Source organism: endosymbiont GvMRE of Glomus versiforme (genome assembly GCF_003546845.1).
Map to the genome: position 1 here is coordinate 414,008 of NZ_NWVA01000001.1, position 57,671 is coordinate 471,678.

Genomic DNA, 57,671 nt, shown 5'->3' on the forward strand with positions numbered 1-57,671 from the left:
TCTTTTATTCCGATGTAAAAGACTACTCAACAACAAAATCATTGGAGAAAGTAGCAGTCTTTTCCTAGATTTACTTATTTTTGAAAGAGAATATCTCGGCAAATCCGAAGCCAAGAAAGTTTGAGAAGGATTTAATAATGTAGAATTCTTTGAAGAAACTAAACTACAAGAATTAATTGAAAGTGATATTGAAAAACTAAAAGAGGGGAGAACTAACCTTAATATCTCTTGGGTGTTTTATCGAAAGTGGCTCAATCTAATCGAACAAAAAGGCACTGATATTGCCCGAGGCATCTGATTAGCCTTAAAGAATTTCCTCAAAGATTGAGAAGCAGGAAAGTTAGGAACCAGTGAATGAAAACAATCTTTAAAAAACATGGAACAAGCCCGAGACAGATTATTTGACTTGGGCTCCGAGAGTATTAGTGATGGCTTACCTTTCTTACAGTTAGGATTTATTAAAAAAGACACTCATGAAGGCTTGGAGATAGTTTGTCAGAATAGAAAAGGTTTTAGTCTTAATAATCCTTACTTATTTTGTGTTTGGTTTCATCAGAAAAGTGTGAAAGTTTATGTTGTGGACGGATTTAATTATTTGAACCCGAGAAACCTTTATGTTAGTGTTTATTTGAGAGAAGATTGAGTTTGGAAAGATTTGCCATGAATTGTAAATGCTATGGGTAGTTTAGTTAGTGGGAATCATCCTGTTTACCATAACAGAAACTTGCCTAATCCTGAAAATGTATTAGAAGGCAAACATCGACTTTGTTTTTCCTTTTGCCAAGATTTAGGGAATAAACAATTTTCTTTAAGAGATTTAGACAGCCAAATAAATATCAAATGAGCTTTGTTTAGATTAAGACAACTTCCTGATATGTTTGGAGGAGGAACAGTATTAAAAGACACTGACATCTTTATCCCTGGTGCTTACCATGTTGAAAAGGTAAAACAATCTGATTGAGGAAGTTTACTTACAAAAAGTGAAGAGTATGACGTTTTTGTTGCTCCCACTGATTATTATGATGATAAATGTCTTTTTAAGGCTTGAAGAAGAGAGCTAATTATCGATCTGCCTCCGGAAATAAAAGAGCAACCCCATCTGCCTAAACATAGTTCTTTTCAATTCTGTTTTTTAAGAGATATTATTTTTTCTACTAATCTCCTTTACATGGATATTGACCAAGACAATAGAATTAGAGCCACAGTAGATATTTATGTTTCTCCGGTTGGCACTTATTTTATTTTCAAAAGTGGAGAAATTCCTTTTAAGTGAAAATTAGATATCAGACAAGGCATAGTGACTTGAAATCTGGTTAGAGATGCCATTGATGCTGTCCACAATACAGCTAAAAGTATTGGCAGTGGTATAGTAAAATTTCTTTCTTTGGGAGCAATTGATGGTGGCAAAGCCAAAAAGCCCATGGAAAAACTCACCAAAGATTTAATGACTGGTAAAGATGGTTTTAAAAGTAAAGGATTAGACCGAGAAAAAATTAACCGAGTTCAAGAACAACAGACAGCCCGAATGTTTCAAAGTGTTGTCTCTACTGGTGAAACGATGATAGAACCAAGTATCTTTTATTCTAATTCAGTTCAGTTTCCTTATAATTTATATGACTTTTTCCTCCGTTCGGCTTTACCTCGTTTTGAAGCTAGAATTCACATTAGTAAAAATCTTTTTAATAACTTAATTCACAACAACAACGAAAATCCTATCACCTACCCTTTAAATATTACTTTCGAAAAACTGGGTAATATTCTCAAACCAGGATTTTATCAAAGCAGAGAATTATATTTAGATTATGACCCTGACGGAAGAATGGCAGGATGCTTTGCCGTAGGTGTGACTTTTTATGAAGACAAGAAAAAGCATTTTGTTAATCCTGATTTAAGATTTGCAGGGGTTAAAAATGACCGAATAAAACTAGGACTAGGTGCCGACTTCTACACAGCCCAAGCCATCCAAGAAGGAGGAGAACCAGAAATCTCTAATAGTACCCGAGATAAAGGTTCAAATTACCACCAAAGAGGACATTATTTTATAGAATACGAAGATGGAACTCAAGACCACTGAATGGCTTTGTATCCCATGTTCCAAAACAATGAATTAGCCGACGGGCATACTCACGGAGCATTTATTTTAGAATTCCCGAAACCTGTTAAGAAATTTGTCGATATCTATTCCTGTATCGGTTGTGGAGCCCAAGATACTCCTTTATTTGATGCTCTCCATAATAACTACCGAAATGGCAGCAGTGATAGTTGAGATACTATTCACAAGGGATTGCCTTATGAACCTTGGTTTAGTGCTATGGGTGATGCTACTAGTCCTCAATATAACTTAACCGTGAATGGAGTAGCAGGAAGGTTAGGCAGTCAAGGTGATGTCTGAGAAAAAGCCAGCCATCAATTATCCAGTGGCAAAGGCATGACAAAAGCTTATGGTTATGTTCCCAGTGGAGATACTATAACTTGAAGGCTAGAAGGAGATACTAAAACTAGAATTGAATGGCAAAAAATCCCAGGTCATGATGACTTCGACCAACTAGACTGAAGTCCACCAGCAGGAAGTGGAGGAGAGACAGAAATTCCTCTATCTGACCCGGAAATAAATGTCCCTGATGTTGGTGATGGTGATATTGTCCCTGATAATGACTTTCCCGAAGTTGACCCTTTCGACCCAACCGGAGGTGAACCAGAAATACCACCAATCGAGCCTGATATTCCTCCAGACATTGACCCAGCTGACCCAGATGAGTTTCCAGACATTGACCCACCACCAATCGAACCTGACCCACCCGAAGTCGATCCGAATGAACCTGACCCAGGACAAGACCCAGATACGGGAAACCCTGACATACCTCCTCCTGATTTAGGAGATGATGACGATGATGCTGACTAAGCTAAAAATAAAAAAATAGTTTTGATATGTCATAATTAAAACTATAATTATCATGAGTGAAGAAATAAGCAAAGAAGAAAATATAAGAAAAAAATGAAGCAAGTGACAATTTAAAGATGGAGTGTCTTGTGTAATTTGTGATGCTGCTAAACTCAAAGAAAGCACAGAAAAATCATTAGCAGATAGTGAAGATTGAGAAGAAAAAAAGAAAAATCAATTACAAGAAGAATTAAAAGAATTAACTGAAATAGTTACTGATATAGGAGATATGAAATGTTCAATTAAACAAAATGGTGGTGTTCATAGTGATAGAATAAGAACAGATATAGGAGCAATTTTTTATGGTGCTGACGAAATATGTAAAGAATGTGGTGCCACAGTAAAGAAAAATGATTATGGTGATATTAAACCAATTGAACACAAAGAAAATTGCCAACAAAAACAACAATCTTCATCCTTCAATCAAACAAAAACTAACCCTCAATCCAAACAATCTCATTCAATTGAAGAGAGAGAGAGAGAGAGAGAGAGAGAGAGAGAGAGAGCAATCCATCCAAACCGAAGAATTATCTCCCGTGAATTTTAGGAGGAATTGGAATGTTAGGATTAATTGCCCTCCTTATTTACTTCCTAACTAGAAAAAAACAATAACTTTCTCAACATTTCCCTAAACAAAAAACATTCACCTATAAATACCCTCACCCAATAAAAACCAGCAAAAACATAAAGAGAAATATAAGGCAAGGGTCGACAAAGACTACCCAACTAACTTTACCCATTCAATTCTCCTTTTTACTTCCTCTTTAGTGCTGTTTTTGCTTATATACCTTATCGTGTCAAGTCTAATTATCACTCCTTTTAAGTCTTGTAAAATACGAGACTTGGAGAGGTGTTTTTTGCTTGGAACGCTAAGAACAGAACTCATCCTAAAAAACCTTTTTTTTCTTAGGATAACATTTTAGAAAGTTTCAGAGTGTGTAAACTTAAATTATCCTTGACATGGAAAACCTAAGCATTTTTATAATACTTTTATCCTTTCACTATAATTTTATGTGGATAGTTTTTTTACTGTGCTTTTTTGTTATACTTTTCCTTAATAAAGGTTATTTCTTAGTTGAGGCTTGAACTCCTTTTATTTGTTCCAAAAATCAGTCCCTCCCCCGATAATCCCTAAAAGACAACATTCCTTCTTTAAGCATCTTTACTCATTTCTTAACAATTTCTTCTTTTTTTCTCAATCTACAATTCTTTAACTTACTCTTGGCAACTTCTTCTCAATCAAAGCAAAAGTTAATGAGAGTGCTATCAGTCTGCTTAGTGTTTTTGGTGAAATGCAGCAAAGCATATTTCTTGTGGACTTTCCTTTCTCCTAATTCACAAAAAAAGAAGTCTTGGATGGAGTAAACTATCCGATACTTTTTCATTTGGTCTTCATCAATCATGAAATCATCTCAATTAACGGTGCTAGGGTTGATTTTCTCTTCTAAGGCTCGGGAGTGAGCATCATATTCACCTTCAATTAAGTTGAGATATAACAATCATTCTACTCCTTGCTCGTCTTTGGCAATCTCTAATACTCCGGAGTTATCATTCTTGCTCTTTTTCTCTTCTGCCAACTTCCGTAACTTATGAATATTCTTAAAAACATCTAAAAACCAAGCACTAAATAAATAAGGATTAGCCAGAAAAGTGATTTTAGTTTGAAGTGGCAAGGCTTTGCCATCCTTGCCCTTCCTGCCCTTCAAACTATCAATTAAGTCCTTAAACATTCACTGTTCAGTTCGACCCCCGACATAGAGGAATTCTTGGTCAATCGGAATAGCTTCTTCAAAGACGATTTCTTGGTAAACAGTTCGGGCAATGGCTCCTCGGGCTCTTTGGTAAGAAAAGAGGTCGTAAAAATCTATTCTTTTAGTTCCTTGGTAGAATAGTCCTCGTTCTTTGATTTCGAAGTGATTACGGTTGAGATTAGGATACTCTTCACAAAACTTGGCTACTAAGTCTTCAAAAAAAGGTTTGGTGGAAAGGAGACTGTCATGTCAACGACGACGAATTCAAGCAAAACGGGAAGTGTTGTTAGGTTTGATTATTTCCTCTAAAAAGAACCAGCCCTTAGTGTCAGACTTTCCTCTTTTACGGCTTGTAAAGTAGATGTGAAAGAGTGGAGAGAGTTTGTAAATTCCTTTCCAGTTAATTAACTTACTCATATTCCCTCCCTAATCAGTAAACTAACCAAGCATCTAGTTCATGGATACTAATTCTCTGGTTCTTTCAACTTCACCCTTTACCTCGGCCTTTCTTAAACTCTAAGCCTGCTATGGTTTTGGTTCCACTAAGTAGTTTGGTTTTTAAGGCTTTCACCTGATTAACTGGCACACTCTTCACCTTCTCCACCGGCAATACTTCTAGGGTTCCCAGCAACTTTAATAAACTGGTCATGTCCTTGCCTTTGGTGTTAATAAAATTCGTGTGTTCGTAAAGCAAAACAGTGGGCTGATAGGTTTTGACTAAAGAAACAATAAAATCATAGTGTTTTTGCCACTCTTTTCCTTGATAGTGATTAAACTTCTCTTGTTTGCCATTCTTAAAATAAATTCCTGTGGTTCCTGTCCCTGAGGGGTCAATACTTAATATTCTATTCATTTTCTTTACCTCCTAAATATTTTTCCCGTATACATAAGGGCCAACAAGGCCAGCGGGGGAAGGATTTGCTGACGCTGAAGTCAGGATTTATCCTTACCCCGCTGGGTAAGTGATATCTCACAGACAACCAGCCAGTCAGCATCTCCGTCCCGCTAGTGCCTTGGGTGGGTTTATTTTTTTTTAATTTACAAAGTAAATTATTTTTTCTTGGATAGTTCATAATGCTTACTTTTTGCCTTGGGGATAGAAGTCTAAAACTTGTTTGTTGGTGATTCATTTTCGATACTTGAAAACTAAATTCTGGCCTAAGATGGCTAATTTAGTGATTTGGTTTCATTTCTCTTGGGTGAGGTTTTCTTTTCGGGCTTGGAGAGTTTCTTTAGTGTTTCCTCCTCCGAGTTTGAGGACATAATAAGTTTGACCTTTGTTTTTGCCTTCTTTATATTTCTTTTCTGAGATTTCAGTGATGGAGCCAAAGAGGGAGTAGGTGGTGTAGTTTTGGGGTTCTTCAGAGGTGAAGTAGTAAGAGACTATTTTCTTTAAGATTTCTCCGTAAAGGTTGGTTTGGATTTCGGTTTTGGGAGAGCCAAGTTTAGTCAGTAAATATTTCTCAGTTGCTTCTTTGTTGGCTAGTTGTTGGTTTTCAAGTTGGGTTCAAAAGTTATTCATAATAAGGATTTTAGCCTTCTTGCTAAGCTTTAATTTATTAACTTTTTAGAATTACAGCAGCACACGAGGGTCGTGTGTCTTTCGTGTGCTTTCATTTTTATTTAACTAACTTTTTTCTTTTACCATTAGCCATCACCTTTATTTTTAATTTGGTAAGGTTAAGGGGGATACTCCGTAAAGTAGAACATCAAATAGAATACAGATTTTTATAAATAAAAATGCTGAATACTAAATGGAATACTAACAAAGGGAAACAGGCAAAAAAGGGCATTTTTAGGCAAAATTCAAGCTTGTTCTTTCCCTGTAGAGTTTGTAAAAAGATTAATAAGAAAAAGACTGTTCTTTCTCTAGGTAAACTTAATCACTAAAATAAAAAAGTGAGGACTTTGATGGGTCCAATGTTTTCACCTTATTCATGGTATCACCTATTGGCAAGCACTAGTGTCGATGCTTTCAGTTCCATTGGTTCTCAGTCTACTTAAACTAGATTATTGGCAGATTAAGTGGTTTCAAAGATACTAGTTTCTTTTAGGTCTGGCCAGCAAAAGACCATTAATTAACTCTTTCGAGCAGCTTTCCATTTAGCTTTTCTTTCTTGGGAGGTCATGGCTCGACCCAGAGTGCTTTGGTAAGCACCAGGTCTTTTCTTAACCAAGCCCAAGAGTTCTCTTTCCTGGTGAGTGAGAGGTTCACCTCGGGCTAGTTTTGCTTTGGCTCGGGCAGTTTTTTTTCTTTCTGCTTCACTGGTTCACTTTCGGGGTCTTCCTCCTTGGCTGCCCATTCCTACTCAATCATCATAATCAAAGCCTGCTAGGTGAGATGGAGGGTTATCATCAAAGTGTTCTCTTCTAGTCTCATATTGCCTTTTGGATAGACGGGTATAGACTTCGTCACCACCTCTGACAGTGATAGTTCGGGCTTGTCTTTGGAGTTGGGGTTTACGACCTACCATGCTACTTTTTCTGACCTCCGAGCAGACTGTTTTTATAGGGACGGTTTACGGACACCGTTTTATTTTCTCTCTGTAAGTCTCGTGTGATACGGGACTTGGAGAGGGTGTTTTTAACTGGAACGCTAAGCATGTTTACTCCTCCATTTGCCGTTGATTTTCTCTACTTCATCTTGGGCTGTAAAGGTAAAGATTATGGGGCATTCTCTGGATAAATCTTTTCGGTAGTAAGTAAATCAGGTTGGACTCTCCACTTCTTTATAAAATGTCCGTATTTTTGTTTCATAGATGGTAAAAGATATTCAGCCATTTTCTAGCATAAATCCTTGACTGCCAAAGTGGCCTTGGAATTGTCGGTCTTCGGTGATTTCGTTTCAATATTCCTCGTTTTGGTATGCTAAGGTATTATGGAGATAATTGTATTTAAACTTCATATTGTCTCCTTTCGGGGGTTAGCCACAGTTTACTATAATCCTGGTAAAGAGTATTATAGTCATTGTGGATATACTGAGCTGTGGTTTCTAGATTAGAATGACCCAAGAGTTTTTGAATAGTGGTTAATCTAGCTCCTTTTCTATCTAGGAGAGTGGCAAAACTTCTCCGGAAAGTATGAGGACTAACTCACTTTTTTAAGTTGGCTAATTTTGCTCTTTCTCTGATTACTTCCCGCACTTGGTCGGCAATGATTTTTAATCCTTTTCAACGGGTGAATAAATACCCTAGTGAATGGGGTTGTAAATGTTTCACTAGAAAATCAGGTAAAAAGACATATCTAATCTTGTTTCCTTTGCCATGAACTCGCAAAGAATTGTTTTCTCAATCACGATGCCTGATATTTACTAATTCCGAAGCCCGTAAGCCACTATAAAAAAGAAAATCCAGAATTAAGTTGTTTCTTTGATAAGTAGTTTCTTTTGCTTCAAATCTAACTTGCTTTAATTGGCTTAACTCTGCTTGGTCGATAGTGGTGAAGAACTTTCGGACTTTTTTAGGGATAAAGTTTTTGATTCTGGTTCAATCAATTCCTGGTTGCTTTTTTTGATACTGGGCATAAGACTTTAAAGCTGCTAGGTACAGTTGACAAGTGGCTGGCTCTCTTTTTTGGACTAGTCTTTTGGTAAAGGTGAGAATATTTTCTGTAGTGAGTGGTTTGTTTCCGTAATACTTATTCACTACTTTTTGGTAGATATAAAGAGTGTTAGGAGATAAGTTTTTGTCTTGTAATCACTTGATATACGAGGTTAAATTGTTTTTCATGCTATTTATTTACCTCCTTTTCTAGGTGTTGTTTACAGCTGGCACAAACTCATTGCTTACTTATTTTCACTGAACCTAATTTGAGAATATGCTGAAAAGTGGCTGTTTTTTGGCAATTAGGAGCTTGGTATTGGCAAAGTTTAGTTTTCATGCTCTAATTCCTTCCAATCCACTAAAAGAGTAGCATTCATTCGACCTCTTTGGTAAAAAAAGAGGTATTGTTTATTCAGACATTCAGCTTGTTCTATTTCGGGTCAAATTTGCTGGTTTTTCAGTAAATTAGCAAAAACATAAAGGCCTTTGATTCTTTGCTCCGGAGTCAAGATTTCTAGTTTGTAGTAAGATTGGCCGTAATATTCAGGTTTGGTTTTGCTGTAAATTTTCTTTTGCTGAAAATTGATTATTTTGCCAAGGAATTGGTAGGTTTTAGTCATCTTTCCTCCTTTCACATTCCTGACATTTATCTTTCAGGGTGAATACTCTCTTAGGTTTCATTTCTTTTTGGCAATGGGAACAGTTTTTATTTGCTATTCAAAAGAGTATGCCAAGCAAGAAAAGAAGGTTAATACCGGTGAGGATTAGAATTAACATGCCGACCTCCTTTTTTGTTCGTTTTTTCGGATTTGTTTAGTGAGCTTTTTGATTAGTTTCTTGTGATGCTTAGGGTTGAAAGACTTCACTAGACTAGTTATTGGTTGAGGAGTAGGCTTAATTATTGGTTTTGGTTTAAATCAGGATTTGATTTTGATTCAAAGATTATTCATGGATTACCTCCTTAGTTTCGGGCATTTCTTTGAGTTCTTCAATGTCTTCCCCTTCAACTAAATCAGGACAATTATAATAATCATCAATTGTTTCACTGGTGATTAATTTGTGAGTGATATCTTTAACAATTACTCCTAGTCAGTGTCAGTTTCTCCCGAGGGGTTTGAATTCTATGTCATTGGAGGTGTCCCATCAGAGGGAAAAGTTGTCTTCTTTGAGGTCTTGTTCTGTGAAGGGTTGACTACATTGGGAACAATCTAATTCCCTTAGGTAGTTATGGATATTTATGTCTCGGTAGTTGGTGGAGGCTCCCATTATTGGTTGACCTCCTTTTCAATTTCATCAGTTTTTTTATTCAGTTCTTGGATTTTAGTTTGTAGTTTCTTAATAATTTCACTGTTTTTGCCACTGGTTAGCAAATAATCTAAGTCTTGGTTTTGTTTTTCTAGGTCAGATATTTTTTGTTCGAGTTCTCTTATTCTTTGGTTAGCCTTGTCTTGGGCTTGGATTGCTTTAATTCTTCTCTCTGTGTCTTCTAATTCAGAAGCAATTTTTTCCAAGAAAGTAGTTGGGCCATCTCAGACTAATTTTTGCTTATAGTATTCATTCGAGTAATAAAAAGCTTTTAAGTCTAAATAGGCTTGGAGTAAAGAAGGATATTTTTGGTATCTTTCTAATTCTCTAAGTTGCTCTTGCTTTTTAGTTAAGAATTCGGTAGTTTGGGTTCAACTCTTCCGCTGTTCTCAAGCTATGGAAAGGAGAGGTTGGATTTGTTTTTGGAGGGATTTGGTGGTGAGTGGGGGTGGGTTGGAAAGGATTTGGTAATGGTGGCAGGTGAAACTGGGTCGGCTACTGTTGCTGTTGGCTCAATTTCCTTTTAGTTGGACTTGGCTTCCTTTGGGGATATTTGGCTTATAGTCGTTATCATTTCCATATCCCCGAGGCCGACCTTTGAATACTACGGGGATTTCTTGGGTTTGGTTTTCTATGCTGAAAAAGCCGTAATAGTAGGTTTCATTATCTTTTTCTCTTTTTTCTATTCGGGAGGTTAGGGTTCCTGTGATAGTTTGATTTAGCCGTTGAGGGTCGTGGTCGGCCAACACCCCGTTGTTTTTGATAATTTGTTCTTTCATATCTATTTGGCTATAGATAAGTGAACTTGAATACCTGTTAATTATTTTTAATACAGAATTAAAATCTTTTATCAATTTTTCATTTTTTTACACTCAAAAAATCTCTAAAGTCCGCATCACACGGGAAAAAAGCAAATTTGTCCCTCTAATTTTTAGCAACTTTTTTTCTCAAAATTAATCAAAATTGAAGCCAAAAAAATCTAAAATAGCGACCAAAAACTACCAAAATTTTTTCCAAAAGTAAATTAATTTTGTCAATTTTCCGGTCTGCATTTTTACAGACCGCTTTTTTTTTTAGATTCTGTTTTTTCGTCCATCTCTTAAAAGTTAATAAATCTCTCGACGATGACCTGCTTCTAATACCAAGATTATTAACTCTTTTTCTTTAATTTTATAAATAACCCGATAACTACTGAAACGATATCTCCATTGACCTTTCCTATCACCAGTTAAGGGTTTACCCAATTCCGTAGGATTTTTAACCAAATGGGTTTCTACTTCATAAACAATCTTTTTAGCCATTGACCGGTCAAGTTTTTTTAAATCTTTTTTGGCTTGGTCTTTTCATTCTACTTTATACACTTACTTCTTTTAAGTTTAGATGCTGTAATAATTCTTCAGTAGTATAAGTTTTGTCGCCTTTTTTTTTTTCTCTTTCAAAAACTTTTGCTATGTCCTCGGCATCCTCTAAATACCTAATCAAAGCCTCTCGAACAATAAATTCTTTCGGTCGCTTACTCACAATTGCTAAATAATCAAGATGGTCTTCAAGTTTCTTTGGCAATTTTACTTCTATTTTTGTCATATATTTATTTTTAACATATTCGCGCGCACATAAAGGGAAAAGCCTACCATTCAAGGGAAGAACACGCATAAAACCTTATAATCATTTTTAATTATACAATAATTAACCTTATATATAAGGAAATTCAACAAAAATCGTCCAAAATCTTCAAAAATTCAGCCAATTTTCAGCCAAAAAAAGCCGAAGAAGAAATTTTTCCATTTATAAGAAATGGAGACAGTAAATTTTATTTGAATGTGAATGAAAATTTATTTACTGGCTTAATTATTGGGGGTCAAATGTGAATATTGTGAAGTAATATGCCGTGAGGCATTATTTTCGGGATAAAATAAGCAAAGGGATATCCTATCCCTTTTAGCTTAATTACATCCTTCAAATCTACTCCCTTGATACTTTTTAAAATTCTCATAATCCCAGGAAATCTTAGCCAAAATTATTGTATTCTTTTACATTTTTTCAAATTTGTTGTCTTTCTTTACTGAAAAGGAAAAAAATTTCTTGCGGGCCCTTTTTTCTACTTGTAGTAGAAAGTGAGAAAAAGTAAAGAAAAATCCCTAAAAATAAGCAAATTGGCACAAAAAAGACTTAAAAATTGCTCTCGGAGACAAGAAATTTTAAAACAGGAAATTAAAGGCTTTTAAAGGCTGTTTTGGGGATTTTAAGGCTTATTTTAGATTTTTTTAGTAATTATCTACTCAACTAACTAACCGACACTTAGCAACGGTTTTTTATAAACCATTAGTTAATTCAATTGCTGAAATGAAGATTCGATATATTTTTCTTCAATATCAAGAACAACAAAGACAACGGAACCAGCAGCAGCAGCAGCAAAACAACAATAACTTCAATCCTCCTCCACCACAACAACAGCAACAATTTAATCAACAAACACCAAGAGCAGAACCCCAAGCCCAAACCAACCCTACGGCTACTAATCAAAATACAACAGAAATGCCAAATTACCCTTCAACTTCAACAAGCAGTCCAGCAGGCGGTAATGGCGGCGGAGGTTCTAATACTTCTACTGACATTGGCAACAATTATTCTTCTTCCGGTAGCGGATACAGTGGTGGTTATGGAAGTTACGACGGAAGTAGTTCCAGTTCTCCTTCTTCAAGTCCTAGTGGAAGTGAACCATCTACGGCTCCGACTACTCCTCCTGATTCCCGACCATCTTCTCCGGCTCCTAAACCCGAACCTAAAAAAGAAGAGAAAGTTGAAAAAGTTACTGAGCAAGCCCAAGAAATTCTTGCTGATGACAATGCCCAACCTGAACAAATTCAAGTTGTCATCGAAAAACTAGAAAACTTACCAACTCCTTCTGGAGAAAATGAAAAAGATAATAACTCAACCAAGGAGCAAATAATTAATGATTTAAATGTTAAATTAATTCAAAAACAACAAAACACCAAGGCTAAAAAAACCGCCGAAAAAGTAGTCACTAAACTTTTACAAAATCATCAAGTTAAAATTAATGACTTAAAAATTCCAAATCTTTCTAATGAAAACTGAAAAGACTATATAAATAAACTAGAAACTTCTCAGCAAGTAGCCAATTTTGTTCAACAAGTTCAACAGCAAATTGTCTCCTTAAAAGCCAAATATACTTCTCATCGTCAAGCAATTGTCTCATCAAACAAAGAAGAAAAACAAGGACAAAAAGTTGTTTTCGGAGTAGTTGGTGGAGTGTTAGTTTTAGGAATAACTGCAATGGTTATTACCATCAAAAACCACAAAATCAAGAAATAGATAGAATAAAAAGGAGGACAAAATTCTTTTTTTTCACTCACTAAAATTATATTTACTAACATGAGTTTACTAACCAAGGATTTTTTATCAAACTTTTTACTAGTAATGGGTAAAAAATGTATCTTTTTCCTCATTTATTTAATTCATTAGTAGAAATAATTATTCCTGGTCGACTTTCATTATTTTAGTGCCTTCGGTTTCTTTGGGACTAGTACGGAGTTTATAAACTTATCACTGTTGAGCGGGTAGGAATTTTTTCTTATCACTCTTTCATTAACCATGTCTTCCTCTTCGGCATTTTCTAACTCTTGGGCTCTGGTCTTTTGTGCTATCTTGTTGGAAAAATAACTTTCTTTTTTCTAGTAATTTTTACCGTTTTTTTCCTTTTTTGAGCAACCAAATTCCAAAAATAACTAAAATGACTGCTAATGAACTTATGCCGATTATGGTTAATGTTTTTATAGGGAAATTATTTTTAGGATATAAAGCCTGTTTTTTTTCTGCTTGCATTTTTTGTGAAAGACACTTTTTCAGAAAATTTACTATGTCTTCATTTTTTCAGCTGTGCCCTAGCCCATAATAAGTAGTAAATTCAACATTATAACCTCTATTTTTCAAAATCTCAAAAGTTTTTTCGCCGGTTCAAAAAGGAATTCAAGAGTCCTTAGAATTATTAATAATGAGTATAGGGGTTTCTTTATTCTTGTCTTGGGTTATTTTCAGCAATTTATCTCGACGAGGCAAAAGACCACAAAGAGAAATAAACCCACCTAATTTATATTGGGAAGTTAAGGCCACTGCTAAAGTTAACAAACCGCCTTGGGAATAGCCAGAAACGAAAATTTTTTCGGATGGAATGCCGTCCGCGATTTCTCGTTCAATAATTTCGTTAACATAAGACACTGCTCGCATTAATTGGGGATAATCTAAATGGATTGATTGGTCCACTTCCTTATAATTTATACGAGACGGGTTATTTGGAACTACATCGTTTTCCATAATCTCCCAAGCATCACCAGTAATATTTATTCAGCCTTTACATTGCCTGCCTGGGGCAGGTCGAGAACCATGCCACATATCATATTGTAAAGTTGGTGAGTGAGGATGAATAACTTTTAAACCAGGAAATTCATTTACCATTTGATCTAATGAGCCTGCTCCGTAAGTGCCATGGAGAAAAATAAGCGTGGCAGTGTGTTTTTCTTTTGATTTTATTACTTTTGGGTAAGGAATTTGTAAATTTTGCTTATACACCAATCAACCAATTTGGTTAGGAAGATAGTAAAACACTTGACCAGTTTCTTCATTAATTAAAGCCTCGCGAAAATAATCATTGTGCTTTCCTAGAAATTTAAGTCTTCATTTTTCCTTTAATGTTTTTTCTACATATTCAGTTATTATTCCTATCACTTTGTTCCTATCATGATAAGAAAGTTCCGATTTTTTAATTACTTCAACTTTATCTCTATTTTTCTCGTCATAAATTCAATCATGTAATTTATTGTAATCAAAATTAACTTCTTCTAAAACTTTATCGTATCTTTCCTTAGCAATTTGCTCGGGACTTTTTTCCAAAAAGCGTCTAGAAGTTTTTAATTTTTGGCGAATTTTTTCTAAATTTTCTTCTATTGATGTTAAACTATTCTTGATTCTCACAAAATCTCCTTTGAGGGTAATAATTCATTGGTCAGGATTATTGATTATTTTGTTTTTCATGTCATTATTTTTCATTTTTAGTAATTAGTGCTAGTCTTCATTTATTTGCCTGGGGAATTATTTTTTGCTGATTAAAAGGACCCTGTCCTTGCTTTTGAGCCTTTTGTTGACTGTTTTCTTTACGTCATTCTTGGATTTTTTGATGATTGCCTGATAATAAAACCGCGGGAACTTCTTGCCCCTCAAAAATGGCTGGCCGAGTATAAGCCGCAAAATCAAAAAAATTTTCTGTCTGAAAAGTTTCGTTTTGGTAAACTTCGGTTGAGAGAACTCCTGGCAGAGCCCTAATTAAAACTTCGGTGATTAGTAAGGCTGGTATTTCTCCGCCGCTGGTAATGAAATCGCCTACCGAAATTTGCTCATCAATATAATTGAGAATCCTTTCGTCAAATCCTTCGTAATGACCACATAAAAAAACTAGATTTTTATTTTGATTTAAGCGTTTGACATCTTTTTGGGTGAACCTTTTTCCCTGAGGAGAAAGCAAAATAACATAGCAATTTTTTCCATAATTTTCATAAACGGCAGCTAAAGTCTTTACTAGGCAATCAATTTTCAAAAGCATTCCTGGACCGCCGCCATAAATGTAATCGTCTGCTTGTTTCCGGGTGGCTCAATTCCTAATATTATAAACTTGATAATTTAAGCAGCCTTTTTGAAGTGCTCTTTTCGCCATAGAAATTTGAAAATAAGCATGAAAAGTTTGCGGAAACAAAGTAAGATAAATAAAATTATGATTCATTCTATAAATAATTTTTTTGTTTGCATTTTTACACTTAACTGATTTTTTGCTGTTTTATTTTGTTATGTATGCAAATTTTCCTCAGCAAAACCATGAAAAAATATTATCTTGAACCAAATTAAAAACCCTTTTTTAGGAAATTTCTGTTAGTGAGTGGTTGCTTTGCAATAATAACTTAATACAAGTAAATTATCAGGGCTAACAATGCCTTTAACTTCAGATAAAGATAAAGGATGACGTTTTTTTTTTAATTTTTCTTTTTCTTTTTTTGATAAATTTAACTGGTCGTAATCAATATCGGGTGGCAGGATTTTGTTTTCTAATTCTTTGTTTAATCTTTTCATTTTTTCTGCCTGTTGTTCTTGCCTTTTAATGTAATACTCATATTTAATGTTGATTTCACATTCTCTTTGACCTTCCCAAGTTAATTTTTTAATTTCAGGAATTCAAGGACTTAATTCGGCTAAGGAAATTTTTTTTTGCCCTATGATTAATAGATTATAAGCATTACAATTTAAACAATTTTTTCATTGATTAATTTCTAATTGCGGAAAATATTGACCTAGTTCAGAGACAGTAAATTCTAATTTTTGTAATTTTTGGGTAATAATTTTTTGTAATGCTTGCTTTTGTTGAAATTCTTTTCATTGTGCTTCGGCTAATAATCCTAATTGATGAGCAATTGGATAAAGACGAGTATCAGCATTATCATGTCGTAAAAGTGAGCGATATTCTGCTCAAGAAGTTAAAAGACGATAAGGCTCGTCAACTCCTTTAACTAAATCATCAATTAAAACCCCAATATAAGCCTGTTCGCGTCCTAAAATTAGTGGTGGAAGGTTTTTGATTTTTTGACTGGCATTAATACCGGCAATTAAACCTTGGGCTGCTGCTTCTTCATAGCCAGTAGTGCCGTTAATTTGTCCGGCAGTAAAAAGATTACTAATTAATTCCGTTTCCAAAGTTTTTTTTAATTGGTCTGAAACTACTACATCATATTCAATGGCATAACCTCATTTTTGTACCTGGGCTTTTTCAAATCCGGGGAGGGTCATCAAAGCCTTTTTTTGAATTTCGACTGGTAAAGAAGTAGAAAGTCCCTGTAAGTAATAAGATTTTTCCTCATCAGTGCCTTCTATTTGGGATTGCGGTTCCACAAAAATTTGGTGTTTTTCTTTGTCAACAAAGCGGCAAACTTTATGTTCAATGCTAGGACAATGGCGCGGTGGGGTGCCCATGTCTGGCTTGTAAAAAATGGGTGATAAATGAGAGTTATCCCTAATAAGTCGGTGAGTTTTTTCATTGGTGTGAAGTAAATAGCAAGGTAATTGTTTATTAAAAGGCAATAATTCTGAATTTTTGCTGCGGTAAGAAAATTTTAGGGGTAAGTCATGCCCTAGTTCTAATTTAAATTTAGTATAATCAATGCTGTTTTTCAATATTCGTGGACTAGTGCCAGTTTTAAAGCGTTTCAATTGAAATCCTAACTCTTTTAATTGTTGAGAAATATTATTAATTACCTTTTTTTCCCCATCTGGTCCTTCAATTTGGCTCTCTTTACCTTTATAAGTAATTGGCTGCAAATAAGTTCCGGTGGTTAAAATCACTATTTTACTGTAAATGTTTTGTTGGTTGGTTAATTTAACACCAATAACACTATTTTTTTTAATTAGTAAACCTTCTACTGCTCCTTCTACTACTTCAAGGTTTTTTTGCTGGCTAATTAAATCTTGCATATAACGAGCATAGGCGACTTTGTCTGATTGAACTCGTAAGGCTTGGATGGCTCGCAAAGTCTGAAAGGCTGGATCTGAAGAGTAATTCAAAAGTTTAAATTGCAAAGCAGTAGCATCTGCTGCTTGACCCATTACTCCCCCTAGAGCATCAATTTCTCTCACTACTATTCCTTTGGCAGACCCACCAATTGAAGGGTTACAAGGCATAAAACCAATTTTTTCCTTATTTAAAGTAATCAAACAAACTTTGTTTCCTAATTTAGCACTAATGCAAGCTGCTTCAATCCCGGCATGACCACCACCAATAACAATAATTTCAGCATTCATATTATAATAATTTTTACAAAATTTTATCATTTTGCGATTAGCAGAATTCTCTAGATGTCTTTCACTTTTTATTCATTTTCTCTTGTTAAAACAAATACACAATTCCTAAATTATTCTTTATTTGTTTTTTTCTTATGAATTATTCAATAAACTGTTCCGCTAATAAAGAGAACACTGCTAATAATAATGAATAAAATAAATCAACCATTTATATTTCAATTAAAATTATTTTTTTGCTTATTTGAGCATTGGATTTCCTTTTTCAGTTTTTGTGTTTCTAAAACAGCGTTTTGCCGAAAACTATTTAATTGTTCTGCTATTTCTTTAGTTTGTTGTTCGCTCTGGACTAACTTGTTTTCTAAGGATTGAATATTATCTCTGTTATCGACTAGTTTGGTTAATTCTTTGACTAATTTTTCTAACACTTTATTATTATTTTGAATTGGTGACTTATTATTGGGGTAAGTTTTTATTATTTTTGCTTTTTCAATTGGCTTTCGACTTTTAGATTTTTCTGTAATTAACAGTAAAATTTCTTCTCGGACAACTTCGACTTCTTCGGGAGAAGTGGCGTCATTGATTTTTTTTTCGTAATTGTGACCAGTTAAAATATTTTCATCTTTTTCCATTAAGGCTTTTTTAATTATATTAAGAGCGCGAAACTTGCTTGCTTTTAATTTGCTTTGGTTATTATTAGCAATAATGTTTGCCAATTTGTCTTTTTCTCATTGGAGAGAATTTAATTCTTTTCGCAAAAGTCATAATTGTTCTTGGTCGGCTTTGGTATTTTTTTCCTCTTTTTGATTATCTTCTTGCTCAGTATCCGGAAAGTCATGAGGAATAATTTGGTTTATTAAATCAGGAGTAATTTCAATCTTGCTTAATAATAATTGTCCCTGGGACTCTTCTTCGGCTCATTTTTGTGAGCAATAATGAAATATGTGATGCTTCAAGGCTGATTTTAATTGTCTCACGCCTTTTTCGTGAGTTTTGTTTATCAAAGTGTCAAAAGCTTCATCGGTGATAGTTAGGAGAGGTTGGTCAGCCTGGTAAAGATTTTTATTCTCAATTCATTTTCGGAGGAAATTATTAGCAATTTGTTTTTTTTGTTCTTTAGTAAGTTCCGTTAACTCAACAATCTCTTCCATTCGGTCACGAAGTTCTTTAGGAATTTTTCTTTTATCATTGGCAGTAACAATGAAAGTAACTTTTGAAAAATCTAATGCTGTTTCTAAACAATGGTCATAAATATTTTGATTTTGTTCTGAATCAAGAAGATGAATTAAGATTTTGTGAAGAGAAGTAGAAGTCTTGTCAATTTCATCAAGTAAAATAAGAGGGTCGGATTTTTGTCCTTCAATTAAAAACTGAGCTATTTGTCCAATTTTATAGCGTGAAGAATCAGGTTTGGTTCCGGTCAAAGTTGCGGGATCGTTTTCCCCGCCTAAGGCTAAAAGAAAAAAAGGTTTTCCTAGTGCTTCCGCCATAATTTTCGCGAAAGAAGTTTTGCCTACTCCAGGAGTGTAAACTTATATAAGAAAAGATATGATGAGAAGACTGGATAGTCCTTAACTGGACAAACGGCTAACAAATGCCGAAAATAAAAAACTGGGGAAGTTCATCCCAACAACAGAAAGAGCAAAACAAACAAAATCATGAATGAAATTATTAATCAGGCATCCATATGCCAAACTCTTCTAGTGAATTCCAGAAGAGGTCAAAAAACAAAACAATTGAAAGGAAAAGTAAATTAAAATGAATGAAGAAATAAACGAAAACAAAAAACAATTAGAAAAAGAAGTAGAAAGATACAAAAATATAAATGAAAGTGAAATAGAACCTCGCCTAAAAGAAAACAGTGAAAAAATAACTGGCTTAGAAAAAGAAGTAAGCGACTTAAAAGATGAAGTAGAAGCCTTAAAAACGGGCTATGATGGAGATGATACTGCTTTCAAAGAGTATCAAAAACAATTAAAAGTCTTTGATAGGTTTAGATTTTTAAGGAAAAAGAACGGCACCCAACTCCCCCAAAGAGTAAGTCAAATTAACTTGGGTAGCACTGCCATTTGAGCCGATAGAGCTTTGCCCTCAAACTTCCTCCACAGTTTTTTAACTTGTGTGATGAATTTTGACACCCCCTCCTTAAACCAAATCCAACACGGCTTTGATAACCGAGGAGGTGCCGGAGCCAATGGTAGCACTCTGGTAGTTAATGCCTGGGACGACCCTAATCCACTAGACCAAATTGATGTAGACAGTGGCTTTATAGTCTCCCACAATGGCAATTATTACCATCATGCCGACAATGCTCATGCTAATCAAAGGAATATTGGACATGCTGGTCCAACCCCTAATTCGGCTGAATGAGTAGACCGCAATTGAAGACGCTATAAACAATACTATGAAAAAATGGTGGCTGTTGGCACTGCTAGTGATATTAAAAGCAAATCAGAAGTAATTATGCCTAGTTGGATACCAGTGAGAAACATCCAAAGCCATATTGCCAGCAACAAGCACGACAACACCAATTCTGCTGACAGTTATCTTTTTGGTAGCGAAACCTTTATCCCTTACTACCAGCAAGCAAAAGTCAACGGCACTACTTATGACCATACTAACTGAGTAGATGTAAAGTTAAATGAAATGCGAGATTTCTTTTTCTTTGTATTCCCTAATGGCGGTAACAATGAACTTCTAAGCAAAACCGGAGCCAATGATTATCGCTTAACCAACGGAGCCAAAACTTACACGCTACTAACTGATAAGGATTATAAGCAAGTAGGATTATTCCCTATTTATGAATTAGATAGCAGCCAGCAAAGCAGTTTTTATGTGAGCCATGGTCTAGATAGCAACACAGTCAAACACGAATGAAAAGTCAAAGACGGAACTAAGGATAAATGAATTAAAACCCGCAAAGCCATTAATTTAGAAGAAGCAGGAATGAACACCAACGGCTTTTCAAGCATGGTCTTTCTTTTCCACCAAGTCTGTGGCAATGCTCAATGTAGCACTTGAATAAATGAAAGAAGCAACGAAACTAATATTGACCAAGTAGCCAGTTTAAAAGGATTAACTAGCGGACTTTACACTTTGGGCAACGATAAATTAATATCAGGTAGCAGTTTAATTATTTGTGGAGAGCCTAACAGCAAAGAATATGCTGAAAAGAAACGACAATTAGACCTAAAAGAAAGTGAACTAAAAGAATTAAAAGAGGAATACCAAATTGATTTACAACACAAAAAACTCAATGATAAGGAAATCAAAGACCTAAAACAAAAACTTGGCAAATACACTAAAAAAGACCGCAATGTCTTAGCCAATAAACTTAAACATGTCCATAACAAAATTGAAGCCACCTATGATGCTGCTAAGAAAAAGTGAAAAACTAAAACTGACCAAAAGCAAACTTGGGAATATTGAACTAATTTCTCTGCGGATTATGACGATTATTTAGGACTGCTCGGCACTGATGAAAGTAAGTGAAGCAAAGAGGAAAAAGAGTTAATTAACACTAAACTTAAACCCGGCACGCATAAATATTTCAAAGACATAATTCAGCCTAATTACAACAAATACACGGCTAATTATCAGCGGTATATTGTCATCAAAGTTCCTAAGGACAAAACCTTAGATAAATATTTTGAGGAATGGCTTAAAGACAAAAATAACAGCAAAAATGCCGAAAAGATAGTCCAAGACCTAGAAGCCTTAAAAAACTACATCAATATTGAAAATGATAACCTCGGGGCAACTTTAAAGAAAATCAGTGAAAGTGAACTAATTCTCAACGACTTAGAAAATGCTTTAAAAAGAGTGCTAGGCAGTGATTACCAAGCCCCTATTAAAGCCAAGTGAAGCAAAAGCGAGTATTCCAAAGATGATAAGTTTTGGAAACTAGTTAAAGACTTTTACTTAAACACTGAACAGGCTCTAAAAGACCACATTAAAGCCACCCACGGCACTCACGATAACTTAAAGGACTGACTGAAAGATAAAGACATTGATATTGAAGCCTTTATTGCTTGTATTCGCTTATACCAAATTAAGCAGTATGTGAACCTTTCCGCTGATGACCGAAGAATTAAAAGGGAAAAAGACGGCAAAGAAGTTATTTCCTGATTTGTTGAAGTGGATAAACTAGGCTATTCTTATGAAGATATTACTAATAGCACTAATTCCAGTTTTACCGCCATCAAAGCCTACCAGGAACTAAAAGACAAAACTTTGGGCAGTGTCAATGAGGCTCTGGGGTTAGATAAGAACCTAGACAGTGAAATTATCACTAAATGAATAAACTTTAAGGAATACAGCACGCAAGAAAAGATAACTGAGTTATTAAAAGACCTTTACGAAGAAACTGAACCTGCCAAAGAGGGAGAAAAACCCGTAAAGAAAGTTAAAGCAGACTTTTTGGAATTTGCCAAAGTAAAAGACTTGCCAGAATTGTTAAAATCTAAATCACCCCAAGAAGTAGTAGCCGCTATTCGAAGATATGAACTGAAAGACTTAATCGAAGAAACTATTGCTACTAAACAGCCCACCGGAGAAGGCAAAGAATTTGAAGCCAGCAAAAGCAAAATCACTGAAGAGTTAGAGAGTGCTAAAGCGAAACTGGATGAAATTAAAGCCGTCGGACAAACTTGAACTGAACCTGAGACTAAGCTATACCAAGCCATTAGCCAGCATTTAGCCAGTATCCAAAAAACAGAAACTAAAAATGTCCCTGTTTCCAAACCGGATGAGGGAACCGAGCCTAAGCCAAAAGAGGAAAAAGAAGACAAAAAAAAAACTCAAGAACCACCTAAGGGTAAGTTTCCTACTTGGGCTTGATGATTGCTCGGAGCAGCCGGCATTGCTCTTATAGCTGGGGCAGTTTATTATTTCGCCTTCCGCAAAAAAAATGGTGGTGATAATAGCGAAAGCACCGAAGTAGAAACTAGCGAAGAAGAAAAGGAATAAACATGACTGAAACCAATTTAAGGAAGAGGGGTTTTTCGCCATTTAGTTTTCTAGCCATACCACCAAAGAAAGTTAAAAAGCCGCTCCCTGATGGCTGTGGTCGAGCATGAATAAATGACCGGTTTCACCTAAATGGCAATAATTATTTTATTTACACTTGCCATTCTTGCCAGCAAAAGCAAGTAAAGAAAGGAGAGAATGGGCAGAAAAAGAGTTAAATGCGGAGGCTGTGGCAAGCCAGAGCATAAGTGCGAGTGTAAATAACTTGCCCTAGTTATTATTGAGCAGTTTTTTTTGCTAGGGCTTTTAAAGCATATTAACTGTTGAAAATGTTAAAGTGAAGTTTTTTCTGTGTGATTTCGAATTTGCTTTAACAGGAAACGCTCCGAACAGTTAAAAAATGGTGGTTGAAATTTCTACTTCAACCATCGCCAAATGCCAGCGAAAGTCGGATCCATCACTTTCCTGTGGAAATAAAACTTTCGCTGGTCTAATGTGCCAGCAAATTAGTTCCTAAATCTAATAAAAAAGCTGGCACCAATACGTCAGCAAGTAAGGAAACAACCTAATTCTCTTCTATTGTGTCTTGTTCATTTACGAAAACAAACAAAACGTTATTGAAAGGAGTATTAAGCTTCATCTTGCTTGCTGGCACCAATATGTCGGCTGATGAAGAATAAGACTTAATTCTTTCCATTAAACAAATTTTCTCAAATTCTTTATTTAGTCGACACCAACCACAGGAGGGGACATTAATTTACTACTTTTGATAAATTTTTTTTCATAGTTTCCCTCCTGCCAATATGTTCAAAAAGGAACACCAAATTTTTAAGCAAATATGAATGTAAATGAAATTACTCCAAAAGAGCAAATAGTAAAAGAAAAAACAAAAAAAACCCCAGAGGGAAACAACATTCTTTATAAAAAAATCCAGAAAATCCAAAATGAAGTGGGAGAGTTAGCTAAGCGAAACAAAAACGCTTATCAGAACTATAAATATTTTAACGAAAAACAAGTATTAGAACTTTTAAAGCCTTTGCTAAACAAGCAAAAACTAGCCATCTTATTAAGTGATGATAATCAGGCTGAATTTACTTGCGAAAAGCAGGATAACAACTGATTCATCAAATACCTCAAAATAATGCTGATTATTGACACTGAAAGCGGTGAAGAAAAAGAATTTAGTTTCTGAGCCGCCGGAATTAACCAAGACCCAGCAAAGGCAAAAGGAGCCGCGGAAACTTATGCCGTGAAATACATTTTAAGCAAATTCTTTTTAATTCCCATTGGTGACGAAAATGACCCTGATAAGGTTAATGGTGCTTATAAATCCCAAACAGTAGTTAACCAACCACAGACTAAGAAAGTAATTGAACTTGGCAAGTGCCAACAAGAAGACTGTGAAAATGGAGCAATTGGCAAGAAAATGAATGGTTTTCAAGCCAAGGCTTATTGTGCCGAACATTTAAGGAGGAGCGGATAATATGAATGAAACTATCCAATTAAAAAAACGAATCTTAGCCCTAATTAATCAAATAAACAAAACCAGAGAAGAGAAAGACCTTTCATCGCAATCACTCGAATTAATGGAAAAGCTAGAGAAATTAAGAGAACTAGAACTAATAGAAAAAATGCCCGGTGAATACTTACAGGCTTATTTACTTTATAAGCAAGCATTTTACAGCAATTATCAGTCCAAGAATTTACAAATACTAGACAAAGATGCTTATTTAGAGAAATTAAGCCAAGAAATAGCTCTAATAGAGGAAGCCATTCAAAAATCCACTGCTGAACCGGATAATGAAAAGTTGTTAGTATTATTAGGCAAAAGGATAGAAGCAAAAGAAATCATAAGCATTTGAAATAAAGATAATGCTGAACTTATTTTACCTGATGGCACCCTAGTAGTAAATTTAAAAACTGGCAAAGTTGTTCCTAACCGAGTAAAAGAATTTTTAGAAAAGTATGAAATAGAGCAAAAGGAGGTGAAGCATGAATAGTAATTGAACAGAAGTCGGAATGTTTGCTGTCAAAGGCTTAATAGTTATTGGTTTGATTTTCTTTTTTCTATTTTTATTACTCTTAATTACTTTTTTTGTGAGTAAAAAAGCCGAAGGCAAATGTGTCAATTGTGGCAGAAAAATCAATGTCTGTAAAAGTTGTCGGCAGAAAGATGATGAGGAGGAAGAAGACTAACATGAACACAGAAATAAAGAAAAAGAAAAAAACTTCCGCAGAAAAGAAAAATCCTGTTTCTCACCAGGCTTGATTAAATTATAAAAAGCAAAGAAACCAAAAGGCTTATAGAGAAAGAAAAAAGGAGGAAAATGAATAAAAAACAGTGCCAATATAAGTCTCCTTATTGTCAAAAAACTGCGGAAATTCAGCATGTTTTAAAGATAGGCGAAACAGAAATAAGCAAGCAATGGATTTGTAAAAAATGCAAAGGTTATTTAGAAAGGAAGGGGAAAGAGAAATAAAAAATATGAATGAAATTAATTTAGAAAAATATCTTGAATGGTTAAAAGAAAAAAATTATTCTGCTAAAAGTATTAGAAATCTTATACACGCAACCAAAAAATACGCTTCCGGTATTGTTTTTACTAACGAAGAATTATTTAAACTCACCAAATGTTTAAGCCAAAAATTAGAGCCTAATACTTGTCGTGGCTACATCAAAGCCTTAAAAACTTATGCTAAATTTAAAGGAATTAAAGATATTGAATGAGAAAAAATATTAAAGTTAATTCCCAAAATTCAGAAAAAGTTTTACACAACTATAAACCAGCAAGAATTAGAATTGTTGAAAAGTGTTAAATTTGAGGAAAAACAAGCCATTTATGAGAGAAATAACTTAATTTTAGATTTCTTGTTTTACTCAGGATTGAGGATAAATGAATTAATTAACTTAAAACACCAAAATTACCAAGATAGCTCTTTAAAAATCCATGGTAAAGGTAATAAAGTTCGTTATATATTTTTGCCTGTTTTTTTGATAAAACACATTGATTTAGGTTCTCCTGACTACTTATTTACTAAAAATAAAAAACAAAAATTGGGTGAAGAAGCAATTCGAAAATTTCTCAGAAGAAGAGTTAAATTAGCAGGAATAAACAAATGAATCAGCCCCCACACATTTCGCAGAAGTTTAGCAACTAACTTATACAACAAAAATGGTAGATTAGAAACTATCCAAAAACAACTGGGACACAGTAATATTCAAACCACGATGGGCTATATCCACAACGACCATAACACTCTCTATCAGGATTATAGCAAAATATTCAAAGAAAACCAAAACCAGCCTAATTTAGAAAGTAATGAGAAAGATTTAGAAAAATATTCCACTGATGAACTTTTGAATGAAATAAGTAGAAGAGTAGGAGGGAAACATGCTTAAACCAATCGCCACTACACAAAAAGAAAGCAAATTAAAAGACTACGAACTAGCCAAAAAATCTCTTGACTACACAAAAAGCAAATATAAATTAACAAGAAAATCGCTTGAACCTGTAAATGAACAATCTTGATTACAAGAACAAGAAATATTAAGGCAAAAATTCAAAGTCACAAGAGAAGAATGAAAAGGAGGGAAGAAAATGTAAATTTCTTTTACCTCCTTAATTTTTATTGACTGATTTTATCAACTTGTTAATGAGAAAATAATGAGTGCGTCATTCTTAGAAGTGGCTAATAGGAATTGGAATAAAATCTAATCCTGAAATGTATTTTCTATTCAATTAGCGATAAAGATTCGGGTTGCCGGATGCAACTCATGCTAATACTAGTGCTAGCAAAATCCTACTTCAAAGGTTGCAAATGTGAGGAGAGATAGATTACTTGGAAAACTTTGTCTAGACCCAAAACAACAAGTCATAAACCACAGCGTAAACTCGTCTATATGGTAAAACATAGAAGGCTCCTCCCATTAACTACTAGTCAGAATAAACAAGCCAGTATAACTGCCTTTTGACTAGAAAAAATTGGTAAAAGAATTCGATAAAGAGTCCGTTTTAAACTTATTAAAAACACCATGAGGCTCATAATTGTTTTGCTTGTACAAAAAAAATAAGGGAGGAGAAGGTCTTTTTATTTTTTCAAAAAAACTGAAGTGGCGTGGCATAATTAAACTTATTTACAAAGTAAATAAAAAGGCATTTTGGCAGTGTTTTTTTTCATTTCTTTTTTTATATATTTTTTTCTTTTTATTATATAAAAATAAGGTTCAGTATTAATTAAACATTACAACTTGTTGGAGTGTTTAATAAATTTAAATTAAATCAATAACGAAAACATCTACTTTCTTTTTAACTTTTCTTCGGGGCATCATTATTTTTTCTTTTGTTTCTCTTTTGTCTTTTTAATCGTTTCCGAGGAAATAATCATTATTCATTAAGGGAACGTCAAAAAGTTATTAAGTGAACTTCTCGTCTTTTCATCGTTAAAAAGAATAAACGTGGTCGTTTTGTCAAAAAGCCAAATCGTCAATTAACCTTTTAACTTTTAATCAAGACTTTGGCAAGCAATTTTGAAACAAAAATTAAGTCATCAATAGAATTAACCACCGACCTTTAAATTGTTAGTTTCTTTCGCAACTCATATTCATCTTAGTGAAAGTAAACCATAGACTATGCTGATAAGAAACAAATGATAAGGATTAAGTTAACAACGTTAAAAATGTTTTGAAGATGAACTACGCCCGCCTTAGATCTAAAGAACACGAGGAAGAAGAAAAACTTCTCGCTGAAGTTAATGCCAAAACTCTATCCAACTACTTTTCTACTTTCAATGAATTTTGAGGGCAGAGTAACGTAAAAGATTATTTTATTAGTTCTCCAGATTTAACCAAAGAAGACCAAAAACTAGAAAAACTAACCGCCAAAGGTTTCACAGGATTAGTTTATCAGAAGTGAAAATATAACGTTCACTATGGAAGCAAAGAACAGTTTATAGGTCGATTTGCCTCCGAGATAGGCAGTAAGTTTCAAGAATTAAAACGAACCGAGAATTTATATCACAAATTATTCCCTAATATAAAACTAAAAATTGAGAAATTAATCACTTTAAAGAGTAGTGATAAAACTACTGGGAGTACTCTTAAAGACCGCTTCCAAGACAAGAGTGTAGATCGCACAGTCAACAAAGAAAACAAAAAACTAACTTCTGAAGTAGTTAGAAGCAAAGAAAAGCCTTATCGCTCCATTGACATGGTTGGAGGTGAATATGGAGTGCAAGAAAAAGAATGAGCTAAAGACGCTAAAGAAAGGAGAGGCAACTGAACTTCGGCAGAAGTAGAAGTGCAAACTGGTTTAAGAAAAAGGAGCAAAGATGATCCTGATCGTTGAGAGTGACAACCTAATTTAGATAAAGGAGAAGATAAGTTAACAGAGCGAGATAAAGACCGAGACAAAGGAACTCAACGGGATAGTACTACCAGGATGAGTACTAAAGAAGAACAACCTTCCTTTTTAACTCAGATGTCAAAAATTATTGACCAGTGTATGGCTTTGGAAACTCCCATAGCCGAATATGTGGATAGCTTTGGTCATTTCTTTTATATTAATACCATGTATCGAGGAACATTAGAATGAAACCCTGCTACTGCTTCAACTGAATTAAAACCTGCCAAACCTGTTCCAATAACAGAGGAAATCGAAGAAACCGCTGAAGAGAAAAAAATTAAAAAGCAAAAAGACCAATTTGCAACTCTAACTCCTGATGAATATCAATCTTTAAAAGAAAAAGCCGAAGCAGTAGAAGATACTTTAATTTTGGAAAATTTGGCTAGGAGAACAAATGTAGTGAAAAAAGCAGGAGGGAAAGCCAAAGAAAATCGATTAAAAGGAATGACTGGCTTATGTCTAGCATTTAGTGAGGAAGTTATTTGAAGCGATTTAGATAATTATGATAAAGTAATGAAAGGAATTACTGGCTTTGCTGAATTTAAAGAAGAATTACGCAAAAAAACAAAAACGGCTTATTATTATCGTTCAATTGGCAAGAAAATACCGCAAACTTTTTATTGCTTATGTGGGAAAGCAGGAGTAGGAAAAACGGAAATTAGCAAAACCTTATCTAAGGCTTATAAGCGTCCGATTGTTATGATTGGTATGGCAGGACAAAATCACCCTAAAATTTTAAAGGGAATGCGACCTACTTTGGATAGTGCAACCTACGGAAGAGTAGCTGGTGCATTATGTGATGCCACCACCGCAGTTTTTAGAACTAAAACCGAATGAGAAGCCAAATTAAAACATTTAGAAAGCAAGAAGAAAAAAACTAACTACCAAAACGAAAGAATAGAGTATATAAAAGAGGAAATTAAAGCAATAAAAGACCAAGAAAAAGATAAAGAAAGACTAACCAAGACTCTTAATTCAATTAACCAATATGGCTCTAAAAAAGAAAAGATTATGTATCTTAATTTACAAGAGAGAATAAATAGATTATCCGGTAAATTTTATGCTTTTCCTAGTCAAGCACCAATTATTTTATTAGATGAATTTGAGAAAGTTAAAGAGGAAACAGTAATGTTCGTAGTAGGACAAATGACCGACCGAGAAATTAATTCTAATTATTATGACGATTTTTTAGAATTTGATGTAGATTTAAGCCAAGCCATAATTATGCTAACTGCAAATTATTGAGACAGAGTGCCTGACTTTGTGCGTTCTCGTTGCAAAAAAGTGAATATTCAATTGTTAACTTTTGACCAAAGATTAGAGATTTTAAGGAACAGGAGAGATGCTTTTGTAAGGGAATATTTCCCTAGTGATATAGTAGGAAAAGAAACTATTAACGGAGTAGAGATAAAATACGATGAGGATGAATATAATAAAAGCAATGAACCTGATACTTTTACTACTGAACAAGAACAAGTACGAAAAAAAATAAGTGAAAAATTTTTAGCTCGCTGTATTACAGAAGAATTTGGAATCCGAGGAGGAATTATGAACTTAGTAGATGCAATTAACTTTTTAGTTGAATTAAAAATTGAAGGACTTCTTGATCATCTGCCTACTTTAGATGATGGAGAAAAGGATCAAAGCAGAAAAGAAGGCAATCATCCTTATAAAATAGAAAGAAATGTCAGAGAAGATGGAGAGGGTTCTATCACTTTGCATTATCAAATAACCGATAAAAATGCTAAAGTTAGTGAGCAACTATTATCCCTGACCCAAAAAAGAGATGTAGAGGAAATTAAAGCAGTTAAAAAGGAAGCAGTAGAAAGATACGAAAGCGTGCTGAATTTGGTGACAGATTGACCAAGTTATGAAAAAAATTGAAAGCCAAGTGCGATACCAATCGAGACATTGGATGAAGAAGTAGAAAAAGAAATCGCTTGAATACAAACCGACTACAAAGAAATAGAAGTCAAAAGAATTCGTTATCATACTATTAACACTAATAGAGATGGATATTGGTTGGATTTAGCACAACCGATAGATGATCAAGATAAAGAAGCAGTGAAATTATGGTTAAGCAAAACAACAGCCGAAGATTTGAGTATCACTAAAGAGATTAAGTATACTCCAAGTGCGAAATTTTATGCTTTAAAAAAATGAATTAAGAACCGAAAAGACAAACACATTTCTTTTGAAGAAATAATAACTCAAAAAAAGATAATTATCAAAGAAACTGAGTGAAAAAAACTGCCCGCTGATTAAATGAATGAAAAAGAACCACAAATTTTAGAGCAATCTAATAGCAATAAAATCAATCCAAGCGATACCATCCTAAAAGAAAGCAAAACATTAACTTTTAGGGACACAGAAAAAGCAATTTGCGAAAAATGTGGAGTAACTAACCATCAGGAAAAAGCCGAAGCAGAAAGCATTAATATAATAGTATTTTCTGACGAAACTGAAACTAAATCATTTTGCGATGACTGCTTGGCAACCTTGAAAGTAAGTTAAAAAATGATTAAATGAATCCAAACATTCTTCCTAGTGAAATAAAGCAATTTCGGAATTATTGAAAGAACAAAATAGAAAATGAATTGGGAACAGGAATATGGTGTGAGGATCCGAATAAAAAACCCAAAATAGATCCTAGTAAATACACTAAATTATTGGAAAAAGCCCAAAAAGAGAGGTTGGATGTGAAATTTACCGGAAAATTTGCTTCAAGTGGACGCTTTAATATTCGCGAGAATTGGCTTGAAGCGACTGAAATTCCTTGAAATCTAAAAATAGCTCTGGCTACTCCAAAAGAAAATAAGCCTGATCCAGAAAACGACCCTAATCATCCTAGGGATCTAACAAAACCTCCTATTATTACTAATATACCATTAAAATCAAATTCAATGAATTTTACTCCTAGTACAGAACATGATTGTCCTTATCTTAAACTACCTGAATTAGAGGCTAGATTTCAACAAAAATATCAAGCAGAATTGGATAGTTTAAAGGCTAGTGAACTGAATTTAATTAACGAACGAAATAATTCAAACCAAGAATTACAACAAACTAAACAAGAAATTAAGAACATTTGTGAATATTGAGGCGTAAGTAATTTAACTGAATTAAATGAAGTAATAAGAGAAAAAACCAGGAGAGAAAATGAGTACCAAAATGAAAGAAATAACTTGCAAAATCAAATAAGAGAATTAACCGAAAAGATAAATAATCAGCAAACCCAATACCAAAAATTAGAGAAAAATTTCCAACAATTTCTTCGAATATTAGAAGGAGGTGGAGAAGGAATTAAAAACCATGAACATTTAAAGCAAATACTAGGAAATAAAAGTATTTATCGAATAGTCCAAGAAAGAAATCAAACTCAAGAAGGAATTAACAGGATTAATAGTGAAATTCAGCAATTATTAACTAGGCGTGGGGTAAATACTCTACAGGAATTAAGTCTGTTTATAACTAAAAAAGAAGAAGAATTAGCGGAAGAAAGGAATTGATGAAATGAGTGAATAAATGACCATAAAACTTTAAGTATTAAAACAAAACAAGATTTAGGAGTAAAATTTTATAGTTTGATAATTAAAAAAATTTCAGTTAATGACGACTTTTGAACAATAGAAGAAAAAAGTAATGAAAAAGCAAGAAAAGCAGTCAAACTCATTTATGAACATTATATCCAAAGAGATGAGGAAATCGATGACCAAAGTTTAGCCGCATTAGAAATCAAAATAGCTCCATTAATCGGACAAGATTTTACCCCAGAGCAAATAACTGAATTAAGAAATTTATTTATTGCTAATAAATTACTAAAAACTTATGAATTTATTGAAGAAGTAACTAGTTTAACCAATAATCACAAAATTAAGCGATTAGAAAATAAAAGCCAAGAATTAAAGCATAATTTGGATGAAAACACTGGAGAAGAACTAAAAGAAAAAGCAAACACTTTAACTCCTTTATTAGAAGCTTGTGCTTTACCAGAAACTAGAGAATTTATATTTAACGGATTTACTGAATGGGCTAAATTATTAGAAATGTTAGATGATGGGGATGAAAACTAGAATAAAAAAAATAATTAGTTAAAATTGTTGTTGATATGAAATTAAACATTAACGGAACCCTAGCCCAAGCATATGAAGAAGAGGGACAAGAAGAAACTTGCTTTATCTGTAGCCATTCCACAGAAGGAAAGGGATATATCATCTTTGATAAGGACGGAAATAGAATAGGACATACCTGTTCTCAATGTGCTACAAAATTAGAAGCAGATTTAACCGATGAAGAATGAGATAAGGCTTGATTTGGTAAAGAAAGTTAAAAAACCTTCATGAACAAAACCAAAAAAGAAGCAATTAGAGAGTTAGTAAAAGAAATCGAAAGAGAAAGGCAAAGCCACGAAAAATTTAAAATTGGTCTCGAAAACTATTTAGAAAATATGAGGAAATGACTTGCTGAACATAAAGAAAAAACTTTGAAACTAATTGAAGAATACGAAAACAAATATGGGAAATTACAGTAATCGGGACACAATAATTAACCTTAAAGGCGAAATTCTTTCACTTTACCGAAAAATACAAAATCAAATGGATAATATAGGAGATTGAGGCAGTGAAGCAGAGATGTTACGCAATGATTTGATACTCAACATCGACCAATCCATGAATGAAGGGTTAGAACCAGAAGATGCTACTGAACTAAAAGAAATTTTACAAGAAGTTAATGATTTTCGCCAAAGTTTAGGATTATGGGTCTAAAATTAACTTAATGACTGAAAACGAAAAAAAAGAAGAAAAAACAGAAAATCAAGAAGAAACTAAAAAAATAGAAGATCAAAAATGCTCTGAATGCGAAAAACAAGCTGAACACCAAGATCAAGATAGCAAAAAGTATTATTGCGACGACCATTGGGAAGAAGTAAAAGAAGAGGAAGAACCGAAAGCAGAAAAACAGGAGGAACAAAATAGTTAAGAAAACTATTTTTTTAGAAGAAAAGGGAACGGTAACTAAAAGAGAAAATGTTAACGATTTTCAGGTTGAATTAAACAAAAACAATCAACTAGTTAAAGCTAGCATTGCTAATCGTTTTAAACGAGAAGACCGAAGATGAAAGAAAATCATAGAAGGAGATAAAGTTTTAGTGGAAATTCCACCCAGTGAATCCAATGATCTAAAAGGAAGGATAATCAAGGTCTTTTTTTAACATTTTCGCCTATCCGAGCGTGCGTGAAGAAGTGTAAAAATATGCATAATTACCAAAAAGCATTTAAAGTAGCCAATGAAGAAGACAAAAAAGAACAAAAAAAAACTTTTTTTACTATTATTCCAGCTACGGAAAAAGCCAAAGACTATATTCTTGAACTTAAAAAAGCAAATGAAGATTTGCAAGACATAGTTGTTCAACAAGAAAAAGAGATTGAAAATTTAAAAAAAAAACTAAGCAAATACGAAACAATTAAATAAGTGTTTAGCATCATTTTTTAAGTGAAAGTAAGGGATTAATAATCCTTAATTGTTTAATAAATTATTAATAATTTAAATCACTTATGAATTACAATAATTCCTTTTTAGAAACTAAACTTAAAGCTTTAGCCCGTCAAACTGGCAATAATGTTGAAACCAAACAACTAATTAAGGATGAAACTAAAAAAATAGTCATTGAAACTCTTGGTGGTGAAAAGAATTTTGTTAATGGAGCCTATCAAGGGGGAGGATTAAGTCCCAAACAACTTTTAAGCTCTTTAGAAGAAATATTTGGTAACAAAAATTTTAAGAACGGAAAATATAAATTTAACCAAGAGCTAATAGTTGCCACAGCCAAGGAAACCATTTACGAGCTTTTTGGCAAGGGAAACTTCAAGGATGGTAATTATACTGGCGGCTGAAATAAAGAAAACGATTTAAAAGCAATTACAGAAGCATTAACAACTTATAAAACCTGACCAGAAACAGAAAAAGAAACCCAAGAGCAAACTAATAAGGCCATAGAAACCAAATTAGGAGGAACAGATAAATTTGAGAATGGCATTTACCAGCCCAAACCCGACATTATAAAAGCCATAATTGAAGAATTAAAACCCAAAGGAGTAATCTTAAAAGAATTACATGACATTATCGGTCAAGACAAATTTTATCCTGATGAACCTAAGCCAGAAGACGGCATTCCTCAAGGACGCGAAGGAAAATTTAAAGATGACAGAGAAATTGCTCTCCAACAAGCCAAATATCAGGATGAAATCCAAGCCACCCAAGGCTGATTAAAGTTTTTCAAAAAGCACTTAATTCCCGGTGATAAAGAAACTTTATGACGTGATAAATTTGGCTCTAATGTTGAAGGAGCCGAAGACCTCTACGAGGATGCCAAAGCTAAGGGCAAACAAATAGTAGGAACCGACTTTGAAGATGATGAAAAAAGAAGAATTGAAAAAGAAGTTCCAACTCCCGATGGCTTTCAAAAAATATTAGACGACATTCCTCAGCAAAGGAAAAAAATAGCCTGAGATACTTTTTTCCGCGACCGAGAAGGCGACAGCAGAATTAAAAAAGATTGAGAACCTAATTGAATAAATAGTGAATTAAGTGTTGGTATTGCCGAAAAGATTTATAATAACGGGTGGAATAACAACCCCGAAGGCTTAATTAACAAGGACAAAATAATTGAAATTTACACTACTAAAACCATTATCAAAAGCAAGGAATATGAGAAAACTACTAAAAACATTAATCCTTTAAAACATGTAGCCGAAGAAGTAGACAAAGCCCATGATTTTATAGTTGAAAGAATAGATTTAGAAACTAATTTAGACAATTTTCCCACTGATGATGATATCAAAAACGCTTACAATCAAAAACAAGTCCCCGACACTATTAATTATGAAGAATTAAGAGGATTAAGAGACAAAAAAATAGTCGAATTATTTAAGCAATATTTCCAAGAAAAACAGCCTGCAACCAATTTATCCGACCAAGAAATAGAATTGTGAAGAACTGCCCCTACTGGCTTGCCAAACACCGGAAAAGACCAGCGAATTGCTTATGATAATGGCTGAATTAACCCCCAAGACATCCAAAACAGCAAAATCAATTACCAAAACATTACCAATATTGAAGTCCTAAAAATTAACAAAAAAGATATCGATGCTGAAATCGCCAAAGTCGATAATCTAGTCCAACAAATTAATTCTTATAAGTATTTAAGAGAATTAGACACTAACCAAGCCAGCATAGATAAACAATTCTCGGAGTTAAAAACTAATCTTTTGCCTCCTACTAAGCCTAATGAAATTAAAGAAGCGGTAAACAAACAAAAACAAAATCTCTGATATTCTCTAACTGACCCCCAAGATGGCGGTATTGAAGAAACCAAATTAAAGCAATTAGCCACTAATTTACAAAACACTTGAAATGTCCCTAATTATGAGCCGATGACAGTCAAAAAGTTGAACGATTTTATTGCGGCTGACAAAGATGTTCAGGCTCTCGGGCTTTTTAAAGAAGACGGTAAATGAGAAGATTTAAATGCTCCTAATGAACAACTATATGGCAAAAATGATAAAGGTCAACCTCATAGTTGATTAAGTAAACAAGGAGGTTATGAACTTCCCAAAGATAAAACTAATGCGGAAGATAAACTCCATATTTCCCAAAAAGGAGCTTATTTATTAGACTTTTTCTATAAAAAGAGCAAAGATGCCAAAGGTTATGCTTTTAACCCCGATAAATTAACTGATAAGGATATCCATTTTTGTCAAATTGGAACTAGAACAGTAAGGAAATTTGTTAAAGGTGGATTTACAAGTAAAGATAAATGGGTCGAAGAAACCATTGAAGTTATTGGCGGAGATAAAGGAAACGCAGGACATTTAGCGATTGGAACTGGTATCGGAAAAACTACTAAACTAATAAATTGTTTAGTAAAAGGTGGAGAACGCCATATTATTTTAGTTTGTCCCACTACGGGATTAGTAGACAGTGCTTTAAAACACCATTCTAGTTGATTACAAGATTGAGGCTGTGTTTATCACGGCGGAGCCAAAGGAGAAACCGAAATGGCTTATTGTTTACGAGGAAAACCGGCTGAACGAGCTACCCAGCAAGAAATTGATGAAAACAAGCATGACCCCGAACTGAAATCTCTTTATAAATCTCATGGAGGTTATAAAGTAGCAAAGAACGATTTAGCCTACTGATATAATGCTAATTCAGGAAAAAAAGAAGGATTGGAATGAGATGCTGATAATCAAACGGGCAAAAAAGGACTATCCATCATGTATTTTGGGGATTTACTAGGATTTGCGGCTCGCAATCTTTTTGTGGAAAGTGGCGGCATAAACAGTTGAAGTGATGCCAACGAAAAGCAGCAAGTAAAGCAAAAACTAATTCCCAAAGATGAAACTATTGTAGTTTTTGACGAAGCCCATTTTAACGATGCGGGTTATCAAGCCTTACAATTTGAAATGATTAAGGCGGGTTATAACTGTTTAAGAATGTCGGCTACTTTTCCTGGTTCGGAATTTTCTACTACCTCTTCTTACCCAATGAAAAGGATTTGAGGTGGTGGCAAATTAGAACCGAACATGCCGGGCGGATTAATGATCTACCAAAATGCCGAGCAAGTGGAAAGACTAGAAAATTTACGAGGAGTTCCAGTTGGTTCAATTAAATGACAAGATGATGATGGTTTACCTATTCCCATTGAAGTTAATTGAGAAGAAAGACTCCAAACAGGAAATACTTGAATTTTTGGAAAGAACCTAGAACTAAGTGCTGAACAAAAAAGAGCCTTAGGCGACAATGTCTCTTACATGGTTTACACTCCGGAATTTGATGAGAACTGTGAAGACATTTCTCACGGAAGACCAAAGGGTTCAGCGGATAATGTAGATGGTTCCAAAGAAATGGGTTATAGTCCTTTTATTCATACTGTTGCTTGCTTAGGAGCCGTAGAAACTACTAATTTACAAAAATATTTCACTTACTCGGAACCCACCCTCGGTTTCACTCCCATCTCTTCTTTAATTCAACAAATGGGACGAGTAGCTCGGATTACTTATGGATTAGCGATTACTCTAACCAAAGAATGCGGAGAAATTGATTTAAGTGATAATGTTTCGGCTGCGATGGTTAAAGCTTGTTTTGACGGCAATACTAAACAAATTAACGATAAAGCCTATAAACAAATCTACAATGTTAATATTCTTCGAGGAGCATTGTCTCACCCATCACCTTTGACTTTTGGAAAAGCACCAGAGGAAATTTTGATGGGATTGAAAATTACTTCTGAACAAGTGGATAAAAAAACGCCGATTGATAAACTGGTTTGAAGGCAAGATAACGATACTGACAAAAACGAAGCAATGGCAATCCCTACTTATATTAAAGCATTAGCCAAAATCCCTGGTTTTGGTAGTATATTGAAAGAAATTAACCCTAGTGAAAAGTTATGAAATCGCTATTTAGGCAAATCAGATGCGATTACTATGGGTGAAGACCAAGCAAAAAATCTCTTAAAAGAAATGATTTCCAACTTTATCGCCCAAGATAAAAACTATCCACAAGGGTTAAATTTAAACAACAAAGCCAAGTTTATTGGTTCGGTCTTTGGAACAAAATTAGATGAAGAATACTACGATGCCGCTACTAAAAAAATGGTTCCCAAAGACAAAACTAAATCACAAAAAGATAAAGAAGAAGTAATTAAAGAAACTAGAACTGTTTTAAACGGCTTAGTCGAAGCCAAAATCAATGAATTAGCCAGCAAAGATTATGAAGAAACTAACAAACGCAGCAAAAACCCCAACACTATTCGTAAATTAGCCGGATTATACAATTTAACCAGTGCTAAAATAGACTATCAAAAATTAAAAAATGAAGAGGGCAAGTTAGTCTGAACCCTACTGATGACCGCATAATGAAAAAAATTAAAAAAAATATAATTAACAAAGATAACTCCAAGTATTTTACTGATTTTGTTCCTGAATCTTTACCTCTTTGAGTTTTTATTCAACAAGAAGCCAGAATAAAAAGTCTTGAATGAGAACTAGAAAGAAAAACGAAAAAAAACAAGCATAATATATGAAAGAAATAACCCAAGAAGAAATAAATAGAAGAATTGAATTAGCCAAAACCCATCTAGCCGAGATTGGTAATTCTCAAACTTTCCGTAAAGAAATTGAATTAACCGAAAAAGCAGCTGAAACCGAAGGCATTGAGGCTTATTGAAAATTACAAGACAAATTATCCCGCGAATTAGCTAACCATTTAATTAATTATAAAGGGAGCAGTGAAGCCACGGCTTATTGTCTAAGACTAGCCGATATTTTAAACGGCATAGAAACCCCCGAGGAAAAATGATACCGAATCAGAACCAATATTAAAAAATTCTTAGAAGAAGACCTAGTTATCGCTAATTCAGAATCTTTAAAAAAATTAGCCGATGAAGCCATTGCCGAAGACTCCATGGATGGCTATTATAATCTATTAAAAAGTTTTCGCAAAAGTTATGATGAGCTGGTTCAACTAAAAGGCAATGAGGATAATGCTGATAAGTTTTTAGAACAATTGACGAATGTAGTTCACGATAAGAATAAGTGAAAATAGTATGAATTGATTAATGAAAGTATAATAAATATGGAAACACACTGCGACTATTCTAAATGATTTTATTTGTGTCTTGCTCTTGTCTTTGTTGTTTTAGCAGGATTAGTTATGATATTTAGATACTTTTTAGAAATCAAAAGAGATAGCATAAAATTAGGACAACATGACAAAGAGCAAACTGAACGCATAAAAGTACTAGAAAAGAAAAATGGACATGAAGAGGTGGAATTATTAAAAGTAGAAGTGAATATTCTTAAAGGAATTATTAATGCTTTTTTTGCTAATCAGCAAGCCAAACCAATTATTAATAATTCTGTTCAGAAAACGGCAGAGATACCAACCCCGCCACCAATGCCTAGTAAAGAAAAAGAATCGAAACGAGAAAAACAACCAGTAATGCCAAAACAATCAGAACAAAAAAAACCAGATTGAAGTGAAGTTCACAAACTAATAAGAAAAAGACGAAAGGATTTAGGTGAAGATGAAGACTAAAAAAAAGCCATTAATTATCATTAAAGAAGACAAAAAAACAGTACTTAAATTTTACACTCCCGAACAGTGAGGAATATTTATAAAACTAGACGAAGCATTAAACAAGCCGACAGAATACTCAACCAAGTATGGATTTAATCCTGTTAGCAATTTAGTAACTGGTTCAGGAATAGGAAAAGCATTAATGCCTAAACTATTAAGAAAGGCATTAAAAAATCCGATTATTATTTAGTTCACAAAATAAGCCTAGATCCTTTTTCCAACAAAAGGAAACTTATGTCTGAACTCAAAAACTTATAGAGACTTAAAAACTACTTGAAATGATTATAAGGTAGCAAATTTAAATTATTTGGTCGGAGGCTGGTTATAATTGTCTATAAAGGAAAAAAATTAATGCCAAAAGATAGAGATTATTGAAAAGAATACAATCAAAAGAGGAAAGGATATCTAGCTCAAAAAGTTAAAGAATGAAAAACTAGAAAAAAACTTACGGGTATACAACCAACAGAAAATTTACAATCAGGTATACAACTCAACCAAAATGAAAAAGGTATACAACCCCTAGGTATACAACCAAAAAGAGATAATGGTGGTATACAACCTTTAAGCGAGAAATATACAACCGAAGCAGGTATACAACAACCCAAAAGAGAGGTTGACGAAAAAGAGATTAGCCATGTCGAACCGAAAAAAATGTCGAACCTCAATTTAAAACCTTGTTCTAATTGTTCTGAATCAGAAAAACAACTTCAAGAATTTAAAGAACAAGTAAAACAGCAACAAGAAATAATTAACCAATTAAAAACACAATCACAAGAAAATGCTAAGCAAATAACTACTTACAAAGAAAACATAAAGAATTTGCAAAGTAGAAAATACACAAGACTAGAAAATGCAAAAGAAAATAATCAATCTTGTTTACTTAACCATATTACTTTTGCTGAACTATTCCAGCAATTAACTGAAAAAGTAAAAAAAGACTACCAAGAAATTTATCAAAAACGTCCTGAAACTGCTCGCAAATGCTTTGATTGTCATAATTATGAGAGGAATTATCAGATTATGACTAATTTATTAGAGAAATACTGAGCAAAAAGCAAGAAATTGGAGAAAGGAGAAAAATGTGAATAAAAAACCTCTAACCATTTTACCTACCCAACAGATTTTACAGCAGGTTTGAGAATATTTAGTTACTAGACCTAATAAAAGAGGAGAAAGCAAACGAGATCAACACGAGAGCCTTTTCCTTTTATGCTGAAAAGCAGGATTAAGAATTAGCGAAGCCATTCATTTTGATTTAAATTTAGAACACCAAACACCTGAATATAAAAATCTTTATTTATTAAGAGGTAAAGGAAACAAAGAGAGATGGGTTTACATTAGTCCGGAAATAGCAAAAGAATTAAAAAAAAGGGATTGAAAACCAAATCAGGCTAACCGATTAAGTTTTTTTGACTTTTTAAAGCAATTAAAACAGGAAAGTAAATTGCCAGAACAAATGGAATTAGCACCTCATACTTTAAGAAGATGCTTTGCTACCCACAATGTCATGAGCGGAATGCCTTTACCAGTTTTACAAAAAGTTTTAGGACATAGTAGTTTAGCAGTAACTAGTAAATATGTAAGAGCAGGAACCTTAGATAATCTATTAAAATACAAGCCAGTATAACAATTTCTCGTTTTTAGTGCCACTCACGCTCCCGAGCATACGTGAAGGAGTGCAAAATTAAGAAAAAAGAAAAGCGAACAAGATCTTCACTTTATCTGACAAAAAGCCTCTTTTTTTCTATAAGTGAAAGCAATTAACCAAATGAGTACTACTCACGCGGGACGAGCGTGAGTGAGAGAGTGACAAAGTGAAAATAAAAGGGAAAGAAAAGAGATAACAATTTCTAATCTAAAATTTAACTAATGAATAGTAGGCTTGCTTACCAAAAATACAAAAACTACAATTTTGGTAAAAAAAGCAAGCAAATCTACTTCAAAACTAATCATGTCTGTTCTGAACGAACTTATGTTGCCAATTGAAACGAATTAAATAAATTAGCTTGGCAATGTAATGTTTGCCGAAAATTTAAGCCCCAATCACAAAATAAAACTGACCAAGAAATGCGGAGGTTTTTCCCTAATTTGTATAAATAACGAAAACTAAACAAAAAAATAACTTAATGAACAAAAAGTCAACTAAAACAAAAATAATTTGTCTTGGTTGTAACAAAGAATGGCAAAATAAGATTTACAGCGACGGGAGTTACCGACACTTTTATCAAGATATTAAAACTAAACAATATTTTTGCGAAGGGTGTATCCAAGATGAGCCAGTTGCTGAACTATTTGAAAAACCGACTCACTTACTATTTAGAAATAATCAATATTTTGATAAAAAGAACCAAGAATGCTGTGCTGGTTGTAAAGAAGCTAATTTAGAATTAACCCAAGAATGAAACGAAAAAAAATATTGCCAAGACTGCATTAACTGAAATCGAGAAGCCGAACGATCAGAAATAACTGGTTGTTGAAGATATGATGAAAAATTTTGCGAAAGATGCTGTCTGTGTAATAAATGTTTATTAAGAGAGAAAAAGTTAGCCAAGTTTTCTACCCAAGAATTAATAAGCGAAATAATCAACCGACCAGATTATTGAGCAGTTATTACTTGGGAAGATGATGATTTTCAACATAGAATTAAAGAGATTGCTTGGGAATTAAGTGAAAGCGAAAGCATGACACCAGAAGAAATAGAAACAATGGTGAATGAAGATATTTTTAATCTACAACCTTCACGAAGAAAAAAATACAGCAAAGGAGTTTAGAAATGAACAAAGAGTATTGTCAAAAGAAAAACTGCGATTTTTGTGTCAGAGGTAAGAAACAAAGATACTGTGCAATTGGTGGGTTTTTTGAACATACTTATAGCCAAGGAAAAATTAACAAACTGACCGGAGAACCAATAACAGATCAAAAATTTAACAGCGACTATAATTGAGAAGCAAAAGACAAAATCTGAAGTGTATGTCTAGACAACTGATGCTTACAGCAATTAGGAATATTTCAAAAAATAACCTTGGTGCTTCAATCTTATAAAAAGAATAGAAATGTAGAAAGAGAAAAAATTGATAGAGAGCTGGAAAAGAAAGTTATAATTTATTACTATGATAACAAGCATAGAAATGATGGAAAGTGAGCTTGTGATAAAGAATGAATTCCTCCTAGTCTAAAGAGTGGTTTATGACTTTACAAATACAGAGAATTTAACGGAAAGACAATCGAACTTTGCGGACACTATATGAACAAAAAGACATGTCATCAAAAAGCCTATTATTACGAAAAAAAACTATGAGAATTAGAAAAGGAAATTTACGAATTAAAATTAACTGAATATCCCTATTGCTTATGTTCATCTGAAAGGGAGAAATATACCAAAAGAGAACCATGGTGACCCAAATACCAACAACTATACGAAGAAATAACTAACTACCAGCCTCAACATTCGCTTATTAGAGAGATACAAGACAAAAAACTAACTTAACAATGCCAAATTCTAATCAAGAACAAGAAATAGTCTTTAAAGAAGCCTTTTTAGTAAGCAACTTTCTCCTTTTATGAAATTTACCTTCCCGAAAAGATAAATTAACTACTGAACTACAAAAAGAAGTCCAAGAAAGATTATGAAATAAAAATACTTTAGACAGTTTAGTACTAGAAAAACTTGGAGAAGAATCATGATTTAAATCAGAAAGTGAAAGAAAAGCACTAAAAGCAGAAGACTACCAAAGAATAAAAGAGTTAACCGAGGAAACCAAAGACTTCATAAGACAATTAGAGAAAGAAACTGAATGAGAAGGAACTATGGATAAAGAAATAGAAAATAACAGAAACAAAACTATTCAACAGTGGATAAAGGAAAACAAATAAAAACAACGTTAAAATTGATGTAATGCAAAGAATAGTAAAAATTAAAGAAATTATAGAAGAATACGTGGTTCAAGATGGCAAAGAATACTTAATTAAACTAAATTATGCTTCAAAAGAACATAATGCCTTTAACTCTCAAGAAAGAATTCCTCTAGCCACTAATTTAACTTATGAGGAACTGGATAAGGCTAATCGAAAAGAAAAACAAGAACTAATTGCTGCTTTAGTCACAGAAAAATAATGACGCTACAAGAAATTTTAAAACAAGAACAGGAGGCTAAAGCATTTGCTCAATGAATAATTGCCAATAGTTCCCGAGTAATTAATGAAGAAATTAACCAGAGCAAAAAAAGCCCCACTATTACTGAATTATTAACCAATAAACCACTCTTTTTTTTATTAGAAGCAATTAAAGTTTTAGATCAGAAATGGTGAATATCCTGACATATTTTTGATGATTTAATAAACCAAATAAAAACTGATTATCAAAAATTGGATCCCCAAGTTCAAAAGTTATTTCAACTGAAATTAAAAAATTTTAGAATTAAGCAAGCCTTGGATTTAGCCGAGGAACTTAACTAATGAATAACTCTCTTTGTGCTTTAGGAAGAAAAAGCCATAGTTGGAAAACTTTAAGTTGAAATAATTCGTCTAACACTCTTAATTATTATGGAGTAACACAGTGCCAATTTTGCTTTTTAGAAAAAAACGAACCAGTTAAATACCAAGTTAAAGAAGCAATTTTTATTCAAGGGCATACTTGCCAATTGTGTAATAAAACTACTCCGCAAAGCACTTGATTTTATTCTTTAGTAGAACAAAATAGTCAAGAAAAATGAATTATTTGTGAAGTCTGTTCTAGGAAGTATTAGCAGTGTTCGCCGAGTGTTTGACTAGATTTATTTAGAAATTTGTTGTCTTAAAATGTAGTTATATGAGACCAAAATTAAACAAAGAACAATTTTTAGCCAAGATGGCAGAAGGACGTGAAGCACGAAAATATGCCCAAAAGATAATTAAAGAACACGGAGAAAAAACCAATGAATTTACTACCCAAGGGTTGTGGCAAGAAAGTATAGCCAATGATTTAAAAGAAAAAACTTTAACCTTTTTTGGCAGTACTTTAAAATATTTAAGCCAAGACAAAATGGTTAATTTTGCCGACTGATTGCTGGATAGGTTGGAAGACTTCGTGTTAGAGCGATATAATCAATCTGACGAAATTACTAAAGGAGCTTTTAAGAAAAAAGTTGAAGAAGTACTACCGGATCATAGAATAATTGGAAAATTGAACTAATTTACTAGTAATCTAGCCAAGAATGCTCCTAACTTTAAATCTTTGATTAAGCGGGGATAGTTTGCTTAAATTTAGATAAATGAATGGCTCCGACAAAACTTTAATTTTTAAAGTTGATCAATATCAAGTAATAGAAGAAAACCAAGTTAGAACTATTAAGATTAATTTTTTAGAACCATATAAAATTAACCAAGAATATAGCGGAGTTTACTTGCCACTTAATTTAATAGAACAAAATACTCCGAGTTCATCTAGTAATTGACTAACTGATGATAATATTACTTTTATTTTAAGAAATCAAAAATATGAAGCCAGTGTAACCAAAGATAAGGAAGAAAATATTTATTTAGGCAATATTATTGGAGCAAGAACTGACTTAACCAATCTTAATAACTTAAACGAACTAGCCAAAAAGCATGAGAAAAAGCAAACTAATTTAAAGGAAATTAAACCATTGCAAGATTTTAGCCAACAAATAGAGGTAGAAATAAGCAGATATACTATTTTGCCTTTAGCTTTGGGTCAACATCCGAATAATCACTGAGGAATGCTAGTATTAGAAAAAGAAATCCAAGGGACAAAAATTAATAAAGTTTATTGAACTTCAGCGAAGAATAATCTAAGTGAAGAGGTTTCGCAAGTTAAAGCATTAGTTGCTTTTTTAACTTCCGCTGAAATAGCTGATAATATAGACATTACTACTTTAGATGGCGAAAAGCAAGTCAGAGAAGAGGATAGTGGGATTTATTTGTGTCTCTATATTAAAGAAATATTAGAATACCAAACTAGAACTAAAAAAGCATTTGGCGAACCACTTGCTTTAACTCGTAATTATGAATTTTATGGAACTCCATCTTCTCCGGAAACCGAGGAGACAAAACCAAAAAAACAAACCAAAACTATCGGGGATTGAAGCAAAAGTGGAGAAATCACGAATGAAGAATACTTATATTTATTGGGAAGTATGGATATTTGAATTACCGCTCAGTATACTTTGGAAGAATTAAAAAACAAATTTAACGAAATAAAAAAAAATAAAAATTCAGAGAGTGAAAAATCAGAAAGCGAAGAAAGTTCTTCTGATGATGAAAGCGGATCAGAAGATGGTCAAGACGGAACTGCTTCAAGAGATCCATTAGCAGAACAAGAACCATTGCCGCCATTATTTTCAACACCGCCATTATCGCCACTACCATCGCGACCATCAACACCTGTTTTAACACTAAAAGCAGATTGAAACCAAATTCTCCAAGAAATCTACAACTTTTTTAATATTAACTGAACTAGAACTTTGGAAGAAATTCAAAATAAAGCCCAGCAAATACTTGACACTTATGGCGACCCATTAGCAGGATTAGACTTAAATGGTGCTAATCCAACCGAATTAACTCCCAGCAAAATAGGACAAGACGCCATTGCCAAAACCGAATTAGAAACCATTAAAGGATTAGGAGAAAGATTTAGCAAATACACAGTATTAAAAGCCGGAATGGACGGCAATTGCTATTTAAATAGTTTCTCCATTTTGCTATCCGGTGAAGACTACAAATGAGCGGTTCCTTTGCGGGTGAAACTCTGTTTAGAATTAATGAGTAATAAAAAGTTAAGTTTAGGATTTACCGACCAGGAAAAAGCCGCCTGAATTACTGATAAAATGCTAAGAGATAAAGGTGTTGAAGACTACCCCAATGACCCTAATATTGTGTTTCCATTAGCCAAAGATAAGACTTATATGCCGTTAGATGATTTGTCTTATTTTGCTTATTTCTTACACCGCCCAGTAGTTTTGATTTATCCTGCCCAAGGAGTAGCCACTAATAACCCTGACGCTATTCAAAGTGGTGGTTTTTTATGAACTAAATATCCCTCGGTAGATTTAGAAGGATTAAATATTTGATTTAAAGAACCATTTTTTATTTATCGCTTAAAAGATATTCAGCATTATGTTCCTTTGGTGCGACCACAAGACCATAAAGAAGGAATAATCAGCTTTAAATTAAAAGAATATGAGTTTGATGACGGTTCGCCAACTGAAAATCCTCCTTATGACAGCAGGAAAATAGAATTAACAGCCCATGGGACATTTAAAAACGATTTTGTTTTTGATACCAGTGTTCTTGATAATCTTTCTAAAATAATCATTTATTTGGGTGAAAATAACGACTGAACTGCTAACAGATACCAAAACCTTAAAGACAAGTTTACCGGAGGAGCAAGCAAAATAGGAAAAAACATTTATATTAGCATAGTTAATACTGACAGTAATATTAAAATTGAAAACAATGAACTTCGCATTACAAGCAACATCTTTGAAGACATAGAAATTGAAAAAACCACTGACCTTAATTTACTAGTGATAAAATTAACCTTCACTGAACCCTTACGAGTAGAAAATGATGTAGAAGAAAACTTGCTCTTTACTTTGGATACTAACCAAGAATTTAAAAGTGAAGGATTGGGAGCAGATATGTTGCTAGACAACGGCACAATTACTCATAAAATCGTTTTACCAGCCACGGATGAAGACGAAGCCAAAAATATTGCTTCAAATTTCACTAACAAAGGAGACAGCAAAATAATTACTTACACCATTGAAGGAACAGCAGAAGTATTAGAAAGTTATGATTTAATGGGTTCTAATATAAATACTCTTAAATTAAATAAAGGAGTCACTATAACCCCTTCTCTAAGAGACAAAGCCTTTCCAAAACCAAATGATTTAGAAACTAAAAGAGAGTTAATTATTAAAGAAATAAGCAACAAAATGGATAAGTATGGAAAGCATATTTTATTTATTGACCCTCTTTTTAATAAGTTTGCGGGTGATTATAACGAAGAATATGCTACCGGAAAACCCGGTAAAGGACATTGAGGAAACGATAGACCAGATACCTGATTAGAATTTATCAATCAAGCCAAAGACGAAGCCGAATTAAAAATAACTGGGGACAGTATTTTTTATGCCTTGGGAGAATTCTTTATTAATTACTTTCTTGGTGATGAAGGTTTTGGAGAAATTGATGCGGAAAGATTAAAGACTTATTTAGCAGACCACAACGAAGACACTAAGGTTAATTCTTTATTTACAAGAAATAATATCGAACCTAGAATAAATAAGTTATTAAAAGCCAAAAAAAATGATATTTGAGAAGTTTTTTTTGAGGCAAGAAAAATAAGTGACAAAAATACGATACTTATTGATGTGGTATTTAAAGACATAAATAAGAAGGAATTTTATAAACTTGATGACATTAGTGATACCAATACTTTTGATATTAAAAAAATACCTTTTGAATTAGAGAATGAATTGGGAGACAAAACCCTAAAAAGAGTATATTTTGACAATTTAAACAGTTCAAAAGAAGAAGAGATAAGAAATCAAGGCACTCCTCCTAATGATGACTTTAGAGCGTTTTGAAGCATCAAGGGCAGTGCTACTTATGATGAAGGTTTGTCTGCTCTCCATTTTATTAAACCTGATAATTTAGAATATAAAGTATCTCTTGTTATGGAACCCAAAGAAGTTAACTTTACTGTTTTACGAAGACTAATACTGAAAACTAACTATGTATCTTACGAAGTTCAGCCTTTTGATATGTTTACTGACAAAACAAACTCTTTTAAGGTTAATATAAAAACTATCAGCTTTTTAATCAATAAGTATAAGGAGAATGATATCTTTTTGGAAAAATGAATAGATAATTCAGCAAATAAAATGTTTAGTTTTAGATATAAGCAAGCCCAAGCAGAATTAGCAGCCTTAAATAATGAAGAATTAGTATTCAGTGATGTCTTAAAAGTAGAAAACCTTGCTACTAATGAGGAGTTTATTCCTGCTAAAATTGCTTAATTATTTTGTCATTCAACAAAAATTTTATATGAGTAATCAGCAAATAATCAACTACATAAAAATCAGAGAGCAATGAAAAGATGCTTTAAGAGCCAAATCTAATGCTTTATCTTCCATTTGAGGAGGTTTATTTAGATTTGGTACTTTTCTAGCCTACTGAGCAATAGAGAAGATTTTCTTGAAAGAAGAGATTAAAGCCATGTATCAACGAAGTCCTAACTCTAAATACCTTTTTTGACTTTCTTTGGCATTTGGAATATGAGGAATAATTGATGCTTTATTAGGAGCCTATAACTATTTTCAAGCTAGTCAACAAGCAGAACAGTTAAAGAAGCAAGTAGAAGAATCAGAGAGGAAATTATATTAATTCTAAACATCAAGTGAATAACAAATCTAATAACTAATTAATGGAAGAAGAAAACCCCGACCAGAAAGAGCCTGCCACCAATAAGACTTGATGGCGAAAACATAAAGATGATGTGTTAATTTGAACCAGCATTGGCTCTTTCGTCTTAACTTTTTTTCAATGTTTAATTATGTTGGTTAAGTGCTTTAAGAAGTAGAAGCAAAAAATAATATTTTTTTAAAATATTAAAATGTTTATATGAACGATCAAGCAACCAAATCCAATTTAAGTATTGAAGAAATAATTACTAATTTTGAACGCCAAAATGAAATAATTATTAAACTCTTAAAAGAATATCAAAGTAATTTATGAATAGGTGATTCACACTCTCCTAGTCTAGAAAACATTTCCCAACAAGAAAATCAAGCAGTTGATTATGTTAATAATGTTATCTTGCCTAGAATAGAAGCTGGAAAATCCGAAGGAGCAATCGGAGCATTAGGATTTTGAGACGCAGCAATCATTGATTTTATTAAACAGCAAACAATCACTTTTATTGGTTCTACTTTAAAAGAATTAGTTATTAAAGGATTAGTAGATTTATCTAAATGAATAATGGAGCAAACCGAAGCAATGATTATCAATCTTTATAATAATTCTTCTCAAGCAGAAAAAGAAATATTTAAAAACAAAGTTCAAGAAGTATTTCCCGATTGTGAACTTTTAAGGAAACTATTATAATATGAATCAAAACGACTTACTCAAAACAATTCAAAACCTTCAAGAAAATAACTTAAAAAAGGACTATTTAATAGTAGGTGCAGCGATTTTTCAAGGTATTATTTTTCTAATCATGACTTTGATAACTCGCAGACGCCGAAAACCTAGACCAGCAGTGCGATTAATGCGTATAGACACAGCCATGGCTAAACTGAAACTAGATAGAGAACGAATTAAAAAAGAAGCAATCTACGAAGCTCAACTTACAAAAGTAGAAACAGGACTAAACGCTGATGATAAAAAAGAAAATGCTTCTGAAGACACTAACTTTCTAAATGATTTGCAAAGTAAAGGTAAAGAGCAATTAGACAAAACTATTAAGAATGTTAAAGATGTTGCCAAAGATAAATTAGGTGGGTTGAAAGATAAACTTTTTGGTTCAGGAAAAGAATAAAAAACTTCTTTTAAAATAAGTTATGAAAAAAACTGAAAACAAAAAAAACCCCAAACAAAACCACCCAGAAGTAGTAGTATTAGAAGGATTAGGAACTTCCCGTCGCTGTTCCTTACCAACTGATTTTAATCGTCCTGCCTCCCCTTACTTTTCTCCCAGAACTCCTCAATTTGATCCTAGTTCTCCCCTCACCCCTAACCATTTAACTTTTAATGCTTTTTCACCTACCCTAGATAATTTTGAAGAAACTGGTGAAATACTAAACAGATTATCAAAAAAAGGCAAAAGTTCCTCAGATAATTTAATGAAAAAACTTTTAGACCAAAAAGAAAGAGAAATTAAACGCTTAGAAGCTGAAAAAGAGCAATGATTAGCAGAAAAACAAGAATGAGAGCAAGAAACAGTTAAACACCAACAATTACAAGCAAATTTAGTTCAAAAGGATAAGAAAATAGCCGAATTAAACACCGAATTAAAAGAAACTGGCGATGATTTGCTCCAATTAGACAAAAAAAATGATAAATTAAACAACTTTTTAACCCAAGAAAAGTTAAATAACCGCCAATTAGAAGAGCAATTAGCCCGGGAAATAGATGAGAACCATCGCTTAAAAGCCAGCCAAGAAGAGATTAATAACTCCCTTTTAGCCAAAGTTAAAGAACTAGCCGAAGTGAAAAAAATCGGTTTAGAAGAACAAGAACGCTGACAAGGAATAATTACCGAACAGCAAGAAAAATACGAACAAGAGAAAGAAGAGAGAGAAAAACAATTCACTCAAACTGTTAATAACTTACGCAATTTTCAATTAAATACTGATATCCCTCACGCTGTCTCCGGGCGAAGAAAATCCCAACATAAAAAAACTTTTAGCACTAGCAGTTTACCAGTTAGTCAAAATAATTCTCCCCGTGGCTCTTTCTATGAAAAAGAAAAGCCCACCAACCTTTTTATGGAAATTACCAAAGGGAACATTTTCAATAGAGAAATCACCAAATCACCCAGTAATTTAGCAAATGACAGTGATACGGATTATTCCGACAGTTCTGTTCCGGAAAAGAAAAAAAAGCGTCATTCAGACTCTCCACTCTTTAATAATTCTCTCCTAAACAAAGACCACACTCAATCTTTTGAAGATTTATTAAACATCGTAGACAACTTTACTACTGAAACTGTGGAAGAACAAGAAAACAACCAAGAATTATTAATAAAATTAGAAGAACTAGAAAAAGCCCACGCTAATCTAAAAGAAAATCACCGCAAACTAATAGGCGACCACACCACAAATGAGCGTTTACTCCAAGAATTCAATCACCAGTCAATACTTTGAGAGGAAGAACGCAAAAAATATGAAAAATCACTACAAGAAACTAATCAAAAACAAATAAAAGACCAAAACGAAAAACAACAGCTTATTGAAGAGTTAGCCGAGGTGAAGTACCAATTAGCAGAGGCTAGCAGTAAAGCAAAATTGGTTGAGAAAGAATTGAAAGATGAATTAACTCAAAAAGAAGCATCCGAAGAAGATTTAAATGAACTAGAAAGAGCGATTGATAAATCAGATAAAACCATTCAAAGAGGTCAGCAAATTTTTAGTGATTTTAAGGCTCAAATCCTTGATATTAATAATAAAATTATTAAAAAATAGCCTTATAACTATAATATAATGACCGGCGAAAGCGAAAAGATTAACAATTTAACTCAAAAGATAGCTCGGCAAGAAACAACCATTGCCAACTTAATTAAAGATACGGAAGATGCAGTTCAAATCTTAGTTGATTTAAAACAACAATTAGATGACCTTCAAAACGAAAAAGATGATCTTCAAACTGAAAGAGATACTTTAAAGACTGATAAAGATAAATTACAAATCGAAAAAAACACTTTACAAACTGAAAAAAATGCCTTACAAGACGAAAAGAAAATCTTACAGGATGAAAAAACTGCTCTCGATGAAGAAAATGCTAAAATTAATACTGCTATTCAAAAAGCCGATGAGCAAGCAGACAAGGTAGAAGCCAGAATATTACAACTTACCCAAAAAATCCAATTGTTTAAGAATTAAGAAAGAAAATGGCAGAATTTTACCAACGCATCAAGGCTTTAGAAGAGAAACTAAAAAAGCTAGATAGTTTATTAAATGTTACCGAACAAGGGATAAACAAACTATGAACAGAAAGGCAATTAGATAAAAACAAAATCAAAAGCAAAGAACTGGAACTAGAAGAGTGATACCAAAAACTAGAAAACTGTCAGCAAGAAAAAACCAAAATGGAAAAAGAATTAAAAGCCCAAATATTAGAATTGAAAAAAAATGAGTTCTCTAAGGATAAAGTAGATCATTTATTAAATGGAGAAAACAAAGAATTAGAAAAACTAGGAGAGCAATTATATGCTGAACGAACTCATTATTACCAAATCCAAAATAAATTAATTGGCAAACTATGTGAGCCGTGTGATTGTGGAGAAAAAGACCAAAAAATTAGCAACCTTTTTATCACTATTTGAATTATGCTTGGGTTTTTCTTTGTTTTTCAAATTTGGTTTCTAGGATTTGTTGCTCCTAAATATATCAAAAAACGAAAGGAGATGCTTAAATAACTATACAACAATGACAACCCTCCAAGATTACTTAAACAACAAATATCCAACCCAACCAGATAAAGAAGCCTTAAAAGAGATTATTCTTTCTGAAATTAATGAATTATTAGAAGGAGGAGAATTAGATTTAAAAGAGTTTACCAATTTAGAAAAAATGGAAGTAGACCAGTCAGTTCTAAAAACTCCTCTCACTAAAATAAATAGTTTAACCAGTTTAAAAGAATTAATTTTACCCAAAACCCAACCTGACAGTGATGAAGATAAAAAACTATTCACAGATTTAGGCATTGAAGACAAAACCACTCATATTAGCCAGCAAAGAACAGTTAAAGAAATAAAAAGGCTAACCAGTGAATTCTCTAATACCCAAAACAAAAAAATTAAAGTTATTTTTTCCACTAATAAGGCTCCCCAAACTAAATTAGATAATGATAAAGACGGAATAAGTGAAGACAATAATGGTGAATGAGATATTTATCTCCAATTAGAAAGAAAAGATAAAAAAGGCAACTTTGCTCCTAATTTAGTATTGTGAACTTTTTGCCGAGAACTAACGGCTATCAAGCACGGAAACTATGATAAAGAACCTTTATTTTGACAACATTTTAACCAAGAATTAGAGTGAATAAAAGATAATTTAGGCAAATTATACAAAAAGGAGTGAGAGTTATTGCTTAACCCCTCTACTTTTTCCCATGAACTACTAGAAACTAGTTTATTTACTTGCTATTTTCCTAAACCGGAAGACGGAGCCGAATTAACCACTAGCCAATCAGTTATTAAGCCTGAAATAATAGCTAATACTTGACCGAAAATCAGACAAGAGATAATTAACCTAACTAGCCAAGAACTAAATAAAGCCACTACTGATGATGAAAAAGAAAAGTTATGAATTAAACTAATGCTGGAATATAACGAAAACAGTAAAGAGTGAACCATTAAAGTTAATTATCATAAACAAAGTCCAATTCAGTCTAAAATAAAAGAATTAACCACTACTACTCTTTTAGAGAATGAGATAGAATTATTAAAACAGCAAAAAAGTCAGTTACCTACTCCGGAAAAACTGGCTCAATTAGAGCAAGAAAAAGAACAATTAGAAAAACAACTACAAGGCGGAACTAACTTGGTAGAAGAGAACAAAAAACTCAAAGAAGAAATCCAAGCTCTTTATAGAATTATAAAAGAAGCAGACGAAGCCGAACGGCAGAAAAAATTAGTTTTGAGTGAACTCATTCAAACTCCTAAACAGACCAAGGAAGCCATTAAAAGATTACTTAAAAAAACTATTCAAGAATGACGTGAATATTTCGAAAGTGAAGACCCTGATATTGCCGAGAAAAAATTCATACTAGGATTAAGTTTCAAAGATCCTGAATTGCGTCGCAAAGGTAAAGAAATTTTAGGCTATATAATTGAAGCTCATGAGAACGGCAATTACCGAGAATTAGTAGAAAGATGACAGAAAGAAGGAAAAAACGGAGGAGAGTATGATGTTGAAATAGATTTTGATGAGAGTTTACAAAAAATAAAAGACCTTTTGCAGGTTTTGGAATATCAAAACTCTGTAAAAAATAACTAAAAGAATATGAATAACCCTAAAACTAACCGAATTTTAAGCGAAATTATTAAAGCTAATTTAACCGAGGAGCAAATTAAACAAAATCTTGGTAATTTAGTTACTCAACAAGAGCAAACTATCGAACCAATTCTCAAAGTAGAAGATAAGCAAAAAATAGAGGCTTATGACAAATTAGAGACAGCAGGTCTACCGGAAAAAGGCTTACCAACTGATTGAAAAAAACAATTAGGGAGAATAGAGCAACTAGAGATCAACCAAGCCGATTATAATCAAAAAAAAGAAGAACTTAAAGGATGGACAGATACTTTTGTTTCTAACTCTCCCCAAGAAATTGACGAAAAGATTACTAAATTAGAGCAAAGACCAGATATTTTACAAGCCACTTGAGATGATTATAAAGACCGCAAATCAGTAGAAGAATACAACGACCTTGAACAAGAATTAAAGACTTGAAAAGATACTTTTAAGAACCAAACTGCCGAAGAAATAGAAGAAAGAAGGCTAGAGTTAGTAAAAAAGGAAGAAATATTAAAAGAGTGAGAACAAGAATTTCCTCAATTAACCGCTCTGCAAGTTAAGAAAAACATTGAAAAACTAGAACAAACACTAGATGAATGAATGGGAACTTGAAACCATCGTAAACTATCAGAAGTAAAAGAAGAATGAGAATTATTAAAAAAGCGACCGGACATTCCGATTACTCAACAACAATGATGAAACGATTATACTCGTCGCCAATCTCTTACTCAAAGCCAAACAGAAAGAGAAGAATTAGAGGAAGAAAAGAAAAAAGTTGCCAAACTTCAAACTGAAAACAAGAAATTAATTCAAGATATTGATGAAATTGTAGAAAATGGACGCACTATTCGTTATAAGTTAGCTGAACCAGTAGCAAATAAATCACAAGCCAAAGCAGCTATTGAGAATTTATTAGAAAAAGTAGAAAAAGAGTGAGAAGACTATTTAAAAAACGGAATCAGTGACGAAAATCCTCTGTTGAATTCAAGTTGTCGAGATGATAAAAGCAAAGACCAAGCCCGGAAAATTGTAGGATGAGTTAAAGATGCTCGAAAAAGCCATGATTATTTAAAACTATTAGAGGAGTGAAGCCAAGGAAAAAAATACAACAAACAACATGACTATGATGGCAGTTTATTCCTGCTTGATAATTATTTAAAAAAATTCAATGCCTAGTTCAGACCAAAAAACATCATTCTTTGATGAAATGGTTGACTATTCTAAAGCAACCGAAGAAAAAGAAAAATTAAAAAAAGATCGACCTTTAACAGAAATAATTAAAGCCCATCTGTCAAAAGAACAAATAAAACAAAATTTAGGAGATATTCAACCAGAACAAATTGAAGATAAAGTAGAAGAAGTTCTCTCGGCAAGAGATAAACAGAAACTACAAGACTATGATAAGTTAAAAAAAGATTGAGAAAAGCAATCTGCTCGTTTAGAACAATTAGAGATTAATCAGGTAGATTATAATCAAATCAAGCAAGAATTAGCAGAATGAAAAAGTTTTTTTAGTAACCAAGAACCTGATGAAGTTGAAGACGTAATAAAAAGTTTAACAGAAAAAGCAACTACTTTGCAGTCTCAATATAACCAAATTTGTAAAGAGTTAAAAAATTGAGAAAATATTTTTGTCGACCAAAAACCAAAAGAAGTCAAGGAAAAACTAATTCAATTAGAACAAGAATTAACCACGTCTGACCAAGAATACGAGGATAACCGAAAGCAAATACAAAAGTTAACCAAAGAATTAGACGAATGACAAGAGAAAACAGAACAACAAAATCAAGACTATCAACAAACCCAAAAGAAACTAAAACAATGAACTGAAATATGAGGAGAACAAAACCCACAAACTCTTAAAAAAGAGTGGGAGTTATTAAAAAAACGACCAGAAATACCAATTACTGAAAAACAGTGATGAGATGACTATGTCCGCCGAAAAAGTTTAAAAGAAAGCGAAGAAACAAAAAAAGAACTAGAAGACTATAAAAATGAACTCCAAAACCAATTGCAACTTACTGATTTAGGTAGTTGAAAAACTGAATTAGCCAAGTTAAAAGGTGAAAATCAAGGTTGAGAAAATAAAATAAGAATAGTTTTGGAATTAGAGCAAGATGAACCCTTACCTAGCGACTGACACAATCAATTAATCCAAAAACAACAAATAACTTCAATTCAAGACTTACTAGGAGAAAAACAAAGAGATTTAAAGAAATGAACTGACCAATTTCCTAATAAAACTCCTCTTGAAGTAGAAAAAGAAAAACAAATTGCCAAAAAACCAGAAAAATTATTAGCCGAGTGAACTAGCCAATTTGAGAATAAAACAGCCAAAGAAGTTGAAAAGGAAATCAAAAATAAAGAAGCTGAAATAACTATTTTGAAAATGCAAATTGAGGAACTAGGAGGAACAGTAGGAGCCAATCCAAGTGAAAAACTAATTGAAAGTAAATTAAGAGAAGTGATTATGGCAGAAGACTGAAATTTAGGTTATCTGATTCAAGTATTAACAAAGTTTAAAGAATGAAGAGAAATAGGAACTTCGGAGCAAAGAAGAGCAGTTATAAGATATTGAGTAGTAATAAATAAGAATTTAGAATATTTAAAGAAAAGGAATAACTCGGTAACGGCTAAAATGTAAATAATTTAAAATTTACTTATAAATGAGTAAAATAAAAAGCGAGACGCAATGTGACAAGTGCAAAAGGATATTTTACCGCAAAACAAGACTTGATAAAAACGACGGAAAAAGAAAATTAAACCAAATCAACGAAGTAGTTTACTGAACGCAAGGAAAAGCCTGAGAAAACTATCATATTCTATGCCGAGCTTGTCTTAATGATTGGTTTGAGAAATACCGAGGAGCATTTGTTGAATTAGTAGAACCAAAGAAAAAAAGGCTTTTTTATTATTATAGGTACTTAGAACTATTTGACAAGAAAAAGGAATTTTATAAGGGAAAGTTATAAAAAAAATAGCAAATTAATATACTCAAAAATTAGTATTTTTTTAGTAATGAGTAGTAAAATAATTGTATATGAATGAAATCATAAACAAAGAATTAGTATTGCTAACCATTGAAAGCAATAATGAACAAGTGGGACAATTGTTTATAGCAACTAATAAAGCAAAGAACCTAAAAGAACAAAAAAGGCTATTGTCATTAGCATTAACTTTGTCAAGTTATTTTCAAAAACTAACTAGCCAAGAAATTAATGCTGATTTATCTTTAATAATTAAGACAATAAGAAAAATTAATTGTGTTTCTCCAGTAAGTTTTATGCCGGCTTTGACACCTAAGGAGAATTTAAAGGAACATAAGCAAAAATTCATGCTTTTATTTAGTGAAGTTTCCGCCGAGAGATTAACTGAACTACAAGAAATAGAAAGAAACGCTTATTTAAGAAAATGCTGTAAAAGTTGTCAAAAAGATTTTCAAACAATAAGAGAAAAAGCAAGCCAAGAAGCAACTGATAGATTTTTCTTTTGCCCTAATACTAAGTGTATTAATTTTGGTTTAGAGAAAGGAGAAGGGAAATAATATGAGTGAAAATAAAGAGTGTAGCGAGTGTCAACAAAGTTTAGTAGTCGGGAAGAATACAAAAAAATATTACCGAATAGAAAAAACGGGAGTAAAAAAAGAAGTCTGCCACGATTGTTGGAATAGAAACCAAGAAACTTATAAGAAAGAATATGAAACAATTGACCAAGTTTCAGAAGATATAATAGAGGAAGAGGATGATGGCGGGCTTCAAAGCCCTACTGGAACAAGATCAGAGATTAGATTAAAAGACAAATGTTCTAGGTGCGGAACTTCATACATGATCGATGGAAGCGATATAGAAGCGTGTAGACATGATCGACACTGTTGAGAAAAAGATAGATATCGATGCGTAGGTCACAGCGAATTAGGAGAAAACTTATTGATTAAAGATTGTCCTAATAGATATGGCAACGATTTTTATTATCATCCACTAAGTGAAGAAGAAAAGAAAAAACTCCAAGCCATTGACCCAAAATGAGATTTA

At 33.1% G+C, this 57,671-nt stretch carries 68 protein-coding genes and 1 pseudogene (2 of these 69 running past the window's edge); 49 read left to right on the forward strand and 20 right to left on the reverse strand.

Annotated elements, in window-relative coordinates; translation table 4 throughout:
• Positions 1 to 2,902: the 3' portion of a hypothetical protein gene (locus tag GvMRE_RS02285; RefSeq protein WP_147409671.1), read on the forward strand. The gene continues 299 nt to the left of window position 1, outside the view; only the last 2,902 of its 3,201 coding nucleotides appear in the window; its start codon lies beyond the left edge, outside the window; its stop codon occupies positions 2,900 to 2,902.
• A gap of 52 nt (positions 2,903 to 2,954) precedes the next feature.
• Positions 2,955 to 3,488: a hypothetical protein gene (locus GvMRE_RS02290; protein WP_147409672.1), complete on the forward strand. Its 534-nt coding sequence runs from the start codon at positions 2,955 to 2,957 to the stop codon at positions 3,486 to 3,488.
• Positions 3,489 to 4,005: 517 nt separating this feature from the next.
• On the opposite strand, the gene GvMRE_RS02295 is transcribed toward GvMRE_RS02290, so the two are convergent.
• The 15 genes from GvMRE_RS02295 to GvMRE_RS02355 all read right to left on the reverse strand — a co-directional run bounded on the left by GvMRE_RS02295 (position 4,006) and on the right by GvMRE_RS02355 (position 11,123).
• The gene (locus tag GvMRE_RS02295; RefSeq protein WP_147409673.1) at positions 4,006 to 5,109 is read right to left on the reverse strand and encodes a hypothetical protein; all 1,104 of its coding nucleotides are present in this window, start codon (positions 5,107 to 5,109) and stop codon (positions 4,006 to 4,008) included.
• Positions 5,102 to 5,545 carry a hypothetical protein gene (locus tag GvMRE_RS02300; protein ID WP_147409380.1) on the reverse strand — a complete coding sequence of 148 codons (444 nt, stop codon included), beginning with the start codon at positions 5,543 to 5,545 and terminating at the stop codon, positions 5,102 to 5,104. Before GvMRE_RS02300 ends, GvMRE_RS02295 begins: the two co-directional genes overlap by 8 nt.
• On the reverse strand, positions 5,538 to 5,765 hold the full coding sequence (locus GvMRE_RS02305) for a hypothetical protein (protein ID WP_147409674.1): 228 nt from the start codon (positions 5,763 to 5,765) through the stop codon (positions 5,538 to 5,540). Before GvMRE_RS02305 ends, GvMRE_RS02300 begins: the two co-directional genes overlap by 8 nt.
• 5 nt (positions 5,766 to 5,770) lie before the next feature.
• Positions 5,771 to 6,214 carry a hypothetical protein gene (locus tag GvMRE_RS02310; protein ID WP_147409675.1) on the reverse strand — a complete coding sequence of 148 codons (444 nt, stop codon included), beginning with the start codon at positions 6,212 to 6,214 and terminating at the stop codon, positions 5,771 to 5,773.
• A gap of 556 nt (positions 6,215 to 6,770) precedes the next feature.
• Entirely contained in the window at positions 6,771 to 7,166 is a 396-nt protein-coding gene (locus GvMRE_RS02315; protein WP_147409676.1) for a hypothetical protein, read from the reverse strand.
• A gap of 122 nt (positions 7,167 to 7,288) precedes the next feature.
• The gene (locus tag GvMRE_RS02320; protein WP_147409677.1) at positions 7,289 to 7,597 is read right to left on the reverse strand and encodes a hypothetical protein; all 309 of its coding nucleotides are present in this window, start codon (positions 7,595 to 7,597) and stop codon (positions 7,289 to 7,291) included.
• Positions 7,587 to 8,420 carry a tyrosine-type recombinase/integrase gene (locus GvMRE_RS02325; RefSeq protein WP_147409678.1) on the reverse strand — a complete coding sequence of 278 codons (834 nt, stop codon included), beginning with the start codon at positions 8,418 to 8,420 and terminating at the stop codon, positions 7,587 to 7,589. The genes GvMRE_RS02320 and GvMRE_RS02325 overlap by 11 nt, the downstream gene beginning before the upstream one ends.
• A 1-nt stretch (position 8,421) precedes the next feature.
• Positions 8,422 to 8,571, reverse strand: a complete 150-nt coding sequence (locus tag GvMRE_RS13380) for a hypothetical protein (RefSeq protein ID WP_172575216.1) — start codon at positions 8,569 to 8,571, stop codon at positions 8,422 to 8,424.
• Entirely contained in the window at positions 8,561 to 8,854 is a 294-nt protein-coding gene (locus GvMRE_RS02330; RefSeq protein ID WP_147409679.1) for a hypothetical protein, read from the reverse strand. Before GvMRE_RS02330 ends, GvMRE_RS13380 begins: the two co-directional genes overlap by 11 nt.
• Positions 8,847 to 9,011, reverse strand: coding sequence for a hypothetical protein (locus tag GvMRE_RS13385; RefSeq protein ID WP_172575217.1), 165 nt, complete (start codon positions 9,009 to 9,011; stop codon positions 8,847 to 8,849). The genes GvMRE_RS02330 and GvMRE_RS13385 overlap by 8 nt, the downstream gene beginning before the upstream one ends.
• Positions 9,005 to 9,184 carry a hypothetical protein gene (locus GvMRE_RS02335; protein WP_147409680.1) on the reverse strand — a complete coding sequence of 60 codons (180 nt, stop codon included), beginning with the start codon at positions 9,182 to 9,184 and terminating at the stop codon, positions 9,005 to 9,007. Before GvMRE_RS02335 ends, GvMRE_RS13385 begins: the two co-directional genes overlap by 7 nt.
• A complete protein-coding gene (locus tag GvMRE_RS02340) occupies positions 9,177 to 9,500 on the reverse strand; it encodes a hypothetical protein (RefSeq protein WP_147409681.1) in 324 nt (107 codons plus the stop codon). The genes GvMRE_RS02335 and GvMRE_RS02340 overlap by 8 nt, the downstream gene beginning before the upstream one ends.
• Positions 9,500 to 10,318: a coiled-coil domain-containing protein gene (locus GvMRE_RS02345; protein ID WP_147409682.1), complete on the reverse strand. Its 819-nt coding sequence runs from the start codon at positions 10,316 to 10,318 to the stop codon at positions 9,500 to 9,502. Before GvMRE_RS02345 ends, GvMRE_RS02340 begins: the two co-directional genes overlap by 1 nt.
• Before the next feature lie 327 nt (positions 10,319 to 10,645).
• A complete protein-coding gene (locus tag GvMRE_RS02350; protein ID WP_245939626.1) occupies positions 10,646 to 10,900 on the reverse strand; it encodes a type II toxin-antitoxin system RelE family toxin in 255 nt (84 codons plus the stop codon).
• Positions 10,893 to 11,123, reverse strand: coding sequence for a ribbon-helix-helix protein, CopG family (locus GvMRE_RS02355; protein WP_147409683.1), 231 nt, complete (start codon positions 11,121 to 11,123; stop codon positions 10,893 to 10,895). Before GvMRE_RS02355 ends, GvMRE_RS02350 begins: the two co-directional genes overlap by 8 nt.
• Before the next feature lie 759 nt (positions 11,124 to 11,882).
• On the opposite strand from GvMRE_RS02355, the gene GvMRE_RS02360 reads away from it, so the two are divergent.
• Positions 11,883 to 12,872, forward strand: a complete 990-nt coding sequence (locus tag GvMRE_RS02360) for a hypothetical protein (protein ID WP_147409684.1) — start codon at positions 11,883 to 11,885, stop codon at positions 12,870 to 12,872.
• A gap of 369 nt (positions 12,873 to 13,241) precedes the next feature.
• On the opposite strand, the gene GvMRE_RS02365 is transcribed toward GvMRE_RS02360, so the two are convergent.
• The 4 genes and pseudogenes from GvMRE_RS02365 to GvMRE_RS02380 all read right to left on the reverse strand — a co-directional run.
• A complete protein-coding gene (locus GvMRE_RS02365) occupies positions 13,242 to 14,588 on the reverse strand; it encodes a dienelactone hydrolase family protein (protein ID WP_172575218.1) in 1,347 nt (448 codons plus the stop codon).
• 4 nt (positions 14,589 to 14,592) lie between these two features.
• Complete coding sequence (gene trmD / locus GvMRE_RS02370) at positions 14,593 to 15,330, reverse strand: tRNA (guanosine(37)-N1)-methyltransferase TrmD (protein ID WP_147409686.1); 738 nt, start codon at positions 15,328 to 15,330, stop codon at positions 14,593 to 14,595.
• A 146-nt stretch (positions 15,331 to 15,476) separates the two neighbouring features.
• Entirely contained in the window at positions 15,477 to 17,393 is a 1,917-nt protein-coding gene (gene mnmG / locus GvMRE_RS02375; protein ID WP_147409687.1) for a tRNA uridine-5-carboxymethylaminomethyl(34) synthesis enzyme MnmG, read from the reverse strand.
• A gap of 110 nt (positions 17,394 to 17,503) precedes the next feature.
• Positions 17,504 to 18,904, reverse strand: a pseudogene (locus tag GvMRE_RS02380) (AAA family ATPase); the annotation flags it as partial.
• Between the two features lie 244 nt (positions 18,905 to 19,148).
• Here GvMRE_RS02380 and GvMRE_RS02385 point away from each other — a divergent pair.
• Entirely contained in the window at positions 19,149 to 22,358 is a 3,210-nt protein-coding gene (locus tag GvMRE_RS02385; RefSeq protein WP_147409689.1) for a hypothetical protein, read from the forward strand.
• Between the two features lie 2 nt (positions 22,359 to 22,360).
• Positions 22,361 to 22,576 carry a hypothetical protein gene (locus tag GvMRE_RS02390; RefSeq protein WP_147409690.1) on the forward strand — a complete coding sequence of 72 codons (216 nt, stop codon included), beginning with the start codon at positions 22,361 to 22,363 and terminating at the stop codon, positions 22,574 to 22,576.
• Positions 22,577 to 22,923: 347 nt separating this feature from the next.
• Here GvMRE_RS02390 and GvMRE_RS14310 read toward each other — a convergent pair whose 3' ends face one another.
• Positions 22,924 to 23,055, reverse strand: coding sequence for a hypothetical protein (locus GvMRE_RS14310; RefSeq protein WP_281267940.1), 132 nt, complete (start codon positions 23,053 to 23,055; stop codon positions 22,924 to 22,926).
• Positions 23,056 to 23,196: 141 nt separating this feature from the next.
• On the opposite strand from GvMRE_RS14310, the gene GvMRE_RS02395 reads away from it, so the two are divergent.
• The 44 genes from GvMRE_RS02395 to GvMRE_RS02590 all read left to right on the forward strand — a co-directional run.
• Positions 23,197 to 23,841 carry an ERF family protein gene (locus GvMRE_RS02395; RefSeq protein WP_147409691.1) on the forward strand — a complete coding sequence of 215 codons (645 nt, stop codon included), beginning with the start codon at positions 23,197 to 23,199 and terminating at the stop codon, positions 23,839 to 23,841.
• A gap of 1 nt (position 23,842) precedes the next feature.
• Positions 23,843 to 24,358 (forward strand): hypothetical protein, encoded by a 516-nt coding sequence (locus GvMRE_RS02400; protein ID WP_147409692.1) that lies wholly within the window; start codon positions 23,843 to 23,845, stop codon positions 24,356 to 24,358.
• Positions 24,351 to 24,554, forward strand: a complete 204-nt coding sequence (locus tag GvMRE_RS02405; protein ID WP_147409693.1) for a hypothetical protein — start codon at positions 24,351 to 24,353, stop codon at positions 24,552 to 24,554. Before GvMRE_RS02400 ends, GvMRE_RS02405 begins: the two co-directional genes overlap by 8 nt.
• 1 nt (position 24,555) lies before the next feature.
• On the forward strand, positions 24,556 to 24,693 hold the full coding sequence (locus GvMRE_RS13390; RefSeq protein ID WP_172575219.1) for a hypothetical protein: 138 nt from the start codon (positions 24,556 to 24,558) through the stop codon (positions 24,691 to 24,693).
• Positions 24,686 to 24,838 (forward strand): hypothetical protein, encoded by a 153-nt coding sequence (locus GvMRE_RS13395; RefSeq protein ID WP_172575220.1) that lies wholly within the window; start codon positions 24,686 to 24,688, stop codon positions 24,836 to 24,838. Before GvMRE_RS13390 ends, GvMRE_RS13395 begins: the two co-directional genes overlap by 8 nt.
• 5 nt (positions 24,839 to 24,843) lie before the next feature.
• Entirely contained in the window at positions 24,844 to 25,758 is a 915-nt protein-coding gene (locus tag GvMRE_RS02410; protein WP_172575221.1) for a tyrosine-type recombinase/integrase, read from the forward strand.
• Positions 25,751 to 25,963: a hypothetical protein gene (locus tag GvMRE_RS02415; RefSeq protein ID WP_147409695.1), complete on the forward strand. Its 213-nt coding sequence runs from the start codon at positions 25,751 to 25,753 to the stop codon at positions 25,961 to 25,963. Before GvMRE_RS02410 ends, GvMRE_RS02415 begins: the two co-directional genes overlap by 8 nt.
• 1,083 nt (positions 25,964 to 27,046) lie before the next feature.
• The gene (locus tag GvMRE_RS02420; RefSeq protein ID WP_147409696.1) at positions 27,047 to 30,025 is read left to right on the forward strand and encodes a P-loop NTPase family protein; all 2,979 of its coding nucleotides are present in this window, start codon (positions 27,047 to 27,049) and stop codon (positions 30,023 to 30,025) included.
• A complete protein-coding gene (locus GvMRE_RS02425) occupies positions 30,026 to 30,274 on the forward strand; it encodes a hypothetical protein (protein WP_147409697.1) in 249 nt (82 codons plus the stop codon).
• An 11-nt stretch (positions 30,275 to 30,285) separates the two neighbouring features.
• Positions 30,286 to 31,833 carry a hypothetical protein gene (locus GvMRE_RS02430; RefSeq protein ID WP_147409698.1) on the forward strand — a complete coding sequence of 516 codons (1,548 nt, stop codon included), beginning with the start codon at positions 30,286 to 30,288 and terminating at the stop codon, positions 31,831 to 31,833.
• Between the two features lie 35 nt (positions 31,834 to 31,868).
• Complete coding sequence (locus tag GvMRE_RS02435; RefSeq protein WP_147409699.1) at positions 31,869 to 32,090, forward strand: hypothetical protein; 222 nt, start codon at positions 31,869 to 31,871, stop codon at positions 32,088 to 32,090.
• 9 nt (positions 32,091 to 32,099) lie between these two features.
• Positions 32,100 to 32,291, forward strand: a complete 192-nt coding sequence (locus GvMRE_RS02440) for a hypothetical protein (protein WP_147409700.1) — start codon at positions 32,100 to 32,102, stop codon at positions 32,289 to 32,291.
• On the forward strand, positions 32,275 to 32,526 hold the full coding sequence (locus GvMRE_RS02445) for a hypothetical protein (RefSeq protein WP_147409701.1): 252 nt from the start codon (positions 32,275 to 32,277) through the stop codon (positions 32,524 to 32,526). The genes GvMRE_RS02440 and GvMRE_RS02445 overlap by 17 nt, the downstream gene beginning before the upstream one ends.
• Positions 32,527 to 32,536: 10 nt before the next feature.
• Positions 32,537 to 32,740, forward strand: coding sequence for a hypothetical protein (locus GvMRE_RS02450; RefSeq protein ID WP_147409702.1), 204 nt, complete (start codon positions 32,537 to 32,539; stop codon positions 32,738 to 32,740).
• A gap of 13 nt (positions 32,741 to 32,753) precedes the next feature.
• The gene (locus tag GvMRE_RS14490; RefSeq protein ID WP_425451139.1) at positions 32,754 to 32,972 is read left to right on the forward strand and encodes a hypothetical protein; all 219 of its coding nucleotides are present in this window, start codon (positions 32,754 to 32,756) and stop codon (positions 32,970 to 32,972) included.
• Between the two features lie 41 nt (positions 32,973 to 33,013).
• Positions 33,014 to 33,232, forward strand: coding sequence for a hypothetical protein (locus tag GvMRE_RS02455; protein ID WP_147409703.1), 219 nt, complete (start codon positions 33,014 to 33,016; stop codon positions 33,230 to 33,232).
• 83 nt (positions 33,233 to 33,315) lie between these two features.
• Entirely contained in the window at positions 33,316 to 37,680 is a 4,365-nt protein-coding gene (locus GvMRE_RS02460; RefSeq protein ID WP_147409704.1) for a hypothetical protein, read from the forward strand.
• On the forward strand, positions 37,680 to 37,856 hold the full coding sequence (locus GvMRE_RS13400) for a hypothetical protein (protein WP_172575222.1): 177 nt from the start codon (positions 37,680 to 37,682) through the stop codon (positions 37,854 to 37,856). The genes GvMRE_RS02460 and GvMRE_RS13400 overlap by 1 nt, the downstream gene beginning before the upstream one ends.
• Complete coding sequence (locus GvMRE_RS02465) at positions 37,844 to 38,368, forward strand: hypothetical protein (protein ID WP_147409705.1); 525 nt, start codon at positions 37,844 to 37,846, stop codon at positions 38,366 to 38,368. Before GvMRE_RS13400 ends, GvMRE_RS02465 begins: the two co-directional genes overlap by 13 nt.
• A 30-nt stretch (positions 38,369 to 38,398) precedes the next feature.
• Positions 38,399 to 38,860 (forward strand): hypothetical protein, encoded by a 462-nt coding sequence (locus tag GvMRE_RS02470; RefSeq protein ID WP_147409706.1) that lies wholly within the window; start codon positions 38,399 to 38,401, stop codon positions 38,858 to 38,860.
• Complete coding sequence (locus GvMRE_RS02475; RefSeq protein WP_147409707.1) at positions 38,850 to 39,092, forward strand: hypothetical protein; 243 nt, start codon at positions 38,850 to 38,852, stop codon at positions 39,090 to 39,092. The genes GvMRE_RS02470 and GvMRE_RS02475 overlap by 11 nt, the downstream gene beginning before the upstream one ends.
• A gap of 161 nt (positions 39,093 to 39,253) precedes the next feature.
• Positions 39,254 to 39,991, forward strand: a complete 738-nt coding sequence (locus GvMRE_RS02480; protein WP_147409708.1) for a TrbJ/VirB5 family protein — start codon at positions 39,254 to 39,256, stop codon at positions 39,989 to 39,991.
• Positions 39,984 to 40,529 (forward strand): tyrosine-type recombinase/integrase, encoded by a 546-nt coding sequence (locus GvMRE_RS02485; RefSeq protein WP_147409709.1) that lies wholly within the window; start codon positions 39,984 to 39,986, stop codon positions 40,527 to 40,529. The genes GvMRE_RS02480 and GvMRE_RS02485 overlap by 8 nt, the downstream gene beginning before the upstream one ends.
• Positions 40,530 to 40,771: 242 nt before the next feature.
• Entirely contained in the window at positions 40,772 to 41,002 is a 231-nt protein-coding gene (locus tag GvMRE_RS02490; protein ID WP_147409710.1) for a hypothetical protein, read from the forward strand.
• Positions 41,003 to 41,028: 26 nt separating this feature from the next.
• Positions 41,029 to 41,673 carry a hypothetical protein gene (locus tag GvMRE_RS02495; RefSeq protein WP_147409711.1) on the forward strand — a complete coding sequence of 215 codons (645 nt, stop codon included), beginning with the start codon at positions 41,029 to 41,031 and terminating at the stop codon, positions 41,671 to 41,673.
• A gap of 2 nt (positions 41,674 to 41,675) precedes the next feature.
• Positions 41,676 to 42,389, forward strand: a complete 714-nt coding sequence (locus GvMRE_RS02500; protein WP_147409712.1) for a hypothetical protein — start codon at positions 41,676 to 41,678, stop codon at positions 42,387 to 42,389.
• Between the two features lie 2 nt (positions 42,390 to 42,391).
• On the forward strand, positions 42,392 to 42,775 hold the full coding sequence (locus GvMRE_RS02505) for a hypothetical protein (RefSeq protein ID WP_147409713.1): 384 nt from the start codon (positions 42,392 to 42,394) through the stop codon (positions 42,773 to 42,775).
• A gap of 22 nt (positions 42,776 to 42,797) precedes the next feature.
• Positions 42,798 to 43,016, forward strand: a complete 219-nt coding sequence (locus GvMRE_RS02510) for a hypothetical protein (protein ID WP_147409714.1) — start codon at positions 42,798 to 42,800, stop codon at positions 43,014 to 43,016.
• Positions 43,016 to 43,357, forward strand: a complete 342-nt coding sequence (locus tag GvMRE_RS02515; protein ID WP_147409715.1) for a hypothetical protein — start codon at positions 43,016 to 43,018, stop codon at positions 43,355 to 43,357. Before GvMRE_RS02510 ends, GvMRE_RS02515 begins: the two co-directional genes overlap by 1 nt.
• The gene (locus GvMRE_RS02520; protein WP_147409716.1) at positions 43,357 to 43,647 is read left to right on the forward strand and encodes a hypothetical protein; all 291 of its coding nucleotides are present in this window, start codon (positions 43,357 to 43,359) and stop codon (positions 43,645 to 43,647) included. The genes GvMRE_RS02515 and GvMRE_RS02520 overlap by 1 nt, the downstream gene beginning before the upstream one ends.
• A gap of 62 nt (positions 43,648 to 43,709) precedes the next feature.
• Positions 43,710 to 44,072: a hypothetical protein gene (locus GvMRE_RS02525; RefSeq protein WP_147409717.1), complete on the forward strand. Its 363-nt coding sequence runs from the start codon at positions 43,710 to 43,712 to the stop codon at positions 44,070 to 44,072.
• A gap of 79 nt (positions 44,073 to 44,151) precedes the next feature.
• The gene (locus tag GvMRE_RS02530) at positions 44,152 to 47,922 is read left to right on the forward strand and encodes an OTU domain-containing protein (protein ID WP_147409718.1); all 3,771 of its coding nucleotides are present in this window, start codon (positions 44,152 to 44,154) and stop codon (positions 47,920 to 47,922) included.
• Between the two features lie 28 nt (positions 47,923 to 47,950).
• Positions 47,951 to 48,289 carry a hypothetical protein gene (locus GvMRE_RS02535; protein ID WP_147409719.1) on the forward strand — a complete coding sequence of 113 codons (339 nt, stop codon included), beginning with the start codon at positions 47,951 to 47,953 and terminating at the stop codon, positions 48,287 to 48,289.
• A gap of 237 nt (positions 48,290 to 48,526) precedes the next feature.
• Complete coding sequence (locus tag GvMRE_RS02540) at positions 48,527 to 49,009, forward strand: hypothetical protein (RefSeq protein WP_147409720.1); 483 nt, start codon at positions 48,527 to 48,529, stop codon at positions 49,007 to 49,009.
• Position 49,010: 1 nt separating this feature from the next.
• Positions 49,011 to 49,442 (forward strand): hypothetical protein, encoded by a 432-nt coding sequence (locus GvMRE_RS02545; RefSeq protein WP_147409721.1) that lies wholly within the window; start codon positions 49,011 to 49,013, stop codon positions 49,440 to 49,442.
• A 22-nt stretch (positions 49,443 to 49,464) separates the two neighbouring features.
• Entirely contained in the window at positions 49,465 to 51,087 is a 1,623-nt protein-coding gene (locus GvMRE_RS02550; protein ID WP_147409722.1) for a hypothetical protein, read from the forward strand.
• Between the two features lie 18 nt (positions 51,088 to 51,105).
• Complete coding sequence (locus GvMRE_RS02555) at positions 51,106 to 51,504, forward strand: hypothetical protein (RefSeq protein WP_147409723.1); 399 nt, start codon at positions 51,106 to 51,108, stop codon at positions 51,502 to 51,504.
• 8 nt (positions 51,505 to 51,512) lie between these two features.
• Complete coding sequence (locus GvMRE_RS02560; protein ID WP_147409724.1) at positions 51,513 to 52,040, forward strand: coiled-coil domain-containing protein; 528 nt, start codon at positions 51,513 to 51,515, stop codon at positions 52,038 to 52,040.
• Between the two features lie 10 nt (positions 52,041 to 52,050).
• Positions 52,051 to 53,622, forward strand: a complete 1,572-nt coding sequence (locus tag GvMRE_RS02565; RefSeq protein WP_147409725.1) for a hypothetical protein — start codon at positions 52,051 to 52,053, stop codon at positions 53,620 to 53,622.
• A gap of 6 nt (positions 53,623 to 53,628) precedes the next feature.
• Positions 53,629 to 54,816 carry a hypothetical protein gene (locus GvMRE_RS02570; RefSeq protein ID WP_147409726.1) on the forward strand — a complete coding sequence of 396 codons (1,188 nt, stop codon included), beginning with the start codon at positions 53,629 to 53,631 and terminating at the stop codon, positions 54,814 to 54,816.
• Positions 54,809 to 56,284 carry a coiled-coil domain-containing protein gene (locus GvMRE_RS02575; protein WP_147409727.1) on the forward strand — a complete coding sequence of 492 codons (1,476 nt, stop codon included), beginning with the start codon at positions 54,809 to 54,811 and terminating at the stop codon, positions 56,282 to 56,284. Before GvMRE_RS02570 ends, GvMRE_RS02575 begins: the two co-directional genes overlap by 8 nt.
• Positions 56,285 to 56,306: 22 nt before the next feature.
• The gene (locus GvMRE_RS02580) at positions 56,307 to 56,612 is read left to right on the forward strand and encodes a hypothetical protein (RefSeq protein ID WP_147409728.1); all 306 of its coding nucleotides are present in this window, start codon (positions 56,307 to 56,309) and stop codon (positions 56,610 to 56,612) included.
• Positions 56,613 to 56,680: 68 nt separating this feature from the next.
• Positions 56,681 to 57,184, forward strand: coding sequence for a hypothetical protein (locus tag GvMRE_RS02585; RefSeq protein ID WP_147409729.1), 504 nt, complete (start codon positions 56,681 to 56,683; stop codon positions 57,182 to 57,184).
• A gap of 1 nt (position 57,185) precedes the next feature.
• Positions 57,186 to 57,671, forward strand: partial view of a hypothetical protein gene (locus GvMRE_RS02590; protein WP_147409730.1) — the 5' portion only. The gene runs 153 nt beyond the window's last position; the window shows 486 of its 639 coding nt (coding positions 1-486); its start codon is at positions 57,186 to 57,188; the stop codon falls past the right edge of the window.